The sequence below is a fragment of the Fenollaria timonensis genome (genome assembly GCF_001457835.1).
Taxonomy (GTDB): Bacteria; Bacillota; Clostridia; order Tissierellales; family Peptoniphilaceae; genus Fenollaria; species Fenollaria timonensis.
The window spans coordinates 634,385-679,658 of the sequence record NZ_LN898229.1; the positions used below are offsets into that span (position 1 = coordinate 634,385).

Annotated in this window: 34 protein-coding genes; 27 read left to right on the forward strand and 7 right to left on the reverse strand. The window is 37.8% G+C overall.

The window, feature by feature from the left end:
* Positions 1–534: 534 nt before the first annotated feature.
* Positions 535–1,920, reverse strand: a complete 1,386-nt coding sequence (gene murC, locus BN3004_RS02975; RefSeq protein WP_058259770.1) for a UDP-N-acetylmuramate--L-alanine ligase — start codon at positions 1,918–1,920, stop codon at positions 535–537.
* Between the two features lie 156 nt (positions 1,921–2,076).
* Between murC and spoVG the strand changes: the two genes are divergently transcribed.
* The 3 genes from spoVG (at position 2,077) to BN3004_RS02990 (ending at position 5,379) form a co-directional block, all read left to right on the forward strand.
* The gene (gene spoVG, locus BN3004_RS02980) at positions 2,077–2,385 is read left to right on the forward strand and encodes a septation regulator SpoVG (RefSeq protein WP_058259771.1); all 309 of its coding nucleotides are present in this window, start codon (positions 2,077–2,079) and stop codon (positions 2,383–2,385) included.
* Between the two features lie 174 nt (positions 2,386–2,559).
* Positions 2,560–3,927 (forward strand): MATE family efflux transporter, encoded by a 1,368-nt coding sequence (locus tag BN3004_RS02985; protein ID WP_058259772.1) that lies wholly within the window; start codon positions 2,560–2,562, stop codon positions 3,925–3,927.
* Between the two features lie 180 nt (positions 3,928–4,107).
* Positions 4,108–5,379 (forward strand): ATP-binding protein, encoded by a 1,272-nt coding sequence (locus BN3004_RS02990; protein ID WP_058259773.1) that lies wholly within the window; start codon positions 4,108–4,110, stop codon positions 5,377–5,379.
* A gap of 220 nt (positions 5,380–5,599) precedes the next feature.
* On the opposite strand, the gene pgeF is transcribed toward BN3004_RS02990, so the two are convergent.
* Entirely contained in the window at positions 5,600–6,328 is a 729-nt protein-coding gene (gene pgeF, locus BN3004_RS02995; protein ID WP_058259774.1) for a peptidoglycan editing factor PgeF, read from the reverse strand.
* Positions 6,329–6,378: 50 nt separating this feature from the next.
* Positions 6,379–7,773 carry an aminopeptidase gene (locus BN3004_RS03000; protein ID WP_058259775.1) on the reverse strand — a complete coding sequence of 465 codons (1,395 nt, stop codon included), beginning with the start codon at positions 7,771–7,773 and terminating at the stop codon, positions 6,379–6,381.
* A gap of 92 nt (positions 7,774–7,865) precedes the next feature.
* Between BN3004_RS03000 and BN3004_RS03005 the strand changes: the two genes are divergently transcribed.
* The 6 genes from BN3004_RS03005 to BN3004_RS03030 all read left to right on the forward strand — a co-directional run bounded on the left by BN3004_RS03005 (position 7,866) and on the right by BN3004_RS03030 (position 16,298).
* Positions 7,866–9,113, forward strand: coding sequence for a dihydroorotase (locus BN3004_RS03005; RefSeq protein ID WP_058259776.1), 1,248 nt, complete (start codon positions 7,866–7,868; stop codon positions 9,111–9,113).
* Positions 9,088–10,206, forward strand: a complete 1,119-nt coding sequence (locus tag BN3004_RS03010) for an ATP-NAD kinase family protein (protein ID WP_058259777.1) — start codon at positions 9,088–9,090, stop codon at positions 10,204–10,206. Before BN3004_RS03005 ends, BN3004_RS03010 begins: the two co-directional genes overlap by 26 nt.
* 561 nt (positions 10,207–10,767) lie before the next feature.
* On the forward strand, positions 10,768–12,897 hold the full coding sequence (locus tag BN3004_RS03015) for an adenosylcobalamin-dependent ribonucleoside-diphosphate reductase (RefSeq protein ID WP_058259778.1): 2,130 nt from the start codon (positions 10,768–10,770) through the stop codon (positions 12,895–12,897).
* 219 nt (positions 12,898–13,116) lie between these two features.
* The gene (locus BN3004_RS03020) at positions 13,117–14,715 is read left to right on the forward strand and encodes an ATP-binding cassette domain-containing protein (protein WP_058259779.1); all 1,599 of its coding nucleotides are present in this window, start codon (positions 13,117–13,119) and stop codon (positions 14,713–14,715) included.
* Complete coding sequence (locus BN3004_RS03025) at positions 14,699–15,616, forward strand: ABC transporter ATP-binding protein (protein ID WP_058259780.1); 918 nt, start codon at positions 14,699–14,701, stop codon at positions 15,614–15,616. Before BN3004_RS03020 ends, BN3004_RS03025 begins: the two co-directional genes overlap by 17 nt.
* Positions 15,600–16,298 carry an ATP-binding cassette domain-containing protein gene (locus BN3004_RS03030; protein ID WP_058259781.1) on the forward strand — a complete coding sequence of 233 codons (699 nt, stop codon included), beginning with the start codon at positions 15,600–15,602 and terminating at the stop codon, positions 16,296–16,298. Before BN3004_RS03025 ends, BN3004_RS03030 begins: the two co-directional genes overlap by 17 nt.
* Positions 16,299–16,610: 312 nt before the next feature.
* Here the strand turns inward: BN3004_RS03030 and BN3004_RS03035 are convergent, their stop codons facing one another.
* The 4 genes from BN3004_RS03035 to BN3004_RS03045 are packed head-to-tail and all read right to left on the reverse strand — an operon-like array spanning position 16,611 to position 19,297.
* Positions 16,611–17,072 (reverse strand): MarR family winged helix-turn-helix transcriptional regulator, encoded by a 462-nt coding sequence (locus tag BN3004_RS03035; protein ID WP_058259782.1) that lies wholly within the window; start codon positions 17,070–17,072, stop codon positions 16,611–16,613.
* A 57-nt stretch (positions 17,073–17,129) separates the two neighbouring features.
* Complete coding sequence (locus BN3004_RS03040; protein WP_082244059.1) at positions 17,130–18,020, reverse strand: 4Fe-4S binding protein; 891 nt, start codon at positions 18,018–18,020, stop codon at positions 17,130–17,132.
* 4 nt (positions 18,021–18,024) lie between these two features.
* Complete coding sequence (locus BN3004_RS08420) at positions 18,025–18,165, reverse strand: CD1871A family CXXC motif-containing protein (protein ID WP_196792466.1); 141 nt, start codon at positions 18,163–18,165, stop codon at positions 18,025–18,027.
* A 1-nt stretch (position 18,166) separates the two neighbouring features.
* Entirely contained in the window at positions 18,167–19,297 is a 1,131-nt protein-coding gene (locus BN3004_RS03045; protein ID WP_058259783.1) for a TlpA family protein disulfide reductase, read from the reverse strand.
* A gap of 310 nt (positions 19,298–19,607) precedes the next feature.
* On the opposite strand from BN3004_RS03045, the gene arcA reads away from it, so the two are divergent.
* The 18 genes from arcA to BN3004_RS03135 form a co-directional block, all read left to right on the forward strand.
* On the forward strand, positions 19,608–20,831 hold the full coding sequence (gene arcA / locus BN3004_RS03050) for an arginine deiminase (protein ID WP_058259784.1): 1,224 nt from the start codon (positions 19,608–19,610) through the stop codon (positions 20,829–20,831).
* 46 nt (positions 20,832–20,877) lie between these two features.
* A complete protein-coding gene (argF, locus tag BN3004_RS03055; RefSeq protein ID WP_058259785.1) occupies positions 20,878–21,879 on the forward strand; it encodes an ornithine carbamoyltransferase in 1,002 nt (333 codons plus the stop codon).
* Between the two features lies 1 nt (position 21,880).
* On the forward strand, positions 21,881–22,783 hold the full coding sequence (gene arcC, locus BN3004_RS03060) for a carbamate kinase (RefSeq protein WP_058259786.1): 903 nt from the start codon (positions 21,881–21,883) through the stop codon (positions 22,781–22,783).
* A 106-nt stretch (positions 22,784–22,889) separates the two neighbouring features.
* A complete protein-coding gene (locus tag BN3004_RS03065) occupies positions 22,890–23,120 on the forward strand; it encodes a glutaredoxin family protein (protein ID WP_058259787.1) in 231 nt (76 codons plus the stop codon).
* 258 nt (positions 23,121–23,378) lie between these two features.
* Complete coding sequence (locus BN3004_RS03070; protein ID WP_058259788.1) at positions 23,379–23,996, forward strand: class I SAM-dependent DNA methyltransferase; 618 nt, start codon at positions 23,379–23,381, stop codon at positions 23,994–23,996.
* A gap of 123 nt (positions 23,997–24,119) precedes the next feature.
* On the forward strand, positions 24,120–24,848 hold the full coding sequence (locus tag BN3004_RS03075; protein WP_058259789.1) for a hypothetical protein: 729 nt from the start codon (positions 24,120–24,122) through the stop codon (positions 24,846–24,848).
* A gap of 1 nt (position 24,849) precedes the next feature.
* Positions 24,850–25,461 (forward strand): hypothetical protein, encoded by a 612-nt coding sequence (locus tag BN3004_RS03080; RefSeq protein WP_058259790.1) that lies wholly within the window; start codon positions 24,850–24,852, stop codon positions 25,459–25,461.
* Positions 25,462–25,566: 105 nt separating this feature from the next.
* On the forward strand, positions 25,567–26,538 hold the full coding sequence (locus BN3004_RS03085; protein ID WP_058259791.1) for a stalk domain-containing protein: 972 nt from the start codon (positions 25,567–25,569) through the stop codon (positions 26,536–26,538).
* 143 nt (positions 26,539–26,681) lie between these two features.
* On the forward strand, positions 26,682–28,538 hold the full coding sequence (gene dnaX / locus BN3004_RS03090; protein ID WP_058259792.1) for a DNA polymerase III subunit gamma/tau: 1,857 nt from the start codon (positions 26,682–26,684) through the stop codon (positions 28,536–28,538).
* A 6-nt stretch (positions 28,539–28,544) separates the two neighbouring features.
* Complete coding sequence (locus tag BN3004_RS03095) at positions 28,545–28,874, forward strand: YbaB/EbfC family nucleoid-associated protein (RefSeq protein WP_196792473.1); 330 nt, start codon at positions 28,545–28,547, stop codon at positions 28,872–28,874.
* Positions 28,874–29,455: a recombination mediator RecR gene (gene recR / locus BN3004_RS03100; RefSeq protein ID WP_058259794.1), complete on the forward strand. Its 582-nt coding sequence runs from the start codon at positions 28,874–28,876 to the stop codon at positions 29,453–29,455. Before BN3004_RS03095 ends, recR begins: the two co-directional genes overlap by 1 nt.
* Before the next feature lies 1 nt (position 29,456).
* Entirely contained in the window at positions 29,457–30,212 is a 756-nt protein-coding gene (locus BN3004_RS03105; RefSeq protein ID WP_058259795.1) for a glutamate racemase, read from the forward strand.
* A gap of 8 nt (positions 30,213–30,220) precedes the next feature.
* Positions 30,221–31,258 carry a type 2 isopentenyl-diphosphate Delta-isomerase gene (fni, locus tag BN3004_RS03110; protein WP_058259796.1) on the forward strand — a complete coding sequence of 346 codons (1,038 nt, stop codon included), beginning with the start codon at positions 30,221–30,223 and terminating at the stop codon, positions 31,256–31,258.
* Between the two features lies 1 nt (position 31,259).
* On the forward strand, positions 31,260–32,705 hold the full coding sequence (locus tag BN3004_RS03115) for a nicotinate phosphoribosyltransferase (protein WP_058259797.1): 1,446 nt from the start codon (positions 31,260–31,262) through the stop codon (positions 32,703–32,705).
* A gap of 265 nt (positions 32,706–32,970) precedes the next feature.
* Positions 32,971–34,758 (forward strand): S-layer homology domain-containing protein, encoded by a 1,788-nt coding sequence (locus BN3004_RS03120; protein WP_058259798.1) that lies wholly within the window; start codon positions 32,971–32,973, stop codon positions 34,756–34,758.
* Between the two features lie 143 nt (positions 34,759–34,901).
* Entirely contained in the window at positions 34,902–35,684 is a 783-nt protein-coding gene (gene thiD / locus BN3004_RS03125) for a bifunctional hydroxymethylpyrimidine kinase/phosphomethylpyrimidine kinase (RefSeq protein WP_058259799.1), read from the forward strand.
* Between the two features lie 566 nt (positions 35,685–36,250).
* Positions 36,251–41,650: a hypothetical protein gene (locus BN3004_RS03130; RefSeq protein WP_058259800.1), complete on the forward strand. Its 5,400-nt coding sequence runs from the start codon at positions 36,251–36,253 to the stop codon at positions 41,648–41,650.
* A 68-nt stretch (positions 41,651–41,718) separates the two neighbouring features.
* Positions 41,719–45,274, forward strand: a 3,556-nt coding sequence (locus tag BN3004_RS03135) for an InlB B-repeat-containing protein (RefSeq protein ID WP_349267113.1), incomplete at its 3' end; no start/stop codon positions are given.

A 45,274-nucleotide genomic window follows, 5' to 3' on the forward strand; every position in this document is an offset into this window, starting at 1 on the left:
ATTTTACGAATGGCGTAGCCATGATAATAGTGGGGCGCCTTTACTTAATTTGCATTAAATCAAGCCCTTTTGCTAGTTTCGAATTATTTTGTCGCTGCGGAGTGCGTTTAGCACACCTCACTCCAAAAAATTCTGTACAACGCAAAATCATCTTGATTTCTCTGCAAATTATAATTCACTTATATCGTTTTGCACGTAAATCGTTTTTTATTAATAGTAAGACGAGCAAATGACATATGACGTGAAATGGCATATGACGAGCACTTGTAGTCCGCCGCGCAGATGGCATATGACGGGCAAATGGCATATGACGGGCGTTTGATATGGCGAAATTGCTAAGCATAGCAAAATCACTTTCAAAAGCAAAATTACTAAAGATAGCAAAATTGCTAATCGTAGCAAAACCATTAGCAAAGTAAAAAAATAAGCAGAGGAGCAAGACCATAATCGTGGCAAAACAATTGTCGCAGAAAGGCCATAAGCAAAAAAAGACACAGTGCTTAGCTGTGCCTTATAAAACTATTCTACTGTATATTACTTATCCTTAATCTCTAAAAGTTCTTCGCCAAGCTTGTAGATATTGCCAGCACCGACAGTTAAGATGATGTCGTTTTCCCTTAGATTGTCAAGAAGATAATTTTCGATGTCCTCGAATTTCGAGATATACATCGCATCGTAGCCATGCTCCTTCATCGACTTGATCAGGTCCTTGGAGTGAACGACTTTCGTATCCTTTTCTCTCGCAGCGTAAATGTCTGTGATGATGGTTACATCGCTTCTCTTAAACGCTTCGGCAAAGCCTTCTAGAAGTTTTTGCGTTCTAGTGAAGGTATGTGGCTGGAAGATGGTTATGATCCTGCCTTTAGCCATCTTCTTCACGGCTTCAAGTGTCGCCATGATCTCTGTTGGGTGATGTGCGTAGTCATCTATGATGCGCACGCTTCCGATGTAGCCCTTTGTCTCGATCCTTCTGTGAACGCCAGCGTATAGAAGGATGTACTTCTTAATATCTTGCAGTGAAGCGCCATAAGTATTCGCCATGGCGATGGCAGCAAGCGCATTATAAACGTTGTGCTTACCTAAAACGCTTAGCTTGATCTCAGTTTTTTCATTGTTGTGAATTAAATCGAAGTTCGCGCAGCCATTGTCATCATAAGTGATGTTCTCAGCTTTATAGTCAGCGTCTGAGTCGATGCCGAAGCTGATGGTTTTGGCTTTAACGTCTTTGATGGCCTCAATGACGTGCTCGTCGTCTTTATTGTATAGAACGTAGCCAGTTGATGGCACGTCGTCAGCGTACTTTTTGAATGTGGCGATGATGTCTTCGATGTTTTTATAAAAGTCTAAGTGGTCTTCGTCGATGTTTAGTATCATGGCCATGGTAGGATTGTATTTTAAGATGTTTGCCTTGTACTCGCAGGCTTCGCTGACAATGATGTTTCCTTTACCTATCCTGATATTGCCGCCAATTTCATCAAGTTCGCCACCTAAAAGTATGGTTGGATCCATTTGCGTATGTGTTGTGATTGAAGCAATCATCGATGTTGTAGTAGTTTTGCCGTGTGTGCCTGAAACGCAAACTGAGTTAGGGAAGAGCTTCATCACTTCGCCTAAGAAGCTTGCTCTGTCATAGATCTCAAGGCCAAGCTCTTTTGCTCTTAAAAGCTCTGGATTGTCTGGGCGTATCGCGTCAGTGTAAACAACTACCTTTGATGACTCTACGTTTTTTGCTTCGTGCTTGTTGTATACAACGGCACCCATCTTCTTAAGTCTTTCTATGATTTGTGATTCACCTGTGTCAGTTCCTTTAACTTTGCAGCCCTCCGAGATAAGCAGCTCGGCAAGTCCACTCATGCCTATTCCGCCTATGCCTATGAAAAATATATTATCAATATTGTGTTTTTTCAAAAAAAATCCCATTTTTCCTCCTAAATATATAAAAAGTACTTGAAAATAATTCAACTCTTTAGTATAATATATATATAAGCTATTTTATAATTTCGCTTATATAACTATCATAATATATATTATGATAAAAATCAAGCAAATTTTAGCTGAATTAGGAGGATGGAGAAAATGACAATCACAGACGTAAGAGTAAGACTAGTTGACAAGGAAGGTTTAAACTTAAAGGCAACAGCTTCAGTTACTTTTGATAACGCTTTTGTTGTTCACGACATCAAGGTTATCGAAGGAAGAGAAGGTTTATTCATTGCAATGCCTTCAAGAAAGGTACCTAATGGTACTTACAGAGACGTAGCCCACCCAATCAACACAGAAGCAAGAGCTGACATCGAAGAAAAAGTTTACAAAGCTTACGAAGCAGCTGTTGAAGACGCAAAAAACGAAGCTGATGAAGAAATACTAGTAATGGAAGAAAAGTAGTAATTTTTAATTAGTTATTAGAAATATGAGCCTCTAGCCAGGCTCTTTTTTCTTTGCAAAAAAATATATATATAAATATATATATAATAGAATATCTTTTCAATTCGTAAGGCGAAATGTCTTGACAAGTCATCTCGTAAATGATAAAATTATTGAATTGAAAGGATGAGTTATATGAAAAATTTACGTGAAATGTTTCAGGATAAAAAGTTTTTAAAATTAGTATATAGCCTTGCAGTGCCAGTCGCACTTCAAAATCTACTCGCAAGTGTACTTAATACACTGGATACGACTATGATATCGTCACTAGGGGACTATGCGATATCGGCAGTTGGTCTTGCAAACCAAATCTTCTTCTTTATGACAATTATCTGCTTCGGTATAGCGACAGGTACTTCAGTTATGATTGCTCAATACAATGGCAAGGAAGACTACGAAGGCGTGAGAAAATCACATGGTATGGCTTTGATGCTATCCTTGATCGTGGCAAGTATATTCACAATACTGGCGCTAGCTATACCAGAACAGCTGATGAGAATCTTTACAGATGACGCAAACGTAATACCTTACGGCGTTACATACCTTAGAGTAGTTTCCTTCTCATATATACTTACAGCAGTGAACTTCATTTATTCAGTATCGATGAGAAGCATAGGTAATGCAAAGACGCCTCTAGTTGCATCGACATTTGCCTTCTTCGGAAACGCCTTCTTTAACTACGTATTCATCTTTGGTAAACTTGGCTTTCCTGCTATGGGCGTAGCGGGTGGCGCTCTAGGTACTATTTTAGCTCGTATACTTGAATTTATCGTTTTATATATAACACTTAAAAAGCACAGAAGTCCACTAAAAGGCAAGATTAAGGATTTCATTACATTTGACAGCCATTTCAAAAAACTTTATCTAAAGACAGCGGGCCCAGTGATTTTGAACGAAACATTCTGGTCCTTAGGACAAATAGTTTACCAAATAGCTTACGCAAAGCTAGGAACAAGGAGCGTTACAGCCTTGCAGATAGGTATGACAGTGCAAAACATCTTCTTCGTTCTAGCTAGAGGCTTAGCCGGCGCTTGTACAGTTATAGTCGGTAACTCCATCGGCGCGGGCGACGAGGAGCAGGCGTATAGATACGGAACGTGGCTACTAGAGCTCTCAGCCTTGACAGGACTTGTACTCGGTGCTTTGATGATCATATTTAGAGAGTCTTTCTTCGTCATCTTCCCGAACATAACGCCAGAATCAAAAGCCATAGCTGCAGATTTATTCATCACCATGGGTATTGCGCTCTTCGTTAAGACACATAACTCGACCCTTATAGTCGGCATATTTAGAGGCGGTGGAGACACAAGATACTCCATGGCTCTTGAGATGAGCTGCGTTTGGCTCATAGGAGTGCCACTAGCCTTCCTTGGCGCAGTAGTATTAAAATTACCGCTTCACTACGTGTACTTGATGGCGTGCGGCGAAGAATTTGCCAAGGCAGCCATAGGACTACCTAGAGTAATTTCGAAGAAGTGGATTAAGAACATAACAAATGAATAGATGAGATGTGTAAGAGCAGTGTGAGCTGCTCTTTTTTAATGCCAAATACATGGATGAAAACGTGCCAAATACATGGATGAAAACATGCCAAACACATGAATAAAAACGCGCCATTTACACGGATTAATATTGACAAATGTGTATATATGTGCTATTATAAGCGTAAGAGGTGAGACGCTCATGAAGAATTATTTTGCTAGAATTACTGATAAATTACTTGATGAAAGACTTAAAGCAAAGGGAGCTATACTATTGGAAGGACCAAAATGGTGTGGTAAAACTACGACTGCCAAGCAAATTGCCAAGAGCTTTATTGCTATAGATAAACCAGATATGACTAAGCAATATCAACAGATGGCTGAGCTTAACCCGAGTGCTTTACTCGAAGGAGAGGTGCCAAGGCTAATTGACGAGTGGCAGCTTGCACCAAACTTGTGGAACGCTGTTCGTTATGAGGTTGATCAAAGGGATGACTTCGGTCAATTTATATTGACTGGTTCTGCTGTACCAGCTGAGTTTGATGCGTCTATGCATACTGGAACTGGTAGGATATCGAGGCTTTACATGAGAACCATGAGCTTATATGAGTCGAAGGACTCAGATGGATCTGTTTCTTTGAGTGATCTTTTTAAAGGGGAAGATATTTCTTCTGTGAATAGTAAAACTTTAGATGAAATTGCATTTTTAATATGTAGGGGCGGTTGGCCGAGGGCTATAGGTCTAGGTGAGAAGGCTGCTTTATTTCAAGCGATTGACTACTACGAAGCAGTTGTTCAAAATGATATAAGCAGGGTTGATTCTGTAAAGAGAGACGCAGAGAAGGCAAAGAGGCTGCTTAAGTCTTATGCAAGACACGTTGGCTCACAGGCGCCGCTTGAAACTATAAGGGCAGATATGCTAGCTAATCAGGCTGACACTTTTGATCAAACGACGCTTTATTCGTACATCGATGCACTAAAGAAGATATTTGTGATCGAGGATGCTCCTGCGTGGAACCCGAATATTCGTTCAAAAACGGCTATTCGTTCGACTGATACAAGATATTTTATAGATCCATCCATCGCTGCGGCTGCTTTGGGTATTGGACCGAAGGACTTGACTCACGATTTAAATACTATGGGATTTTTGTTTGAGAACCTAGCTGTTCGCGATTTAAGGGTATATTCAGAGCTTTTAGATGGCAATGTTTATCACTATAGGGACAAGAGCGGACTTGAGTGTGATGCTGTCATTCACTTAAGGAATGGTGCTTATGGTCTTGTGGAGATAAAATTGGGCGGCGACAAACTTATTGAAGAGGGAGCTGAGACACTTAAGGCTTTGTCTGAGCTTATTGATACTAATAGTATGAGAGAGGCATCTTTTATGATGGTTTTGTGCGCACAAGCACCTTTTGCGTATAGAAGAAAAGATGGTGTATATGTGGTGCCTATAACATCTTTAAGGCCATAGACTATTTGCCAAATACATGAATGAAAACGCGCCAAATACATGAATGAAATGACGCCATTTACATGAATTGCTTTATAAAATGGCTTGATATAGATGTTTACAATATAGTAGATGAAATAAAAATGCTAGCTAAGTTAATTTAGCTAGCACTGTTTTTATTTCTCATTTGTCCCGGATATTGTATCATATTCGCAGGCATTATAGCAAATTTTTTCATTTTTTATATACAAACCAATGTATACATAAGCCCATAATCTTTTTTGTCGCGTCTATACGAGTGGAAGCGCTCGTCTGTGACTGTATCTACCTTTGATAAATATATATTTTCTTTTTTAGCTCCCATACTTATTGCATCGAGCTTAACTACTTTTCCTAAATCTATAAGGTAATGCTTTTCATCTTTTTTAAAAATAATGTCTTCATAAGAAAAATTCTTCTCAAATACATTTTTTACGTCGTCCATCACTTCGAAGGATGTTTTTTGTATATGTGGTCCGACGTAAATTTTTAGCTCTGATGCACTTGATCCTAAAGAGAGCATCTTCGAGATTGCTTCTTTAACTATGGAGTTTGCTGTGCCTTTCCAGCCTGAGTGAACGGCTGCGATCAGCGCATTGACGCTATCGTAGACTATTACGGGTAGGCAGTCTGCGCTCTTAATCACGAGTACATCGCCATGGTCGCCTATAAGTCCATCTGTCTCGTCGTAGAAATTTACATCGCCATTGCCATTAACGTGGGCAATGCTATTCGAGTGCACTTGGCGTGTCACGTTGACGCTGCTATAATCAAGTCCTATATGCTCAAGTACTTTTGGAAGCTCATTAATAAAATAATCTTCGTCGCCTTTTATATCTATGGGCTTAAGGCTCATGATGTTTGTGACGCCTATGTCATTTAGGTGAGTGCTTATTAAATATTTTTCATCTATAATCTTATAATCTTTCATAATTATCCCTCATATGTAAAAGAAGCACCAATTAAGGTGCCTCATGTATTTTATTCAAAGAATGCTTTGTAAGCTTTGTATGACATGTATGTGTCGAACTTTGAAGTAACTTCGTTTGGTGCGTGCATATTTAAAACTGCTGTACCGCAGTCAACTACTTCTGCGCCGTACTTGCTTAAAAGGTATGCGATAGTTCCGCCGCCACCTGCGTCAACTCTACCAAGTTCGCCTGTTTGCCAAGCAACGCCTGCTTTGTCGAAAATATCTCTTACATCTCTTAAGAATTCTGCGTTTGCATCGTTGCAGCCACCTTTTCCGCCTGATCCAGTGTACTTAGCTACTGCGATTCCGCCGCCTAATACAGCTGTGTTGTTCTTTTCATAAACTGAGTCGAAGTTAGGGTCATAAGCTGCTGTTACGTCTGCTGAAAGTACCCAAGAGTTCTTTAGGCATCTTCTAACTGTAAGAGCTGAGTACTCGCCTTCTAGTGCTGCTAACTCATGTAGAGCGTTTTCAAGAACGTAGCTTGCCATACCAGTGTTGCCTTGTGAGCCAACTTCTTCCTTATCCATAAACATAGCTAGAGCTGTGTGCTCGCCTTGCTTCATGTCAAGTATAGCCTTAAGTCCTGCGAATGCGCAAACTCTATCGTCTTGGCCATAGCTGAAGATCATGGATCTGTCTATACCAAGGTCACGAGCCTTGCCTGCTGGAACTACTTCGATTTCGGCAACTTTGAAATCGTCTTCTTCTATGCCATATTTTTCGCTGATTATTCTCATAACATTGGCTTTAACGCGATTAGACTTATCTGCTTTTTCATCATCATCGTCATCTGCCAATGGTATTGAGCCCATAAGCACGTTTAATTGTTCGCCAAGTATACCTTCAGCAAGTTTCTTTTGCATTTGTTCACGTGATAGGTGGATTAGTAGGTCTGTGATTGTAAATACTGGGTCGTCATCGTCTTCACCTATAGATATATCTACTCTCTTTAAATCCTTTGTATAAACAACGCCGTGTAAAGCTAGCGGGATTGTAGTCCATTGGTACTTCTTAACTCCGCCGTAGTAGTGAGTCTTTAAAAAGCCAAGTTCGCTTGCTTCGTATAGTGGATTTGGCTTAAGGTCAAGTCTTGGGCTGTCTATGTGAGCGCCAACTATTCTTAGGCCTTCTTCAAGTTTCTTTTCGCCCATAACGAACATTAAAACTGATTTTTCCTTGTTATTTAGGTAAAGCTTGTCGCCCTTCTTAACTTTTGTTCCGTTTTTGATAGCTTCTTCTAAGTCCTTAAAGCCGTTAGCTTCAGCTATGCGTATGATTTCTTTAACTGCTAGTCTTTCAGTTTTTGCTTTTGTTAAAAAGTCTTTGTACTCTTCGTTGTAGCTTGTAACGTCCTCAAGCACATCGTTTGAAAGGCTTAGCCATGAAATTTTTTCTGCCATTATAATTCCTCCTTTTTCTATATTATAACATAAAGGCGCACAAAATTCATCCCTTTTGGGTATAAATATTAAAATACTGATGGAGGTTTTTTATGTTAATTAAAAATATTAATTTTATTGATACAATTGCAAATGGCATTAGACGTGTCGATATGCTCATTGAAGATGGCATAGTGAGTGCCATAGAAGAGTGTATTGAAAAAGATGATCCCTGCGTGATCGATGGGAGTGGACTTTATATATCACACGGACTAATAGATACGCACGTGCACTTTAGGGACCCCGGCCAAACTTACAAAGAAGATTTGACTACGGGAGCAGCCGCAGCTAAGAGAGGCGGCTACACCTCAGTACTTCTTATGGCGAACACAAAGCCTGTAGTTGATAATGTGGATACGCTAGAAGATATATTAGTTAGATCAAAGGACTTAGGCGTAAAGATTTATCAAAATGCGACCGTGACTAAGGGCATGCTGGGCGAAGAGCTTGTAGATATGGATGCGCTTCACAAGGCAGGGGCAATCGGTTTTACTGATGATGGCAAGCCTATAATGAAGGCGAAACTCTTGTACGATGCACTGATTGAAGCGAAAAAATATGATGCACCAATCAGTTTACATGAGGAAGACCCCTTCTTTATAAAAAAGGCGGGCAAAAATGAAACAGCTCCAGCCATTGCCGAGGCTGTTATGGTGGCGCGCGATGCGTATCTAGCAGTAAAAGCGGATTCAAAATTAAACTTCCAACACATTTCATCTGCGGATGCACTTGAAATTATCAGAAATTATAAAAAATACACAGATAAAATATTTGCAGAGGTCACTCCTCATCACTTTACATTAACAGAGGAGGCTGTTGAAAAGCACGGCACTTTAGCAAAGATGAATCCGCCACTAAGGACGGCTGCCGATAGAGAGGCGATTACCCGCGCTATCAAGGACGGTACCATTGACATAATTGCGACTGATCATGCGCCTCATGCGGCTGAGGAAAAAGCTAAGGACTTCTTCAGCGCTCCGAGCGGCATCATTGGTCTTGAAACAGCTCTGCCACTTGCGATAGATGAGCTTCACCATAAGCATGGCATTGATCTAGTAAAAATTATAAAGATGCTAACTGTCAATCCCGCAAGGCTTTATGGGCTTGAAGAGGGCGTGATAAAGGTCGGTTCGATGGCTGATTTAGTTATTTTTGACATTAAGGAAGAGTATATATATGAAAAATCTTCATCTAAGTCTCAAAATTCGCCATTCATAGGTGAAAAGTTAAAGGGAAAGGTGAAGTACACAATAAAGGACGGAAAGGTGGTTTACAGTGAAGACAATAGGTTTAATTGTTAATCCAAAGGCTGGCGTCGGCGGTTCGGTTGCCTTAAAGGGCTCGGACGGCGAGGCTATATACGAAGAAGCAATAAAGCGTGGCGCGAGTGAAAAGGCGCATTTGAGGTGCGAAGAGGCTTTCAGTCACCTCATTGATATAAAGGACGAGTTCAAGGTTTATACAGCTAATCACAGGCTCGGCGAGGACGAGATGAAAAAGCTTGGACTGAACTACGAGGTCGTTTACGAGACAGAGGCTAGTACTACGGCGGAAGATACGAAAAATGCTTTGAAAGAGATACTTAAGAAGGACGTCGACCTGATTGTATTCGCAGGGGGCGACGGCACAGCTCGTGACGTATACGACGCTGTGGGCCTTAGAAAACCTGTGATCGGGATACCGGCAGGCACTAAGATGCATAGCTCCGTCTTTGGCGTTTCACCAAAGTCTGCTTCAGAAGTCATCAGGGCATTTTTACTAGATGAATCCTACGAGATAATCGAGTCAGAAGTCATGGATATAGATGAGGAAGCGTTCAGAAACGAAGTTTTGAACGTGAAGCTTTATGGCGCGCTAAATGTAGTTAACAAGGGAAGAATGATGCAAGTGGGTAAGAGCCCTCAAAGTGCATCAGAGAACACAGATCTTGAGTCCATCGCTCAATATGTCGTTGATGAGATGAAGGACGACACCTTATATATAGTCGGAAGTGGCTCAAGTATACGCCCTGTTATGAACCTATTGGGCCTTGAAAATTCTCTGCTTGGCGTCGACCTTGTATATAATAAGGAGCTCATCAAAAAAGATGCGAGCGAAAAAGACATCTACGAAGCGCTTATGAAGTATCCGAAGAGAAAGATTATCGTTACTATCATTGGCGGACAAGGCTACATCTTTGGCCGCGGCAATCAGCAATTTTCCTCGAGAGTCATAAGAGAAGTTGGCAAGGAGAATATTATAGTCATCGCGACACAGTCGAAGATCAATAACATCGCCGGCGGCAATTTGCTTGCAGACACAGGCGACGACGCAACAAACGAGTACCTAGCTGGCTACTACAACGTCATCGTCGACTATAATTACATGAAATTAATAAAACTTGTTTATTTGTAAAAATTATTAGCTTTGCGAAAATATTTTGTAAAAAGCCTTGACAAATTTTATAAACATAGTATAATATTTTCTGTGATAAAAGAAAGACTAGAATAAACAGAGGAAGAGGAGAGTATGAGTAAATTGAAACGCAAATGGAGAAAGAGTAAGTCACTCGCAAGAACATTCGCAATGATACTTTGTGTTGTGATGGTTTTGTCGATAGTGTTACCGATATTAATTAATAATTAATTATATAAATTGGCTTCCAAATTGGAAGCTAATTTTTTTATTTCTTACAATCAAGTGATTATAATGCTTTGAGCATTTCTATTTCCCAAACTCTAAAAATATTTGACTTTGGGAAGTAGAAAATCCATTTTCGTAAAAAATCAAAAAATCATTCTTTAGTATTATTTTTATTTTACTCCAATTTCTACGAGCAAGGCCATTAGCATAAAGCTGATGTATCTATAAATTTATGAAGATAATTTCATAATTATTATCTTGAAAAATCATGCCGCTTATACTATAATTAGTATGTAGTTATAATTTTTAAACAATATATAGATAGGAGGACTTATGCTAAAGGTAGAAAAGCGTAATGGCAATGTGGTCGATTTTGAGCAAGACAAGATCAAAATTGCCATCGAAAAGGCGATGAAAGAAACTGAAAAAGGGGTCGATGAAGAGGTTTCATCAAAGATCGCGAGTGAAGTATTTGAAGAGGTTAAGGACAAGGACCTTGTCAACATAGAGGACATTCAAGACTTGGTTGAACTTGCTCTAATGAAGTATAGACCTGAGGTTGCGAAGAAATACATTCTTTACAGACAAGAAAGAACTAAGCTTAGAGAAAAGGGCTGGGACATGAGTGCTCTTCAAAGGGACATCTACGAGAAGAAATATCGCTACGACAGCGAGACTTTCAACGATTTCCTTACTAGAGTTAGTGGCGGCAGCGAGTACATCAAAAAGGCGATCAAGGACAAAAAGTTTATGCCAGCGGGCAGGATACTTGCAGGACGCGGCCTTGACAAGCTTGGCAGAAAGATCACTCTATCGAACTGCTACGTAATGCCGAAGGTCGAAGACAGCATCGAATCTATCTTTGACACAGCAAAGTACCTTGCTAGAACTTATAGTTATGGCGGTGGCTGCGGCGTAAACATCTCCAAACTTCGTCCAAAGGGAGCGAGAGTCAATAACGCAGCGCTTACTACGACTGGATCAGTTTCATTTATGGACCTATTCAGCTTAGTTACTGGACTTATAGGCATGCGCGGCAGACGTGGCGCACTTATGCTAAACATGGACTCATCTCACCCTGATATAGAAGAGTTCATCAACGTGAAGAATGACCTTGACAAGGTGACTTACGCAAACATCTCTGTTAATGTTGATGACGAGTTTATGAAAGCAGTTAAAAACGATACAGAATATGACCTACACTTCACTGTTGAAGCCAATGGTCAAGAGATACACAAAAAAGTTAGAGCGAAAGATTTATTTGAAAAACTAGCCTACAATAACTGGAACGACGCTGAACCAGGCATTTTATTCAAAGATAGAATAGATTCGTGGCACCTAATGAGCGAGTTCGACGATTTCGAGTTTGCAGGCGTAAATCCATGCGCAGAAGAGCCACTACCAGCCTTTGGTAGCTGTAATCTATCTTCAATAAATATCTCAAACTTCGTTAAGTATCCATTCAAAGAAGACGCTTACTTTGATTTTGAAGATTTTAAAGTAGCCGTTAAACATGGCGTTAGATATCTTAATGGCGTTCTAGACGAAAACGCAGAGCTTCATCCACTTAAAGAGCAAAGAGAAGTAGCTAAAAATCTTAGACAAATCGGTTTGGGACTTATGGGTGTCGCCGACATGTTTATCAAGATGGGCATCAGATACGGCTCAGACGAATCCATTGACCTAATCAAAAAGATAGGTAAAGTCATGATAAATGAAGCACTTAGAGAGTCAGCTATGCTTGCGAAAAAAGAAGGACCATTCCCAATGTATAGAGAAAAAGAATTCTTAGCATCAAAATTCCTTCAAAAGAACGCCAATCCAGACGTAATCGACTTAATTAAGGAACATGGTGTAAGAAACTCACAGCTATTAACAATGGCGCCAACAGGATCAATATCAACATTACTTGGCTGCTCCAATGGTGTTGAGCCGATATTCCAAATTTCATACACAAGAAAGACAGAAAGCTTAAACAACGAAGACACTTACTACAAAGTTTATACAGAGATCGTTCGCGAGTACATGGACGCACACGGCATCAGAGACGAAGAGGACCTTCCAGACTTTATCGTAACAAGTAAAGACCTTGATTACAAAGACAGAATACTTGTTCAAGCAGCTTGGCAAGAGTTTATCGACGCGTCAATATCATCAACATGTAACGTTCCAAACGAGTTTACAGTAGAGCAAGTCGAAGAGCTATATATGTTCGCGTGGGAAAAGGGCCTTAAGGGAGTAACTATCTATAGAGATGGCTGCCAAAGAGCCGGCATATTGATCTCGAACAATAAAAAAACTACTAAAGAAAAGATAGACGAGCTACAAGGCGAAATCGATGCACTTGCAAAGAACGCACTTGCAGAAAATCCTGACGTTTGCCCAATGTGTGGCGGCAAGATGAATCACTCAGGCGGCTGCAGAGAGTGCCAAGACTGTGGTTATAGTCCTTGCTCAATCTAAGTTAATTTAATATATCTATATAGGATCTCGATTATTTTCGGGATCTTTTAATTTGCCTGTATCACTTAAGATAGATAGATTTTGTTTGAACAAATTAGTAAAATGTGATAAAATACTAATTACAAGCAGTGAGAAAAACATTTTGCGAGTTTATCTGTATATACATTTAATTTTAATAAAGCACTTAATAATAAATGTAAATGCAATAAGGAGTTACTTATGTTTACTTTATTAAAAGCAAGAAAAAGTTCAATATTAAAGATAATCATCATATCAATAGTTTCATCGGCTCTTTCCATATATATGAACTATGTTTTGCAAATGAGCGTTGACTATATTATGCTTGGCTCTAAGAGCCTATGTGCCCTTGTATTAAACATTGTCTTTATGTCACTAGCAATATTTTTTTGCGACCAATTTTTGGAAGAGTATATTATTTCTAGAGAAAAGTTAGAGTTATCATCTATACATAGAAAGAGGCTTTTATTTAATTCCCCTTTGAAGTTCAGAAACAGAATTTTAATGTATTCACTTGGTGGCAGGACAAACCTTGACAGAAACCTTATAGATATGGTTTCTTTAGATGCTGATAATCTATACACAATTGTGTACTATGGCCTAGAAATTATTTTGTTTTCGGTTTACCTATACATAGCTGTTACATATAAAATTTTATTAGTAATACTTATTCTAATGCCATTTGCACTAATAACTTACTTTATAAGTAAAAGAACAGATGCTTTAAACGACGAAATATCAAGCTTGAGTGGGCAAAAGGACAGCATCTTCCTTAACAGCATAAATAATATTGACTGGATTTATTACAACGGCTTAGAGAGCGTAAGCAAAAATGTTTATTCAAAGAATTTGAATACTATTCTTAAGAAAGAGAAGAAAGTTTTATTTTTTGAAGCGGTTCTTACTCTTCTTAGAGAAACGCTTAATATAATCATAGTTCTACTCGTGCCTCTATACTCAGGTTATTTGCTTTTACAGGGTGATATTAGTCCTGGCGGTTTTTTAATCTCAACAAATATTTACAGTAGATTTTTGTTGCCAGCTTGTTTATCAATCTTAGAAATGATTAAAAGCAAAAGTGAGAATGCTAGCAAGATGAATGAGATAAGGGCTGTAACAGACCTTGTAAAGAAGAAAAAGAGATATAAATTTATAGATAGTGATGAAGATTTATTATATGCTGTAGGCGAAGGAGTTTTTTCATATATTGATGGAACGACTATAAGTTTTCCAGACATGAAATTCAATAAGAATGGTCTATATATTTTTAAAGGCAGTTCTGGCAGTGGTAAGTCAACAATTTTGAACGTTTTATACAACGCCTACGATATGGGCGAGTGGTCTTCACAAATTAATACTCATATATCAAAAACAGATGACTTCACAAAAATTGCAGCGATTTCACTAAAAGATGGAGTTTTCCTAGGAAATTCTATAGAAGAAGTTTTAAATACTCGTGATAAAGAGAAATTAAGAGCTATACTTAGCTCCATGGCTATGCCAGAGCTAGAAAAGATTTATGATAGAGAAGATTTTAAGAGCCTATCAGGCGGCGAAAGGGATTTACTGCTAATAATAAGAGCCTTAGCGAGTGATCCACTACTAGTTTTTCTTGACGAGCCAGGTGCATCGCTTGATGCGAAAAACAAAGAAAAATTATTTGAATTTATCAAAAAAGATTCGAAGAAAAGAACATATGTCCTTGCTTATCATGACAATTACCTAGATGAATATGCAGATAAGTTTTATATTGTGAAAGATGCAAGCGTTAAGGAGAGTCAAAATGAAGATGATATATAAGCTTAGCAAAAGCATCAAAGCCATAGCAGTATTTCTACTTGTATTTTTCTATGAAATATTTTATGTATGGACCATAAATAACACAATTGAATACACAGTTGATAAGCATGTAAAATTAATTTTTGAAAAAGGGATCAAAAAAGAATTTATCTTGCTTGTCTTATTAATGCTTGTCTTGACGGCCATAAGACAGATTTTAATATACTCAGTAAAGCTATATAATAAAAATCTAGTTACAAAACTAAGATTTAATGTATATTCATCCATGACAGACCATGCATTTAAAGAAAATATCAAGAAAGACAGACTTTACACGCTTATTTCAGACAACTTAGAAAGTGTTATCTCTGTATTTGTTTCATACATGGACTATCTATTAGTAATTGCTGCAAGTATCGGAAGTGCAGCCTACATCGTCACTTTAGATCTTAGTATTGCAATGATCTTGGTAGTGATAGGACTTTCGCTTTTAGTATACAGTTTTATTTTTAAAGATAAGCTATATAAAAAAGAAGAGGAGCTTTTAGAAAAGAATGAAAATCTTAAAGAGTACAATAATTTTGTCTACGAAACAGTTTTAGATAGAGCCAAATACTCTGATTCAAAGTATGAAGAAGAATACGATAGAAGTTTTAAAAAGTATAAAATCGCTTTTAAAGATGCAAATATGGCAAGCTTAAAATATATGTTCATGCCATATATCTTAGGTTTTGCACAAACATATTTACCGATAATAATTATATATTTTTGGAAAATCGATATTACACTTGGAGAGCTAATGGCACTTCTTTTAACTATTACAAGCTTTATGGGGATTTTCAGAAACACCGTGGATTATATAGCAGAATTAGAAAAAAAAGAAAGCGGCTTACAAGAGTATAGAAATGTTTTTAGGCAATAATGATGATTTAATATCTGAAGAATGTATTGAAAAGACTGGTTCAGCATTAGAAATAAAAGATCTAAAATTAAAACTAGCAAATCATGGACTTTGCCTTGATGATATGAATGTCTCTAAAAACGGCTTGTATATAATAAGCGGAGAAAAAGGTATTGGTAAGACAACGTTCTTTAAAGCGATACTTGGAGATAAAAATATTGATTATAGTGGCACGATAAAACTTCATGGCAAAGATATTAAAGATTGCTCAAGAAATTATATTTCTAAATGCTTTGCCTATATGCAGCAAGATTCACCAATTATAGATGGCGATATAAAGACAGTTTTTAAAAGTATAAGAGCTAGTCTGACAGAAGAAGAGATGATAAATATATTAAAAAGCGTCAGCATAGTCACTGATGAATTTCAAGCTAGTGACTATAAAGAACTTTTAGATGCTTTTATAGAGAAAGATAAAATTTCCGAAGGGCAAAGGCAAAGACTATCACTTGCGTACACACTAGCTATGGACAAGGACATAGTTCTTTTAGACGAGCCTACATCTCACTTAGATGCTGCATCAAAAGAGATAGTTATTGGCACATTAAAGATACTTGTCAAAGAAAAGATGCTTTTGATAATTACTCATGATGATCAAATAATAAAGACTAGCGAAAATGTTTTTAAATTTAATATAGTTTAATGAGATCTCGATTATTTTCGGGATCTTTTAATTTGCCTGCGCTTATGGTCTTGCCACGATAATCATTTTTCTCATCTCATCAAAAATTACTAGGCATAGCAAAATTGCATAGTAAGTAAAATCACTATAGCTAGTAAAATTACTTTCTCTATGAAAACAATTATAGCTAGTAAAATCACTATCTCCATCAAAATCGTTTGCTCAACCAAAATCACTTTCTCTATTAAAATCACTCATCTTAGTAAAATCGCTCTTAAGCCATCATCAAGGCAAAAAAAGAGCCACACTCTCGTATGACTCTTCAAGTAAATATTAATTTTTCTTTTCTAATTTATTCTTGCTCTCTCTAAGCAGCTCGGACAGCTTTTGCAGCTCTCTTTGTAAGTGCTCTTTCTCTTCGTCTGTGTAGTGACCATCGATTACGCCCTCAACGAAGCTAACTCTGTGAGCAACTACTTGGTCCAAGACGTCTATGCCTTTTTCTAGTGGGTATATACGTATGACTCTTCTGTCGTGTTCATCTTTGCGCCTCTCGACAAAGCCTAGCTTTTCCATCCTATCGATAAGGTCGGTTACGGTTGAAAAGGCAAGGCCCATGGATCTACTTAAGTCGCCTATGCTGATAGGATTGTCTTTTTCTTTGACTATAAATTGAAGTGCTGCGAATTGCGGTGGTGTTACTGATATCTCTGATAATATCTTTCTACCCTCGACTCTGACCTCAAAGTCGGCTCTCCTTAAGAATAGTTCAATATCACGAATAATCTCGTCCATCGTTTCCTCCTTCAAGTGTTTACAATAGTATTATTATATTATTATACAATAAAGGGGCTACTTTGTCAAACTTTCTTTCTTCGAGCAGTTTTTGCAGCCAACTTGGCCGAATAGATGGTTTACTTTTATTGCATTTACTGGGCAATGTCTTACGCAGTCGTTACACCTGATGCACTCTGGCGAATTTGGGTTCTCGTATGTCTTTATGCCAAACTTACAAACTTTCTCGCATTTTTTACAGTGTATGCATGATGAGTCGATGGAGAAGTTGTAGAAGCTTATCTTGTTGAATAGGCCGTATATAGCGCCTAGTGGGCAGATGAAGCGGCAGAAGACTCTGTATGAGAATATACTTACTAGGACAACTACTATTAAAATAGTAAGTTTTGAGAAGAACAGTGTTCCTAGCATCTGTCTTAGATCTGCATTTTTAGCGATTAATGGAAGGCCACCTTCTAGTATGCCTTGTGGGCAGATAAGTTTACAGAAGTATGGGTTACTTGATCCATAATCATCCTTTAGTAGTAGTGGCATGCCTATTACAAAGACTGCTAGCACGACGTATTTTATGTAGCTTAGGTACTTAGCGACTTTTGGTTTAATCACAAGCTTCTTTGTCTTGATCTTGTATAAAAGGTCTTGAACTAGTCCAAATGGGCATAAAAAGCCGCAGATGAATCTACCTAAAAGTATTCCGAATAAGAATAAAAATCCTAGTACGTAAAAAGCTATTGCGTGTGCGGGCGAGCCGATGGATGCTTGCAAGGAGCCTATGGGGCAGGCTCCAAGCGCAGCAGGGCATGAGTAGCAGTTCAGTGTTGGTACACAGTACTTCTTCAAATCGCCTTGATATATTTTGCCTTTTAAATAATTTGGCAGTATTGGATTGGATGCGAAGAAGAATAGTACTTGCGACATCCATCTTTTTGATTTTTTAACTATCTTCATAATTCTAACCTAGTCCTATGCATTCAAAGCAGATGTTGGCTGCTTTCTTAAAAACTGTCAAGTAGTCAAATCTCTTCACGCCAATGAATATAAAAGCTATTGCCATGGTTAAGAATACATATTGTGTGACTTTTTTCTTCTTCATCTTATTTCATTTCTTTTGGAACGAATTGTTCGCAAAGTTCTTTGAAACCTTCGTAGCTTTGAGCGCCGATGATAGGTGAGCCAACGATGTTACCTTCTTTATCAAGAACGAATGTTGTTGGGTAGCCTGTTACAGCTGCTAGGAACTTGTCGTTCATCTCTTGTGTCGGAATTAGGTTTGGATAATTACATCCTTTATCTTCAATGATTCTTTTGCCAAGTGCTATAATATCGTCACGATTTTGTTTCATAGCGTCGCTCATCTTATCATCTTCTGGAGCTACGTCTGATACAATGCCTAAGAAACCGATTTTGTCTTTGTATTCTTCATAAACTTTAGCTAGGTCTGGCATTTCGGCTTTACATGGTCCGCAGAATGTTCCCCAAACGTTCATGATAGTGTATTCATGCTCTGCTAGGTATTCTTTAGCGGAGAAGTCTTTGCCGTAGATGTCTTTTGTATCGAAATCGAATTTTGCAGCCGCACCTGATTCGCCGTCAACGCTAAGTGGTTTAGCTACTTTGATAGATTTTTTAACATTTTCAAGGTCTTCGTATAATTTATCATAAATTTCTTGATCTTCACCAGTAAGTCCTTCAGTCTTGTTCATGTATGACCATACAAAGTTGTATCCATCAACACTTGCTAATTTTTCGTTATTGTCAAAACCAGTTAGTGCCTTTAAGCCTTCATCATCCTTTGGCATCTTGTCATCAGCTATAACATTTATAGCCCACATCTTAGAGAATTCATTGATAACTTTATCAAGTTCTGCTTTTTTATCTTCTTCACTAAGTGTTTGATCCATAAGTAGTTTTGCGTATGCATCTGCTTGTTCAGTATTAGCAAAGCTTGATTTAACGCCGCCGTAGATGTCGCCAGCGTGGTCTCTCTTTTCAAGTAGTTCGTTGTAAACGTGGATGTTTTCGAAAGGCTTGCCCCAAACTTCAGGGTTTAAAGTGTACTTAACACCGCTAGTCTTGATGGCGATAGTGCCTTTGTCCATGTCTTCTTCATTTGATTTGATCTCACTTTGATCAACAACGTAATCGTTTCCTGATGACTTATTGCAGCTAAATAAGAATAAGCTTGTCATCATTAATAAAATTAAAAGTTTTTTTAGATTTTTCATTTTTCCCTCCATAAAATTAAAATGATTTCTTCGAATTACAAAACAATTATACAATATAAATTTTTTCTTTACAAGTCAATTCAAGCAAATAATATTTACAAAATAGTAACAATAGTGTTTACTTAAAACTTCTTTCATATTATATGTACTATTGCTTTAAAATCATATTTATACTATAGGCCATTGTCATAAACAATCTCTATATCGGTTTAGTTTAATTAAAAGATAAATTGGGTAAATAGTTCTTGTAAAAGGATATCCATTGTGATAGAATATAAGCGTAAGCTAATAATAAAAAAGGAGTGATTTTATGGAAAAAGGAGTTAGAGTTTATTCAGAAATTGGTAAACTTAGAAAAGTTATCCTTCATAGACCTGGTGAAGAAATCAATAACGTATCACCAGATACTATGCAAGAACTACTTTTCGACGAAGTACCTTACTTGGATCAAGCACTTAAGGAACATGATTACTTTGCAAATCTATTAAAAGAAAGTGGTTGCGAAGTTTATTATCTAGAAGACTTAGTTGCTGATGTAATTAAGGACAAAAACCTAAAGGAAAGCTTAATCGAAGAATTCTTAGACGAAGCTGACCTACACACACCAAACGAAAGATACATCATGAAAGACATCCTGCTACAACAAAAGTCTGAAAAGGACATCGTTATGAAGATGATCGCTGGTACTAGAATGACTGAGCTTACTAAGAGAAGCAAAGAAACACTTGCTGACTTCTCTGACGCTGACAGATATTTCTTAACAGTACCAATGCCAAACGCTTATTTCACAAGAGACCCATTCGCAAACATCGGTCATGGTGTTGCTATCAACAAGATGTGGTCAAACGTTAGAAGAAGAGAAACATTATTTGGTAAATACATCTACGACCATCACGAAATGTTCAAGGACGTAGACGTACCAAGATGGTATGACAGAACTGATAAGTTCCACACTGAAGGTGGAGACCAACTTATACTTACTAAAGATGTACTAGCAGTTGGTATCTCTCAAAGAACTGAAGCAGCAGCACTTCAAAAACTAGCTGAAAACGTTCTTAATGCTGGAGAATTCAAGACAGTTCTTGCAATCAACATCCCTCAATCACATGCATTCATGCATCTTGACACAGTATTTACTATGATTGACAAAGACAAATTCACTATCCACCCAGAAATCGAAGGACCTCTAGTAGTTTATTCAATGGTTAAAGATGGCGACAAGATCGTTATTACTGAAGAAAAGAACTCACTAGACAAGGTTCTAGCTCACTACCTAGGCTTAGATGCAGTTGATTTAATCAGATGCGGCGGCGGATTAGGAATTGACGCTCAAAGAGAACAATGGAACGACGGTTCAAACACATTAGCAATCGCTCCAGGGGAAGTTGTTGTATATGACAGAAACGTAGTAACAAATGATTTACTTGAAAAAGAAGGAATCAAATTACACAAGATGCCATCATATGAACTTTCAAGAGGTAGAGGCGGCCCAAGATGTATGTCTATGCCACTTTACAGAGAAGACGTTAAATAGTCAAATTATATATTAATAAAATTCTAAATTACGGAGGTTATAATTAATGGCAGTTAATTTACATGGCAGAAATTTCATCACACTAAAAGACTTTACACCAGATGAAATTCATTACCTATTAAACCTAGCTAGCGACTTAAAAGCTAAGAAGAGAGCAGGTATTAAAGGAGATTTACTAGAAAGAAAAAATATTGTACTATTATTTGAAAAAACTAGTACAAGAACTAGATGTTCATTCGAAGTTGCTTGTATGGACGAAGGTGGCCAAGTTACATTCTTAGGCTCACAAGACTCACAAATGGGCAAGAAAGAATCAATCGAAGATACTGCTAAAGTATTAGGCAGATTCTACGATGGTATCGAATTTAGAGGATTTAAACAAGAAACAGTTGATACACTTGCTAAACACGCAGGCGTACCAGTTTGGAACGGTTTAACAGACCTTTATCACCCAACACAAATACTAGCAGACTTCATGACAGTTAAAGAATATGTACCAAAGCCATTTAACGAAATTAAATTCGTTTACGTAGGCGACGCTAGAAACAACATGGGTAACTCCCTAATGATAGGCGCTGCTAAGATGGGTATGCACTTCGTAGCCCTAGCTCCTAAGGAACTATGGCCATCAGAAGACCTTGTTAAGGAAATGGAAGAAGTTTCCAAAGAAACAGGCGCAACTATCGAATTCGAAGAAGACGTTAAGAAAGCAGTTAAAGACGCAGACGTTATCTACACAGACGTTTGGGTATCAATGGGCGAAGAAGACAAATTCGAAGAAAGAATCAAACTTCTTAAACCATATCAAGTAAATATGGACATGATCAAAGCTACAGGCAACGAACATGTTATATTCTTACACTGCCTACCAAGCTTCCACGACCTTAACACTAAGATCGGTGCTGAAATTGGTGAAAAATACGGCTTAAAAGAAATGGAAGTTACTGACGAAGTATTCAGAAGCAAGTACTCAAGAGTATTTGACGAAGCTGAAAACAGAATGCACACTATAAAGGCAGTTATCGTTGCCACTATAGGAAAACTATAGAATGAAGGTAGTAGTTGCATTAGGAGGCAACGCTCTAGGAAAAACTTGTGCAGAACAAAAAGAATTAGTTAAGAAGACAGCAAAACCAATCGTCGACTTAATCGAACAAGGTAACGACGTTACCATTGCTCATGGCAATGGCCCTCAAGTAGGCCTTATCAACAACGCATTCAAAGGCGATATGCCATTTGCAGAGTGCGGCGCAATGAGCCAAGGCTACATTGGATACCACTTACAAAATGCCATCAAGGCAGAACTAAAGAGAAGAGGCATCAAGAAAAACGTAGCTACAGTTATCACACAAGTTTTAGTAGATAAAGATGACAAAGCATTCCAAAACCCTACAAAACCTATCGGCCTATTCTATACAAAAGAAGAAGCAGATAAGCTTATGGCCGCAACAGGCGACACATACGTTGAAGACGCAGGTAGAGGCTACAGAAAAGTTATAGCTTCACCGAAGCCTATTGACGTAGTAGAAAAGGATCTAATCAGTCATCTTATCGAAGCAGGAGACGTTGTAATCACAGTTGGCGGCGGCGGAATCCCAGTTATCGAAGACGGCGAAGACTACAAAGGCGTAGCAGCAGTTATCGATAAAGACTTCGCTTCAGAAAAACTTGCTGAGATAGTTGATGCAGATCAATTAATCATATTAACAGCAGTTGAAAAAGTTGCCATAAACTTCGGTAAAGAAAACCAAGAAGAGCTTAATAAAGTAACGGTAGATGAGATGAAGAAGTACTCAGAAGAAGGACACTTCGCAAAAGGATCCATGCTTCCAAAAGTTGAAGCAGCAATCATGTTTGCAGAGTCAAAACCTGGTAGAGTCAGCTTAATCACATCACTTGAAAAAGCAGGCGAAGGTATCGAAGGAAAGACTGGAACAATAATTTCTAAGTAGAAATATATCAAAGAGCAGATTAATTTCTGCTCTTTTTGTTTTAAAAGTCTTAGCCGTGGGTATATATCTATTGACAATTCATAGACAAAATTTAGGAGGGATATTAATGAAAGACATTACAATTTATACAAGCACTACATGTTCATTCTGCCACATGGCAAAGGATTACTTAGATGGAAAGAACATCAAGTACACAGAAAAGAACATCTCAGAAGATAAAGACGCTAGGATGGAAATGATGAAGATGGGCTTCACAGGCGTACCAGTTATCATTATAGGCGATGAAAAGATACTTGGCTTTGATAAGGCTAAGATCGATGCAGCATTAGAAGACTAAGATATTTACACGAAGTATGTACCCTTTGGTGCATACTTTTTTTATGCCTTGAGAATGGATGCTCGCGCTTCGTAAATAATTGCTAAATTATTTATTTTACATGTAAGAGACATATTTATGCCATTCAAAACAAATAAACACACTTAATAGACCGAAATTGATACGAATACGAAGAAAAAAGGTGGAAACCCGCCTAAATTCTTTGAGTTAATATGAATTTTATGGTATAATTATTAAAGAAAGGTTATAGGAGGACATATGCTAGACAAATTTGGTTTTGATTTATGGGCAGAGGATTACGACAAAACTGTTGAACTATCTGATAGTGAGGATACTTATCCATTTGCGGGATATAAAGAAGTTCTTGCTTACATCTATGATGCCGTTAGAAAAATGAAGGCGAAAAAAGTTCTTGATATAGGTTTTGGCACGGCAGTTTTAACGAAAAAGCTTTATGATGACGGCCTTGAGATTCACGGCCAAGACTTTTCAAAGAATATGCTTGATATAGCGCAAGAAAAAATGCCAAGGGCAAAATTATATGAGTGCGACTTCACAAAAGCACTAGACAAGAACATTTTGAGTGAAAAATACGATGCGATACTCGCAACATATTCACTTCATCACATAATTGACTCTGAGAAAAAAGATTTTTTAAAGGCTTTACTTGCTTTATTAAACGATGGTGGCAAAATTTTCATTGGCGACGTTAGTTTTGTGGACCTTGCATCATTAGAAGCTTGCAGAGAAGAGTCGAAAGATTATTGGGATGATGACGAGCACTACCCTGTTTATGAGAGCATCAAGAAAGATTTTCCAAAGGCAATTTTCGAAAAAATAAGTTTTTGCTCAGGAGTTTTGATTTTAGAAAAATAGTTTTTACATTTGGTCCATGGCAGTGCTATGGGCCCTTTTATTTCTTACAAAATAGTAACAATTAATGAAAAAGCACTCACAACTTGCTCTACTGTGATATAATAAACTCAAGGAAGTGATTATATGAAAAAGTTTTTACTTATAATGATGTCTTTGGTCCTTATGCTAAGTGCCTTTGCGTGTCAAAAGCCAAATGAGGCGCCAAATGAAAAAAGTGAAGCAAGCGAAGCAAACCAAACAAGTGAAATAGACGAGCCTGATCAAGTGGACGAAGGAGCTCTATTACCTGCTGTCATGGTGGACGGCAAATTATACAAGGATACTGGCTTTCTAAATAATCTAGTCACATGCGGCACCATGGATGGCAAGATTGACAAAGTCGTTTCTACAAGTGAGTTTCCAAAGAATGACGGCGAATCAAACTTTGATAAGTGCGAGTACCAATACGCTGGCGATGGCTTTTTAACTGTTAAGTACAATGACAAATATCTTTTGTTCTCGACTGGAGACAATTGGGCTGAGACTAAAAAGTACGTCGCATATTTCACAGGAATTGTAGAGGAAGTTGCTTGTGATGAGGATACAAAGGATGCAACTATGCTTAGAATAAAGGATATTATCGTGCCAGAAGAGTTTGAATATATTTTTGGTGAAAATACTAAGTATCTAAATCCATTCTTAGTAAAACTTGATAATGTAGTCGTTCAAAAGGACAGAGAACCAATTGACCCAAAAGATATTGAAGGTAAGGAAGTTATAGTCTACTTTGACGGCACAGCTCACAATACAGAGCTGACATCAAGCGCGCTTGTTACAATCGATTCAGCTTATGAGGTAGAAGTTCTAGACTAAGATGGACAGCATACAAAATATTCTCAAGGAAGAATTTAAGACTAAGGATATAAAAAGAAAATTACGTCTAAGTCTTATATATCTAGTAGTCACTGGACTTATCTATATTATAAGCAAGGTTAGTGGGCTAATATTTTCAGTAAACTTAGTCTTCATACACATAACACTTCCAGGGCTTATCTACGGGATTATCTTTCTAGCTTCATTATGGACAATTTATGCTTTGTCCATCATTTTAGATACGAAGAAAAAAATTATTCCCAGAGCAATCATCTCAGTAACAATAGCACTAGTACTTATATTCACGGCATTTGCAGGACTTTTAATTGCTTTTGCTGCTGGTACTTTCTACGAATTTACTTCGGATGATGGCAAAAACATAGCCGTTATAAGCGAGCGTGAATTTTTATTTAGCACGACGCTTCATATGTATAAAAGAGAGAACTTATTCTTCCTTCGAAAGATTGAGGAAGATTTCTTCACAACAAGCGACCAAGGCTATATCATGGGCGGTGATGCCTGTGAAACAGAGTGGGAGGGAGCTGTGTTTAAGATTAAAATTTATGAAAGGTTTGGACCATATACTTACAAATACAATTTAAATGACTATTAAGGGCTTTTGCATGAGAGCCCTTTTCTCTTGCAAAATATTTTCAAAGTGATCTAATATATTTAGAAGCAATATACTTTATTATCAGGGTAAATCAAGAAGGAAAAAATGAAAAAGAAAATTTCATTATTATTAGTAGTTCTTATGCTAGTGACATTTATGCCTATGTCAATAGCTGTGAGTGAAGAAAAGGCTATGGAGAGCACTCAAAAGTTTACGGTTAACGGCGAGGCGCATGAGATTAGAGCTTATATTATAAAGGGGAAAAATTATTTAAGGCTTCGTGATGCAGCCGCTGCGCTTAGAGGAACAAAGGCACAATTCCAAGTTGACTACGACAACGACAAGCATCTTGTTAGCATAGAAAGAAATAAGCCATATGAAGATTTATCAGATATCAAGACATATTCATCTCAAAAAGAGCTTTGGGCGACTATGAGAAATATGGACGTCCTTATCGATGGCAAAGAGAAAAAACTTAAATCTGCCTTTATTATCGAAACAAATTACATCGAGCTAAGAGATTTAGCTAAGCTAATGGGTTTTGACGTCAGCTATGACGCGCCTACAAAAACTGTAGCAATTACATCAGATAAAGTTAAAATGCCTTGCTTACTTGATTTTGAGCTAGAAGATTTTGATGGCAATAAACGTAACATTGCCGATATATTAGCTGAGCATGAATACACTCTAGTTAATGTTTGGTCGACTGATTACGCACAGTGCAAAAAAGAACTTCCTGACTTAACAAAGCTAGCAAACGATTATAATGGCAAAGCTGGCTTCCTTGGCGTTATTCATAACATTGAGCCTATTACTAGCACATCAAGTGATTATGACAAGAAGACTAGAGAAGAAAATATAGCTAAGGCTAAGGACTTATTAGAAAAAGCAGACGCTAAATATCAAAATCTATGTCCTAGCCAAGCGGCTGAGAAGTATTTTAATTTCAAGATAAAAGCCGTTCCAACAGTTTTCATCTTTGACAGCGAAGGCAATATACTTGAAACCTTCATTGGCGTTGGCGCTTATGGCTTCTATGAAAAATATGAAAGAGCATTGAAAAAATATATTAAATAACTATTAAGGGCTTTCACACGAGAGCCCTTTTTCATATCCCACCCATGTTTATGGACTAGCCACTTCGTAAAGACCACTCACGTCTTTATTTTTTTTTATTTTTGTGATATAATATCTATAATTGTATTTATAGGAGGGACGAGATGAGCGAAGCTTTATATAGAAGGTTTAGACCCAAGACTTTTAACGAAATCATCGGTCAAGATCACATCACAACCATACTTAAAAATCAAATACTACAAAGTAGACTATCTCACGCCTACCTATTCACCGGCACGCGCGGAACAGGTAAGACCTCTCTTGCAAAAGTTTTTGCGAGGGCAATCAACTGCCTTAACCCAAAGGAGGCCGAGCCTTGTAATGAGTGCGAGAACTGTCTTGAGGCGCTTGGTGGTAAGGCCGTCGACATCATAGAGCTAGACGCTGCGTCAAACAACTCCGTCGACAATATCCGCGAGCTTCGTGACAAGGCGATATATCTACCAACTAAGCTAAAATACAAGGTCTACATCATAGACGAGGTTCACATGCTATCGAAGGGCGCCTTCAATGCGCTACTTAAAATACTTGAGGAGCCACCAAAGCATCTGATATTCATACTTGCGACGACAGAGCCAGAGAGGATACCAAAGACCATCATTTCCCGTGTTCAGCGCTTCGATTTTAAGCGTATAGACGAGGATCTCATCGCGAAGAATTTATCTTGCGTTCTTGAAACTATCGGCAAAAAATATGAGGACGAGGCAGTCCAAATCGTTGCTAGAGCAGGCGCTGGCTCGATGAGAGACGCTTTATCCATGCTTGAGAGCACCATCAGCTACTCAGACACCCTTACTAAGGAGAGCGTCTTGAAAGCCTTGGGACTACTTGATGAGAGCTACTCAACTGGAATAGTAGAGGCGATATTCACACGCAATCCCCAAAAGTACTATGCTAATTTAGACAAGCTCTTCCTTGATGGCAAGGACGAAGCGATGATCATAGATGGCATAATTAAGGCGCTTAGAGAGATTTTATACGACAAAGTTAATAAGCTTGGCAAATACAATTTTACCTTTGACATAAAGCTTATGGACATCATAAACGCGATTGACATCTACATGGATTACCTTGAGAGGATGAAGTTTGTCAAGGAAAAGAGGATTTTCGTTGAGATGGCGGGCCTTAAGGTCATGAGCCTTGACAGCGACGTGATGAAGATGAACTTCGATAGATCCGTTACAGTTAGTGATTTAGCACATCCTGTAAGTGACCACGACTATGGTGATGGCGCAGCCACTTCGTCAAAAACAGTTCAAGACAATCAAGATAACTCTTTTGACGACTTGGCAAGCCTTGAGATGGGCATGGTGGACTACGAAGATGAAGGCTTTTACTTCACGGAAATGGAAGAGGAAGTAAAAAAGCCAAAGGAAGCAAAAAAAGAAAACGAGTCAAAAAATATAGACAAGGCAAAATCATTTGACGAAGCAAAAACACTTGACGAAGCGAAAAATATAAACGAGGCAAAGCCATTTGATGAAGTAAAAGTAAATGATGAGGCAAAAACACTTGATGAGCAAAATTCACAAGGCTTAGCAGAGCCTGAAGAAAGTGACTCTGACAGCGAAAGTGGCAAGACCATTATCCCCGCTGAAAAAGAGAAAGCCATTGATCTAGATGAAGACGAAGAACCCGAAGAGGACTTTGAAAAGAACAAGGCGCTTTACGAAAACTTCTTGAAAGATGACGACATGAGAGTACTTAAGTCCATATTCACGGATTTTGAATATTCAAAAACAGTTTCTGGCGTACTAGTACTTAAAAAGTCTCGTGACATAGCTCTTGACACTAGTGTAGCCCTTGTCAATATGAACAAGGATGCCATATTAAAGACTATTAACAAATATTTTAATGATATAATCGATATCAAAATTGAAAGCTCGGACCAAGAGAAAAAGACTCTCAAACTAAGAGAGGACCTTAAAGAGTTCTTGGGCGGCAAGCTTATAATTAAGTAGGAGGTAATTATGAAAAGAGGATTCCCACAAATGGGCGGCAACATGAATAACATGATGAAGCAGCTTAAAAAAGCACAAGAAAATATGCAAAAGAAGCAAGAAGAAATTGAAGCTACTATATTAGAAGTAGATAAGGGCATGGTGAAGGTCGAAATCACTGGTAAAAAAGAGATCAAGTCCATCACTATAGATCCTGAAGTTGTTGATCCAGACGACGTTGAAATGCTTGAAGATCTAATCATGGTCGCAGTAAACGAGGCTATAGCTAAGGCTGACGAACTTATGAACTCTGAGATGGGCAAATTAACTGGCGGCCTAGGTATTCCAGGACTATAATGGATAGGCTAGATAAGCTAGTTAGCAATTTAGAGTCTTTTCCGCAATTTGGCTCGAAGTCTTCGATAAAGTTTGCTTATTACCTTTTGAACAATAGGGACAAGGCCATGAGCCTAGCGAGGGACATCGAGGAGACTCTTGAAAATATTCACAGATGCAAGATTTGCTGTAACTATAGTGAAGCTGACGTCTGCGGCATCTGCTCTGACGAGGACAGAGATCACTCTACCATATTAGTAGTAGAAAAGGAAGAGAATGTTATGCGCCTTGACAAAGAGGGCGGCTACAACGGTCTTTATCACGTTTTAGGCGGCACCATCAACATGCTTGAGGGCATAGGTCCTGAGGAGATCAACATTCCTGAGCTATTCCAAAGGCTTGACGGCAGTGTAAAAGAGCTCATCATTGCGACTGACCCAGACATTGCGGGCACTGCGACAGCGAATTACATCAAGGAGAACATCCCTGACAAGAGCGTCAAGGTGACTAGGATAGGTACCGGCGTGCCGATGGGCGCTGACCTAAGCTACTACGACGCAGAAACTATCAGAAAGGCGATCGACAATCGTGTCGACATGTAATATGAAGAAATTAGCAGTTATTGATTCAGGCATAGGGGGCTTATCCGTTGTTCGTGAGCTTCTTAAGCTGAATAATGAGATCGAAATAAATTACTTCGGGGACAATATCAGGGTGCCTTATGGCAATATGAGTCGTGACGATATCCTTTCTTGCATGGAGCATATTTTGGACTTCTTATGCGATAAGGGCGTTACCGACTGCCTTGTCGCTTGTAATACCATGAGTAGCGCGATACTTAATACTGGCTACACACACAAGATTAAGCTCTATAATATAGTTACGCCAACTATTGACGAAGTAAATAGGCTTGGGCTTAATAAGGCGGCGATACTTGCGACGAAGTTCACCATCGCTTCGAAAGAGTATTACAATAGGCTCAAGGCCATTGGCACAGATGATTTACTAGAGATGGCGAGCGCATCGCTTGCGGCGCTTATCGAGGACTTCGACGAGAACAGAGACATCATCGAAGAAGAAGTTCTTGACTACAAAAGGCGCATCGATGACGGCGGCTACAAGACGCTAATCTTGGGCTGCACTCACTACGAGTTCATTGATGCCATCTTCAAAGAGCTGATGCCCGAAGTAGATTTTATCAAGCCTGCGAAGCTCCTTGCCCATAGCTTTGACGCGAGCGGACTTAAAAAAGGCGACTTCAATATCTACACGACTAAGGGCAAAGACATCTATATCCATAGTTTAAGGACTCTTGATATAGACAAAAAACTTAATATAGAAGATTATATAGAAATCTAGGAGGAACTATGAAAAAGATTGATTACAAAGAAAGGATCAAGGACCTGCATCTTACAAACTTACTAAGAGTGGAAGATGGCGGGACTGACACGCTTCTTTCAGATGTCTTCATCGACAACAACTCTCTTCCTGAGCTTTCCATAGACGAGGTACGACTTGAAAAGAAATTCTTCAACAGAAACTTTTCTCGTCCTTTTTACATAAACGCGATGACTGGCGGCACCGAAAAGGCGCTTAGAATCAACGAGATTTTAGCTAGGCTCGCACGTGACTTTAATATACCTATGATGCTTGGAAGCGAGAAGATAGCTGTTGTGGACAAGAAGTTCCCTGAAACATTCACCATTGCGCGTGAGGTCAACAAAGACGGCTACCTTATAGCCAATGTCGGTGCTACAGCGAATTTGGATGTGATGAAGAAGGCAGTTGATTTAATCGATGCCAACGCCATCTGCATACATCTAAATGCTTTTCAAGAGCTCATCAATGGCGAGGGTGACAGGGATTTTACTAGCTATATGAAGAACATCGAGGCGGCACTTAAGTATTTTAAGCTGCCCGTCATAGTGAAGGAATGCGGTTTTGGCATGAATCAAAGGAATATCGAGGATCTCGCTAAGCTCGGTGTCAAGTACATCGACATATCAGGTGCGGGCGGCACAAACTTTGCTAGGATCGAGTCCATGGCGAACGCTGCCGAAGATTTCTCGGATATCTTCGACTTTGGCACGCCAACAGCACTCTCTATACTATATGCGAGGGAGCTCAAGAAGAAGTACAAATTTACCCTGATCGCCTCAGGCGGTATAAGGACTGCGATGGACGCCTTCAAAGCCTACGTTATAGGCGCCGACGTCGTTGCGCTCGGTGGCGAGCTATTAAAATACGTCTACCACGGCTCATACGAGGCGAGCGCGGACTATATCAATAGCTTTTCAGATAAGCTCAGAAAGCTCATGCTCATCACGTCTTCACGCAATACAGGCGAGCTAAAGCATGTGAGATACAAATTAGAGGGCAGATTAAAAGATCTATGGGAGGATTAAGATGAATAAAGATAATAAAAGCATAAACCTATCGATGCTGGCGGACTACTACGAGTTCACCATGGCCAACGGCTACATTGCCAATGGCGTAGCAGATACAGAGGCAGTCTTCGATATGTTCTTTAGAAAAGTCCCTGACAATGGTGGCTTCGCCATCGCCGCAGGACTTGAGCAAGTCATTGAATATATAGAAAATCTAAAATTTACAGAAGATGATATAGATTACTTTAAAAGCAAAAAGATATTTTCAGAAGAATTTTTGGACTTTTTAAGAAATTTCAAATTTACCTGCGATGTATGGGCAGTAGAAGAGGGAACACCAGTATTTCCAAAGGAACCCATCATCATAGTTAAGGGACCGGTTAAAGAAGCGCAAATCATGGAGACAATGATACTTCTTACGATAAACTACCAATCCTTGATAGCGACAAAGGCAAGCAGGATCGTTAGAGTCGCTAAGGGCAGAGCCATCTCGGAATTTGGCTCGAGACGTGCCCAAGCGAGTGAAGCAGCGATACTTGGCGCGAGAGCAGCCTACATCGGCGGCGCGAAAGCCACAGCAAACACTATCACAGACAAGTTCTTCGGCGTTCCAGCCACAGGCACTATGGCTCACTCATGGGTACAAATGTACGATACAGAGCTAGAAGCCTTTAGAGCCTATGCGAAAGTTTATCCAGACTCCTGTGTTTTACTCGTTGACACATACAATACACTCGAAGAAGGCATACCAAATGCGATAAAGGTTTTTGACGAACTTCGGGCAAATGGTCATGAAGGCGTCGGTATAAGGATAGACTCAGGTGACCTTGCTTATCTATCGAAAAAAGCAAGAGTAATGCTTGACGAAGCAGGCTACCCAGACGTTAAGATCATGGTCTCAAACTCACTTGATGAGTACGTGATCAAAGACCTTCTTGGTCAAGGCGCCCAAATCGATGGTTTTGGTGTTGGCGAAAGACTGATCACATCAAGAAGCGAGCCAGTTTTTGGCGGCGTATACAAACTTGTATCCACATTCAAAGACGGCAAAGAGATATACAAGATTAAAATTAGTGGCGACGTCGAAAAAATCACCACACCAGGCTTTAAAAAGCTATATAGATTATACGATAACGAAACAGGAAAGGCGCTTGCCGACCTCGTTACAACACATGATGAAGAGATTGACTTCACAAAAGATATCGAGATCTTCCATCCATTATACACATGGAAGAAGAAAACACTTACAAACTACACAGCAGTGCCGCTACTAAAGAAAATTTTCGACAAAGGTAAATTAGTATATAATAAGAAGACAATCGACGAAGTGCAAAAGTATTCACTAGAAGAAGTCGATAAGCTTTGGGACGAAGTTAAAAGACTTGAAAATCCTCACGAGTACTACGTCGACCTAAGCAAAAAGCTTTGGACAATCAAAAACGATATGCTTAATAAAAAACATTAGTATAGGAAGCTCTTTGAGACAAACTCAGAGAGCTTTTTTATGCAACACTATATTTATGGCATAGCCATTACTATAAATATGGCACTGCCATTAGCATAATTAAAATTGTAAATATTTTGTAAACAATTTCGTACTCCGTAAATGTTATAATTATTTCGCAATCGCAAGTAATATATAAGGCAGGGTCAAGCCTTAGATTTATGGGCGCTTATGCATTATTTAATACACGAGCCGAAAAATTAAGGCTTAAGAGAGGAGTTTTAAAATGAACAAATTAAAAAGAATTATTTCCCTAGCATTCATCATTGCCTTTGCACTATCACAATTCGAGTACATCAAGGCAGAGAGCGTTGAAGCAGACATGACAGATGCGAAAAACGCACAGACGGTAGTAGCTTCAGAAGAAGTAGTAAAAGAAGAAGTAAAAGCAGAAACAGTTGCTGGTTGCCAAACACATGAAGAGGCTTTAGAAGAGCTTGAAGAGGCGCTTAAAAATAAAATTGAAAGCGTTAATACGAAAAACGATGATTATGTACTTAGACTTAATAAGTTAAAAGACATAGACGTAAAAAGCAATCAAAATCCTGCTAATTATGTAGCACATTATGAATTGCTATTTACAATAGTGAATAAAGATAAAAAGTTTTCAGATATAGATATGGATAGCCTCGCAGGAACAATTACTGACTTATATAGAGAAGGAAAAATTGACAAGCTAAAATTTAAACTTGATGAAAAAGAAGGAAACGATTTAAAAACAGAAATTGGTAATTTAAATGAAACACAGACAAAAGATGCAATCAAAGATATGATATATGAAGGCCTAAAAGCTTCGATGTCACTTAAAGAGGATACAAAGCTTGAAAGTATGAATAATCATGAAGGCGGAATAAGACTTAGTAAAAAGGCCTGCGACGACAAAGAAGCCTTCATCTGGTTAAGAATGCCATTTAGAAACGCTATAGTTAACGAGATAAAAGACAAAATCGAAGCACAAGACATCACAGTTAATAAAAACGACAATGTTAATTGGAAAGACGGCGTTAAAATAAAAGACTCCGTAGCAGATAAACAAGGCTACCAAGGTCACTTAGACCACGCTACAGTTACAGACGAATCAGCAAGAGACACAAAGACAGCGGGCGAAAAGTCTGGCAAAATCAAATTAAAATTCACAGACGATACAGAATTAACTCTAGAAAATCAAAAACTAATAGTAAAAGAAGATAAAAAAGCAGAAGAAAATAATAATACAAAGCCAAATAATAAAGAGAAAGATAATACTAAAGAAAAAGAAGAAATGCCAGAGAGAAAAAATAATGAAAATAATAGAAATCATAGAAATGATAGATACGATAGATATAATAAAGACAAGAAAAACGAAAGCAATGAAAAAAATACAAAACAAAGCAAAAATGACAAAGTAGCTAAAAAAGAAACAAAACCAGAAACAAAAATAGAAGAAAAACAAGACTACGGCATACTAGCGCCAGCACAAGCACTTAGACTAGTTCAGCACAAAGACCTACCAGAAGGCGAAAAAGGCGAAGCAATCAGAGAGCTTATCGCAAGAGGCGTACTTAGCGGCGTTTCAGACACAGAGTTCAAAGGCAAATTAGCCATCAATCGCGCCATGCTAGCACAAGTCCTTATGACCATTTCCAAAGACAAATCCGTTGGCCTTATCGACTACGAGGACATAAAAGGAGACGAGTGGTACGCAGATGCAATGACATGGGCACTAACACACGGCATCTACAAAGGCTACCCAGACAAAACACTAAAGGCAACACAAAAGATCACACGCCAAGAGTTTGCCTCAGTCATCTATAACTTCATAAAAGAACACAAAATCAATATGCCAAAAGTAAAAGACTTTAATTACAAAGACCAAGACAAGATCGCTTCATGGGCACTTGATCAAGTTAAGTACATGGACGAGCTAGGCCTTGTTAATGGCGAAAGTCAAGATAATTACAACGCACAAGGCACATACACAAGAGAAGACCTTGCACTAACAATATACAAAATCATTAGATTCATAGAAAGTTAATAAATATATCAAGCTCTTTGAGACAAACTCAGAGAGCTTTTTTATGCCACACTATAATTATGGCACAGCCATCACCATAAATATAAGCATCTTGACAAAGATAAGCGAATGTAATAAAATCATCTTAATAAAGGAGAGTATCCATGCTAAAAGAAAAGCCCGTAATACTGTCAATCTCGGCACTAGACTCAAGCGCCCTAAGAGGCGTCGAGGCAGACGTCAAGACAGCACTAAAACTAAATAGCTACTGCACAGTCGCGACAACATGCGTGACCAGCCAAAATACACAAAGGTGCATCTCAAGACTTGCCCTCTCCTCATCCATGGTCTACGACCAGATCAAGGCAGCGAGCGAGGACTTTCGCATCGGCTGCGTCAAAGTAGGACTCATCTCAAACATCAATCAGGCCAAAGCCGTGAAAGACGCATTAGATAAATATTTTAGAGATGTTTCCGTCGTCCTAGACCCAGTCATCGCATCAAAGTTCGGCCACGTCTACACAGACGCCGAAACACTTGAGTATATAAAAGAAAACGTCTTCGATAAAGTCACGCTACTTACACCAAACATGAAAGAGGCAGAAACTTTAACAGGGATGAAAGTCAATACTGTTACCGAAATGCTTTCCGCAGCACAAAAGCTTCACCTTGATTATGGTACAAGCGTCCTGATTACAGGAGGCGCACTCGAAGGCGAACTAAAAGATGTATTAGTAGTGGATGGCAAAGAGAAAATTATAGATAGGAAGAGAGTAGATAGAGCCGCCTTTGGACTAGGCACAACAGTCTCCACCGCCATAGCTACATACTTAGCAAAGGGATATAAGATGGAAGAGGCAGTGAGATTTGGACTAGAATACTTAACGCTATGTCTTCAAGAGCGCATAAATTTGGGACGAAACGAGGGGGCTATCTGGCATGTATAAAAAATTTCAAATGCAGATAGAGCAAAATAACTGCGAAACAATATAAAGCATATATAACATATATAATAAGGAAGAGAATATAATGAAATCCAAATGCTAGACGAGCAAATCGCCTGGCATTTTTTATTGCCCATCCATTAGACATATAAAGTACATACGCATGTTTATAGACAGAAAACGAGAAAATGAGATGGGGGGGGTTACACTACTGTCTATATATGAAAAATGTTCTTAAAAATATAATTTAAACTTGACATTTAGACATACACGTGCTAAAATGAATGTACAAACAAATACGATCTTCTGTGCCACCGATAAAGCTTCATTAGATGCTATCAAAAAGGTCGAAACAAGTAAAGGACATTAACTAAACCGCATGCTTATACTTAGTTAAAAATTCTCTACTTATTATAATCATTTACTTAACAATCACGCAATTATACTACGATTATACGGACGAGTCAGTGGCACGACACGTCTGTTTTTTTATAGATTTAAAAGCGGCATCAGAGGTACAGAAGTTCAAAAATAACTTGCTTATGCAAGAAATAAGAAAGGAGAAATTTATGAAGAATTTTCAAAAACATTACTTGCGAAAAACACTTGCGCTAGTCATGGCATTCTTGATGATAGTGACAATGATGCCAGTGAATGTTTTCGCAGAAGAACCACAACTTCCTGGCACATCTACTCGTGCAGTAGATCCAGAAGGGAAACCTTCAGTTAACTGGGAAGAAGACAGTGCAGCTAAAGATGATGGTGCTGGTTATTGGCCACTACCTGAAAATGTAAAGATAATCAAAGGACAAAGAGGAGCTGACCCACTTAATACCCTTGGCTTTACTTACCTTGGCAGATACTATGACCAAAATGGAAGGATAGTTCTAAAATTCGAAGTAAGCCAAAGAAACCAAGCTGACAGTTATCCTTGGTCTAGATTTGTTATGAGGTTTCCATCTGAGTTATACCAAAAGATTGATAAGGATGCTTCATATGTACTTTGGAAACAGACAGAAGTTTTTGCTATTAACAATTTTGATACACTAAATGCATCTTCTGTTAGGGGACAAAGCGCCAACTGTCTACAATTCCCTTATAGAAATGTAGGTGCTCAATATGGTCACAGAGAAGTTAATATAGTTTTAAAAGCTGATACTGATTGGGATAAGACTTTTGCACAAAAGACACAAGCAGTTCAATTAAGACTATATAATGGAAACAATGACAACCTAAAGATATTCTCTACAGCTGGAGGATATAAGGGTGCTGACTATGCTGCGCTAGGATATAATACCTACACTAAAACTGCAGTTGTAGGAGATTTATCAAAAAGACCTAAGGATTTAATGGAAGCAACTACTAAATCAATGACACAATCTGGTGGACAAAATGACCAGTTCCACTCAGCAGACTCATCTCTACAACTTGATAGAGACGATAAGAAAGTTAGACTTATCTACACTTTTGCTTCTGATGTTGTCAGTGGAAGGATGGATGGAGATAAATATGCCATTAGACAAACTCTTGATAGAGACTTCATCAAATATCTTGACTTAGGAAACAAAGGTAAGACAGAAGAAGAAAAAAATCAAATCGGTTCTATCTATTTCCTATCTGAAAATGAAACACCAATTGGAACAAAACTTCCTATCTACGCAAGCTATATAGAAGGTTTGGAATTAAATCCAGACGGCTCAGCAAAGCTTGATGGAGAAGGAAACCCAACATTTAACCGTGTAGATGGTGCTGTATTCTTACAATTTGCAGAAACAGGCTATGAGTACAAAGACAATCCTGACTCAGCAGATCCAAACTATGTTCAAACTATAACAACAGATTTTAATAATATTTTGAGAAATGGGCCTCAAGACTCAGGTTCAATCATGGTTTTTGAATACAATATAGATCCGGAAAAGATAAATGAAGATTTAGTTAAGGATAAGGAACTATCAAAGAACTTTATGTTTGATACAAGATATCTTCTATCAAACAACAAAGGAGTTAGAAAATACACTGCAACTACGACTGAAGATATAGTTATACAACCTAACAAAAACAATTTCTTCACTCTTAACTTCAATCCATACGTAAATATAACAAGCTCTATGATAACTACTTCAGAAAAAGAAGACTTTGTACTAAACATAGGTGGCAGCGAAGGAATTTGGAAGTCTTGGAAAAGAGAAGGACATGCTTTCTTCCCTGATACTGATGATTACGCTATAAATATGTATGGCTGGCAGTTTTATTTGAGAGATCATAATATAAAGACTGGTATGACTATAAAGAAAGGAACTCCTATAACAGTTTATTTGCCAAACCTTGACTATGGAAACAAAGGAAAGTATCCTGATTTTGTTGATTTTGATATAGTTACAGGAGAACAAAAGGGATCATCAGGAGATAAACTAAAAAATAAACAATCATTAACAGGTAATAAATTTTTAAGACTTAAAAAAGTCACTAAAGCTGATGGCTCTGATCTTTTCTATCCACCAATGTACTTTAAAAATTCGATTTCAACTGTTGGTGCAACAGCCGTAATTGAAAAGTATGTTCCTATAGTAGATGAAATTTTCATAGATTCTAAAGAATTTACTGGAATTATGAGAAGTGAAGGCGGAGTAAGATCAGAACTTTACATCCCAGGAGAAACTAAGTCTACACATTATTTAGGAAAATCATTTATTAATACAGAAGAAAATAATAGCGGTGATACAACTGCTTATTTAAGATCTGACGGAAAAGAAGATCCTCAAAAATTCGCAGTAAATAATGATGGCACATCAGACATTTTTGAAAAGAGAATTTTTAATAAGAAGGAATACGAAGGACTTGCTTTCAATATCAAGAAACAATATTTTGGTGCAGAAAGCATTAAGTATGCAACTGAAAATAAATCTGTTGCAGAACTTGGATTATTAAGAGACCAACCTATAGTATTTACAACTTATTCTGAAACTTCTTTAAAATCAGAACCAGTTATAGAACAAGTTCAAACAAAAGTAAAATTTGACCTTAATGGACAAAAATCAAAGGAAAATCTTCCTGTTATTGAAAAGATTGCTCCTCTAAGCAAGCAATACAGATATGATTACTTGACTGGAGAAGTAAACAAAGATTATAAACCATCAGGTTTTGAAGGCGACTATGTTAGATATGTTGATGAAAACAACAAAACTAAGGAAGTTGATGGAAGAACTTATCAAAACATCCTTAACCATGACGGTTTAGAATATGATTTAACAAATAAGGATCAAAAGGCAGCTTTCTTAAAGAGACAAATGCCAACCAAAGATGAAATAAATGTACCACAAGGTAAGAGAATTCTTGGTTGGACAACTACTAAGCTAACAGACATAGCTGGTGGAAAGACTGCTGTAGAACAATTTAACGAACTTAGAGATAATAACAAAGTTATAAAAGAAGCTAAAGATTGGGAAAAAGTAGATGCAAATGAAAATTACATCTTCGATTCAAAATCTCCAATCGATAAAGAAAGAACAGTTTATGCAGTGTATGGCGAAGGTATTAATATCGTCCTTCACTCCAACAATACCGATAATATTAATGACGAAGCAACTATAACAATTCCTGTAACTATTTCAGATATTGACAAGACAAATGACGTTATAGACGCTGTATCAAGTTCAACTATTTCTAAAATGAAAGGTAATCTTGTTATTAAAGAGCTTCCAAAAGTTCCAGTAACTGGAGAACAATCTGAAATTGATAAAATTAAAGATACAAATGCAAAAGTATTTAACAAACCAAAACATTCATTCCTTGGTTGGACCCTATATAGATTCGATAACGACCCACAAAAATCAGATTTAATCGCTGGTCAAAACAATGAAAGAATTGGCGAATTAATTAATGGTGTGGTTGCAGGTGGAACAAAGAGAATTCCAAAGAGAACAGAATGGATCAAAGATATAACAGGAGATAAATACAAATACGAAAGATATATTCCAAATACTTTCTCTTTAGCTTTGAGAGCAGAAGATGTCCCAAGTCAAGATGATAATCAAGGAACAGGAAAATATAATATTTTCTTAGATGCAATTGATGAGGGCAAAGACCTTCACTTATATGCAAACTACAGACCATTCTTTGATGTAAAAGTTTATCCTTCTTATAAGAACATTGATAAGAATCAAGGACAATATGGTAAGTATGTGAACAATGTTGAAGAAGCTAAGAAACATTCTGTAAATGTAGGCTTGCTACACAGAACTGCTGTAACTAATTTTGGTACACCAACAGTTCACCAAAACGCTAACTACTATCCACTAGAAGGTGGAAAAGCTTCATTAAAATCATGGGATGGCAAATCAAAAACTCCATTAACTTGGAAACTTCCAGGCTTTGACGAATTAGGACAAAGAAAATCTTATGTATCAGTAATAGTTACAGATGATAAAAAAGATGCTTATGCAAACTTCCAATCACCAAACTGGGATAATTTGGGAGCAAAAACTTATATAAGATTACAAGACGCAACTGCTACACAAGATCCTAACGCACCAAAGAACTTACACGAAAATGCAGGCAACCCCTATGGCGATCCAGTCGCAAAAGATCAAGCCTTTACAGTTGGTGTAGATGCCTTTACATCTGCAACTTCAAGAAAAGCACTTGAAACAACTGGAGTTGATAAAGAAGTAATTGGATATGAAATTTGGAACACATCTACTCCAATTGAAGTCCTAAAACCAGTCTTTGACAATGTATATGATGATGAAACAGAAGCTAAATTACACTGGACAGAAGCTGAAAAGAAAGCTGATATTAAAAAGATTGTTTTAAAAGTTGCTGATGGTGCTGAAACCACTCTTGCAAAACAAAATGATGGTTCTTACACGGACGGAACTATAACAGCCACTCCTAATGGAGACAGACTTGTTTTAAGTCCACTTAATTTAAATGGAAAAGCAGGACAAGACATCGTAGCTAAATATGTAGTAGAAAAGAATGGACAAGAAGTCACAGGTCCAGAAGGAAGAATTACAATCAACAAGAGAGGTAAATCTGCACCTGTTGAAGATATGAAACAAATTCATAATGATGCCGATGGAAAATCAAAGATTGAATTTACAGTTCCAGACCCTGTATTAAATAAACCTACTAAGGGAACAACTTATACTGCACAAAAGTGGGACGAAACTCAAAATAAATGGGTTGATGTAGGTAAAGTAACTCTTGATTCTGATAATGACAAAGGAACACAAAAAGAAATTACTTTAGATGACACCGTAAAAGATGGCGACATAGTAAGAATAAAATCTGAACAACCAGGTCTTAATCCTAGCGATTCAACAGGAACTGGCGATAGTCCTTACACACCAGCTACTGGCGATGAAAATCGTAAGTATGTAAAACTAGATAGAGCCGCTCCTATTACAAATGCAAAAGCTGAAGACGAAGCATTTAGAAGATTTATCGACCTAAGAGGAACTATAAATGAAATTCCAGATGGAAGAAAAGTTAAGATCATAATTAATTATAAAGACGGTACACCTGCTATAGAAATTCTAAAAGAAATTACAGTGGAAAATAAAGAAAATATAATCGAAGATCTTAACACTACACTAAGGAAGGGAATTGAAGAAGGAAATATTCCTGAAATTAAGATAATAGCATCTGATAGATTTGGTAACAGCGAAACAAAAAAAGTTGATTACACAGAAAGCTATCAACTTGAAGTAATTCTAAGTGGAGTTAGAGCTGGAAAGAAATTTATAAAAGTTTCAGCAGATAGAGCAAATGCTCAAGTAACTGTAAAAGTTATGAGAAACGGAAAAGAAGCTGAAACACAAACTATAACATTAAAAGAAGCTAAAAAATTCGAAAGAATTACATTTGATAACAAGTTAGAATCAGGAGACATTCTAGTTGTATCAGGTATAGTAAGAGAAGGCACAAAGAATTATACAACAAATCCATACGAAAAATCAGTTAGGTAGGATAGATTGATACAAGAAAGAAATTAGTAGGTTGAGGTGGGGAGCTTAGCTCCCCAAAAGGAGGTAAAATGAAATTTAGTAAAAGATTACTTTCATTTTTCTTAGCAGTTTTAATGCTAGTTTCAACTTTTAGTGGAACAGTATTTGCAGAATCTAATGATTTAAATACTCAAGATACAAACACTGAAGGTTCAGTAACAGCAACTGAATTAAAAGGAAAAGTAGAAGGAAATAAGGAAGTATTTACTTTTGAATTGCCTGAAAGACAAGCTCAAAGAAGAGTAAGAAGAGCAGCTCCATTGAATCAAGGCAACGACACTATAGTAAATTTAACAGCAGTAGGACTTAACGGAGGAGTATTTGATTGGAGTGCACTTCCTAACAGTGAATTTAAACTTACAGCTAAGTGGAAGACAGCAGATGGACAAGAACATTCAAAAGTTTTTGCAACTATAAATGCAGCTGGAGAAACTCAATACTATGTTGGTTGGCCAGTTGACGGAACTTTAGCAAAAACAGCATCTATTGAAGCAGATTTTGATCAAAATATAAAGATTCGTGTAACATATAATTCTGGTAATGGTACTGGTGTTCCAGGAGGCTTGTTATTTAATATAACAATCACAGAACTTGCCGAACCAAGAGCCAACGTTGAATACGTAGACCCATATGGAAGAGAATTAACAGACTCAGCAGATTTACCAACAGGTACAATGCCAAAGGTTACAGCAGATGGATTAACAGATGTTGAAATCGACTTGCCAGAAAGTTCAGGAGAAATCAATATGAGAGATTCTGAACTTATTGACGAAGATGAACTAAACGCAGCAGAAAATGGTTTAACTTATAAAGTTGATAATAAATCTACTGGCGAAACAGTAACTATAGATAATAAGGAATATAAACTTGATATATCAGCACCAAACGCAAAACAAATCGGCACAATCAAAATGATATATCAAAAAGATGTTATCGTACCACCAACTGATAACAATGGCGACCCTGTAACTCCTGCAGATGGTTACGTTCGTTTAACATTTGACGCAAATGAAAATAAAGCTGACGGCATTACAGGAACCCACAATAATGGTTTATATGCAGGAAAGCAAAAATCATATATTGATGTAAAAAAAGGCGTTAATTATGATAATGCAAACCTACAAGATGCAATAAAAGAATTGTCAACAACAGGAAAAAAACTTGTAAATGGCAAAACAGAAGATGTTGCACAAGATGCAAAAAAACCATGGACACCAAAAGTTCCAACAGATACAACAGCAGTAACAACAGCAACTTATAATGCCCAATACACAAAATCAGTAGCCGAACAAGTAACAGAACTTGGCGGACTAGACCCAGTAACAATCAAGGTTTGGAAAGGCGATACTGTTGATTGGAACAAGGGAGTTGCTCCAAAAACAACTGATACTAATGACGCAGCTGTGGTAAATTCACTTTTAGCTAATGCAACAGTAACAGAAAATACAATCCCAGCAAGAACATCAGCAGAAGCAGGAAAAAAAGAAGGAACACTACTAGTAACATTTGGTGACGGTTCAACATTAACAGTTGATCACCAATGGCTATATGTATGGGAACATATAGTTAAAGTAGACCCTAATAACACAGATCCAGACGCACCAAAAGAAGAAGACCTACCAAAAGATAAAATAGAAGTAAGATTTATAGCGTCAACAGGTGTAGAAAGTATAACAACAACTGGAAAAACATACGCTAAAGAAGGAACAGTATTCCAAGATAAAGACTTCCCACAAGAAAAAGATATAACATTTAATGATGGATACAAAGGACCAGTAACATGGACACCAACAGATAGAACAGTTACACAGAAATCACCAGCTTTTCTTAAAAGACAAGGATACTTTAGATTCACAGCAAGTGCAACAAAATTAAAAGATATCATAGGACCAGTAGATCCAGGCGTAACACCAAACCCAGATAAAAAACTATATTGGACAGTAACATTTGTATCAGCCGATACAGCAACTGGAACAGTAGCAAAAGAAAACACTGTATACGTATTAAAGACAGCTAACAAAACATTAGCAGACGTAACAGCACCAACTACAACACCAGCAACAGGCTACAAATTTGACAAATGGACACCAGCTTTAGATAACAAAACAGCAGTAGATAAAGACCTAACAGTAACAGGAACATTTACAAAATTAACAGATGTCATTGGACCAGTAGATCCAGGCGTAACACCAAACCCAGATACAAAACTATATTGGACAGTAACATTTGTATCAGCCGATACAGCAACTGGAACAGTAGCAAAAGAAAACACTGTATACGTATTAAAGACAGCTAACAAAACATTAGCAGACGTAACAGCACCAAAAACAACACCAGCAACAGGCTACAAATTTGACAAATGGACACCAGCTTTAGATAACAAAACAGCAGTAGATAAAGACCTAACAGTAACAGGAACATTTACAAAATTAACAGATGTCATTGGACCAGTAGATCCAGGCGTAACACCAAACCCAGATACAAAACTATATTGGACAGTAACATTTGTATCAGCCGATACAGCAACTGGAACAGTAGCAAAAGAAAACACTGTATACGTATTAAAGACAGCTAACAAAACATTAGCAGACGTAACAGCACCAACAACAACACCAGCAACAGGCTACAAATTTGACAAATGGACACCAGCTTTAGATAACAAAACAGCAGTAGATAAAGACCTAACAGTAACAGGAACATTTACAAAATTAACAGATGTCATTGGACCAGTAGATCCAGGCGTAACACCAAACCCAGATACAAAACTATATTGGACAGTAACATTTGTATCAGCCGATACAGCAACTGGAACAGTAGCAAAAGAAAACACTGTATACGTATTAAAGACAGCTAACAAAACATTAGCAGACGTAACAGCACCAACTACAACACCAGCAACAGGCTACAAATTTGACAAATGGACACCAGCTTTAGATAACAAAACAGCAGTAGATAAAGACATAACAGTAACAGGAACATTTACAAAAGATATCATAGGACCAGTAGATCCAGGCGTAACACCAAACCCAGATACAAAACTATATTGGACAGTAACATTTGTATCAGCAGATGAAAAGACTGGAACAGTAGATGCGAATAACACTTATTACGTATTAAAGACAGCTAAGAAAACATTAGCAGACGTAACAGCACCAAAAACAACACCAGCAACAGGCTACGCATTTGAAAAATGGACACCAGCCCTAGATAACAAGACAGCAATAGATAAAGACATAACAGTAACAGGAACATTTACAAAAGATATCATAGGACCAGTAGATCCAGGCGTAACACCAAACCCAGATACAAAACTATATTGGACAGTAACATTTGTATCAGCCGATACAGCAACTGGAACAGTAGCAAAAGAAAACACTGTATACGTATTAAAGACAGCTAAGAAAACATTAGCAGACGTAACAGCACCAAAAACAACACCAGCAACAGGCTACAAATTTGACAAATGGACACCAGCTTTAGATAACAAAACAGCAGTAGATAAAGACCTAACAGTAACAGGAACATTTACAAAATTAACAGATGTCATTGGACCAGTAGATCCAGGCGTAACACCAAACCCAGATA

What these genes read in the sequence shown, in the direction of transcription:
- murC (WP_058259770.1), bottom strand. Translation starts at nt 1,920, where the DNA reads ATGGGATTTTTTTTGAAAAAACACAATATTGATAATATATTTTTCATA.
- spoVG (WP_058259771.1), top strand. Translation starts at nt 2,077, where the DNA reads ATGACAATCACAGACGTAAGAGTAAGACTAGTTGACAAGGAAGGTTTA.
- BN3004_RS02985 (WP_058259772.1), top strand. Translation starts at nt 2,560, where the DNA reads ATGAAAAATTTACGTGAAATGTTTCAGGATAAAAAGTTTTTAAAATTA.
- BN3004_RS02990 (WP_058259773.1), top strand. Translation starts at nt 4,108, where the DNA reads ATGAAGAATTATTTTGCTAGAATTACTGATAAATTACTTGATGAAAGA.
- pgeF (WP_058259774.1), bottom strand. Translation starts at nt 6,328, where the DNA reads ATGAAAGATTATAAGATTATAGATGAAAAATATTTAATAAGCACTCAC.
- BN3004_RS03000 (WP_058259775.1), bottom strand. Translation starts at nt 7,773, where the DNA reads ATGGCAGAAAAAATTTCATGGCTAAGCCTTTCAAACGATGTGCTTGAG.
- BN3004_RS03005 (WP_058259776.1), top strand. Translation starts at nt 7,866, where the DNA reads ATGTTAATTAAAAATATTAATTTTATTGATACAATTGCAAATGGCATT.
- BN3004_RS03015 (WP_058259778.1), top strand. Translation starts at nt 10,768, where the DNA reads ATGCTAAAGGTAGAAAAGCGTAATGGCAATGTGGTCGATTTTGAGCAA.
- BN3004_RS03020 (WP_058259779.1), top strand. Translation starts at nt 13,117, where the DNA reads ATGTTTACTTTATTAAAAGCAAGAAAAAGTTCAATATTAAAGATAATC.
- BN3004_RS03025 (WP_058259780.1), top strand. Translation starts at nt 14,699, where the DNA reads ATGAAGATGATATATAAGCTTAGCAAAAGCATCAAAGCCATAGCAGTA.
- BN3004_RS03030 (WP_058259781.1), top strand. Translation starts at nt 15,600, where the DNA reads ATGTTTTTAGGCAATAATGATGATTTAATATCTGAAGAATGTATTGAA.
- BN3004_RS03035 (WP_058259782.1), bottom strand. Translation starts at nt 17,072, where the DNA reads ATGGACGAGATTATTCGTGATATTGAACTATTCTTAAGGAGAGCCGAC.
- BN3004_RS03040 (WP_082244059.1), bottom strand. Translation starts at nt 18,020, where the DNA reads ATGAAGATAGTTAAAAAATCAAAAAGATGGATGTCGCAAGTACTATTC.
- BN3004_RS08420 (WP_196792466.1), bottom strand. Translation starts at nt 18,165, where the DNA reads ATGAAGAAGAAAAAAGTCACACAATATGTATTCTTAACCATGGCAATA.
- BN3004_RS03045 (WP_058259783.1), bottom strand. Translation starts at nt 19,297, where the DNA reads ATGAAAAATCTAAAAAAACTTTTAATTTTATTAATGATGACAAGCTTA.
- arcA (WP_058259784.1), top strand. Translation starts at nt 19,608, where the DNA reads ATGGAAAAAGGAGTTAGAGTTTATTCAGAAATTGGTAAACTTAGAAAA.
- argF (WP_058259785.1), top strand. Translation starts at nt 20,878, where the DNA reads ATGGCAGTTAATTTACATGGCAGAAATTTCATCACACTAAAAGACTTT.
- arcC (WP_058259786.1), top strand. Translation starts at nt 21,881, where the DNA reads ATGAAGGTAGTAGTTGCATTAGGAGGCAACGCTCTAGGAAAAACTTGT.
- BN3004_RS03065 (WP_058259787.1), top strand. Translation starts at nt 22,890, where the DNA reads ATGAAAGACATTACAATTTATACAAGCACTACATGTTCATTCTGCCAC.
- BN3004_RS03070 (WP_058259788.1), top strand. Translation starts at nt 23,379, where the DNA reads ATGCTAGACAAATTTGGTTTTGATTTATGGGCAGAGGATTACGACAAA.
- BN3004_RS03075 (WP_058259789.1), top strand. Translation starts at nt 24,120, where the DNA reads ATGAAAAAGTTTTTACTTATAATGATGTCTTTGGTCCTTATGCTAAGT.
- BN3004_RS03080 (WP_058259790.1), top strand. Translation starts at nt 24,850, where the DNA reads ATGGACAGCATACAAAATATTCTCAAGGAAGAATTTAAGACTAAGGAT.
- BN3004_RS03085 (WP_058259791.1), top strand. Translation starts at nt 25,567, where the DNA reads ATGAAAAAGAAAATTTCATTATTATTAGTAGTTCTTATGCTAGTGACA.
- dnaX (WP_058259792.1), top strand. Translation starts at nt 26,682, where the DNA reads ATGAGCGAAGCTTTATATAGAAGGTTTAGACCCAAGACTTTTAACGAA.
- recR (WP_058259794.1), top strand. Translation starts at nt 28,874, where the DNA reads ATGGATAGGCTAGATAAGCTAGTTAGCAATTTAGAGTCTTTTCCGCAA.
- BN3004_RS03105 (WP_058259795.1), top strand. Translation starts at nt 29,457, where the DNA reads ATGAAGAAATTAGCAGTTATTGATTCAGGCATAGGGGGCTTATCCGTT.
- fni (WP_058259796.1), top strand. Translation starts at nt 30,221, where the DNA reads ATGAAAAAGATTGATTACAAAGAAAGGATCAAGGACCTGCATCTTACA.
- BN3004_RS03115 (WP_058259797.1), top strand. Translation starts at nt 31,260, where the DNA reads ATGAATAAAGATAATAAAAGCATAAACCTATCGATGCTGGCGGACTAC.
- BN3004_RS03120 (WP_058259798.1), top strand. Translation starts at nt 32,971, where the DNA reads ATGAACAAATTAAAAAGAATTATTTCCCTAGCATTCATCATTGCCTTT.
- thiD (WP_058259799.1), top strand. Translation starts at nt 34,902, where the DNA reads ATGCTAAAAGAAAAGCCCGTAATACTGTCAATCTCGGCACTAGACTCA.
- BN3004_RS03130 (WP_058259800.1), top strand. Translation starts at nt 36,251, where the DNA reads ATGAAGAATTTTCAAAAACATTACTTGCGAAAAACACTTGCGCTAGTC.